The sequence below is a fragment of the Caballeronia concitans genome, from assembly GCF_001544615.1.
Classification (GTDB): Bacteria; Pseudomonadota; Gammaproteobacteria; order Burkholderiales; family Burkholderiaceae; genus Caballeronia; species Caballeronia concitans.
Genome location: NZ_FCNV02000016.1, coordinates 56,778 through 103,628, shown reverse-complemented (window position 1 = coordinate 103,628; position 46,851 = coordinate 56,778). Strand labels below are relative to the sequence as shown.

Below are 46,851 nucleotides of genomic sequence, written 5' to 3'. Positions count from 1 at the left end.
GTGCTGGCCGACCACCTGAAGGCGTCGATCAAACAGCACGGCAGCGCGAAGCTGACCGCGATGACCTTGCGCATGGTGGAGCAGGCATCGACGCTCGCCGCGGCGGTGCCGCTTCCTGCGCACCCGGTGCACCTGTGGTTCCGACCATTGATCGCGCAGCGCCTGAACGGGGAGGGCATCGGCACGCTCGGTGCGCTGATCGACTATTGCAATGCGCGCGGCGGCAGCTGGTGGCGGTCGGTGCCGCGCATCGGCGCGTTGCGCGCGCGCACGATCGTCGCGTGGCTGCGCCGGCATGAGTCGACACTGGGCGCCAAGGTGGACGCCGACGTCGACACCGCATCGTTAGTGCCAACACGCGTGAGTGAAGGGAAGGGTGACGACCGCGTCATCGTGGTCGGCGGCGATCCAGGCGAACCGCGGCTTGCGCCGTTCGAACACCTCGCCGTGCCGGCCGAATTGTCGGGGGCGACTGGCTTTAATCGTGCGGCAAGTTTTGCATTCATTCGCGCCGAGCACGACCTCGCCGCGGTGCACGCGTTTCTGCACCGCTATCGTGATCGGCCGACGACCTTGCGCGCCTATACCCGCGAGCTCGAGCGGCTGATTCTGTGGAGCGTGGTGGTTCGGAAGAAGGCGCTGTCGTCGCTGACCGTCGAGGACTGCGAGGCGTACAAGGATTTTCTGCAGGCGCCGTTGGCGTCGTTCACCGGACCCAAGCGTCCGCGCACCAGCGGCCGATGGCGCCCGTTCGCAACGGAGGGTTTGTCCGCTGACAGTCAGGCGTATGCGGTGCGGGTGCTGCGCGCGGCGTTCGCGTGGCTGGTGGAGGTGCGCTATCTCGCCGGCAATCCGTGGAGCGCGGTGCATGAACCGGCGACGTTGACACGCGAACTATCCGTGCAAGTCCACCGGGCGCTCCCCGCGAGCTTATGGACGCGGGTGCGTCAGGCGCTCGATGCACACTGCGACGCGTTAATGGGTGTCGTGCCGGCGGCGGACGACGAGGCGCGGCAATGGCGCGCTGCGCGGGCGGCCATCCTACTGATGGGGGATTCTGGATTGCGGCGGGCGGAGGCGGCGCTCGCGCGTCGCGAAGATTTACGCCTCGCCGAGGTCGCCGGCGAGGCACGCGCGTCGCGCAGCCCCTCACCCCGATCGCCGTCGCCGCCAACGTCGACCCGCTCGGTCGATTTCGCCAATTCGGCCGAGTCAGCCCGCGGCCCGTCGTCGGTCTGGACGCTGACCGTCATCGGTAAGCGCCGCAAGCAACGCACGGTGCCGGTCAGCGGGGCGACGATTGTCGCGCTGCGCGCCCATTGGCACGACCGCGGACGCGACTTTGATGCGCCGCAGGCACGCGGGCCCTTGATTGCGCCGCAGTGGATCCCGGGCACGCGCGCCGCACTCGAGCTCCACGATGCCCAGACGGAGAACGCGCCGTACACCGTGGATGCACTCGGGCGGCTCGTCAGGACGGCCGTGCAACGCCTGGCAAGGGAGAGCGCGGCGCTCGCGGACTTCAGCACCGACGACCTGGTGCAGTTGGCGAACACCTCGGCGCATGCTTTTAGGCACACGTTTGGCACGCGCGCGGTGGCGCGCGACATGCCGACCGACGTCGTGCAGGCCATTCTCGGTCATGCGTCATTGCAGACCACGTCGATTTATGTGCGGGCGGAGCGACGACGCATGCTCGAAGCTGCGGCGCGCTACTACGCCGACGACAAACAAGAAACATGAGGCTTCGTTCCCAAAGGTGAATCGCGTCGACAATCATCTTTTGGTGATTGCCGACGCTTTCGTTTCAGTGAGTTGCAATCGCCGTTAAAGGTTTTGCGACCGCGCGCCGATAAGCCGGGCACCTCTCACTAAAAAAAATTCAGATGGCTTCAGCGTCGCAGCACTATTTGAGCAAATCGGAGATGGCAAACGACTTGTTCAATGTACTGGCAACAGATGCTTTCTCATTCGGTACGAAGCGCGCAGTCGTTGAGCAGGTGCTGGCTGACTGGCCGGAGTGGTATGGGAAACACGACCGTCCGGTTCGAGGCAGGACTTGGCCCATGGCGAAAAATGCAAGGGACGAAGCCAACGCCATTGCCCGGCAGTCTGCCGAGAGGCCACTGGCCGGTTGTCCTTTCTGGTCCGCCGGCGCGCTCAAAGCATACAGCGCCTCGCAGCCACGCGACGTTTATCGCTTCGAGCATGTGGTGCCTAGAAGCGTCGTGCGGGACTTCTTGCTAGGGCAATCGCCTGCCGCTAAACAATCGGATGCTAGTCCTGCTGCGCCACCGTATCGATTCACGTCTGTCCCCGAGGCGAAGGAATTCCTGGACCGGGTATGCATCGGCGCGGTCATCCTGAAGAGCGAAGACGCATGGCTCGCTCGCTCCTCGATCGAGGGCAGTCTTCATGACTGGCGATCGCTCGATCCATGGTCTCGTTATCGACGGGCGGCTAAAGACGGACGATCCATCACGATTGTCAATTTGATGGACGGGTCGACCGTCGTCTAGTTCGTTGGATACGCACGCAGCAGCGGCATCGATGCTCCTTCCAAGGATAGCAACTTGAAACACGACCCTGAGATCATTGCGGTCCTTCCGGAAGACCGCGACGGATCGCCCGGGATCAGCACGCCCAGGGCTGTCGAGGCGCTCGCCGGCATGGGCTTGTTCTTCAAACATACGAAGACGGTGCAGCGACGCCTGGAAGCCATGGAACGCGCTGGGCTCGTGCGCTGTGAAAAGCGGGGCACCACGCTGTATTGGAAGCGCAAACCAGGCATTAGCGGGATGGCAGCGAAGGCAGGCGGCCTGATGCGCTTCGACGAAGCACTCGCGCTTCAGGCGCTTGTGCGTTTCTCGTCTCGTCAGATCCCGGCGCTTGTGTCACAGTCCCTCGCGCCGCTATTTGATGTCGCGGCCGCCAAGCTGTCGACGGGACATGCGGGACAGCCCAGTCCCTACGGGAGCTGGCTGTCAAAGGTGTCCGTCGAACCGAACAGCTTCCCACTGCAACATCCCACGATCGCGCAAGGGGTCTTTGAAGCTGTCTCGCAGGCTTTGTTTCTCCAATACCGGCTCGATATCACCTATCAGCGCCGCAACAGCAACGATCCTCGACTCCCCGGCCCGGTTACTAAAACTATGCTGCTTCCGCTTGGGCTGGTTGAGGTCGGCGGCCTGGTGTATCTGGTTGCATCCAGGGCCGATAAGCCCAAGCCGACTTTGTACCGACTGGACCGGATTGTGGCGGCCCGCATAACTGAGGAGAGTTTCTCTTACCCGACGGACTTCTCGCTCGACGAGTTCATCAAGACCCAACGGCAGTTCGACTTCTTTCCGTCGGGTACGGTCACTGTTCACTTGCGTTTCCGCGGGACAGCCGGGGATCACTTGCTCGAGTCGCCGATGGCGACAGACCAGCAAGCCATACGGGTCGAAGAAGGCTTGGACGTCAGCGGTACGGTCACGTTGAGCCATCGCCTTCGCTGGTGGATCCGGTCATTTGGTCCGTACGTGGAGGTTCTCGCACCGGCCGATTTACGCGCTGAGTTTGTTGCCGAAGCGCGTTCGCTCAGCGGCGTGTACGCGCCCCGCTGAACGTGTCGTTGCAGACTGACTTTGGGGTATCCGCTCCTTGATGAATTCGCTGCCAGTCTGCCCACGCGCGCGGAAACGGGAAAAGCGACGAGCGCCAATCTTGGCTTTTTCGACGGAATCCGACGCATCTTAATCGTGTCTCGTCCAACCAATTCAATCGTTCACAAATGCCCCGCAAGATCGAATATATCGACGCGATTGCTCGCCGGAAACAGCGCGACGTCCTCCTGCTGACGTTCTTCGACGATCCGTCCGGCGACCCATCGCCTCATGAGTGGGAGGAGCATCCCACGCGTCTGGCGGTTGTGGGGTGGCTGGACGCGCATGGCTACGCTTGGTCGCCGTGTGGTGAAGTAGCGAACGAGCGCGTAATGAGAAGCTATCGAGGCTCGATTTACATTGACCTGCCGTACTGTCCAGACGACGCGTCGTATCGCGCAGTGGAAGAATTCCTTGAATACCCGGACGGTACCTTGCGCATGCCGCATATGCGCTTCCTCTTGGAGGATCTCGAATCTGCGCAAGCGAACGCTCACCATGACGAGCCGGGCTTCTGGGAGCGGTGGGCGGAAGATTTCTGACCAAAAGATCGCCCAGCTCGCCGCTCTCTTCGCCCGGCTACAGCTTTCGGTTTATCGATCAGCGTCCGCGATCAGTGTGCTCAGCTGGTTCCCCGTTCCAACTACCCGGTAATTCCGGTCGCGCGTGACGCTGGCGGCTCGATCGTACTGCCCGACACGGACATGGTTCCTGTCGCGTGCAACTTTATTGCCTCCCGAGTCCGTTTCAATCGTGCCAATACGGTGGTGGCGGGCGTCGCGTATTACCTCTGTGGCCATTTCTTTCTCCGGTAGTTGGGGTTTAGGCATCATCCGCCCGCGTCCGGACAAAACATGTCTCGAGAGCCCGATGGTTGCGGTCGTAAAGACGGGCTGCTCCAGACAGGAAATGTCTCTTCACGGATGCAACATTGCGTACCCACGAACTTAAACGGACGGTTCCCTTGAACAAACACGCGCTTAGGAAATGGTTCAGCAGACTGGATCAGTGCACGACGTTCGGCCAGGTGAACGAACTGTGGGAGTCAACGGTGGAGGACGCCGACGTTAGACCGTGCAATTTCGACGGTCGCTTCACTGATGCGATTGTCTCGTTTCTTGCGTGCAGCCAGATGCCCGATCACTGGAAGCTCGCAGCCGTGCTCGGCCACGTGAGCCACTTCGATCTTGATCCAGAACTGGCCTTCGGTGCGGTGGACGTTTGCTTTGAAAGTGAGGATGAAAATGATCCGCGCCTACTACCCGGCGCGGATCCAGCGGCAGGGACCCTTAAACTGACTGGCATTCCCCCCTTCTTTTCTGGGTACATTCACGGTCGATACGCCGAAGTGGCGCGGAGGCTCGTTGCGACGGACCGCAAACTGCTGCGCAGCCGCGAACGCTTTTGGAGTGCCTACCTCGAGACCTGCTGCCGTGCGCATGACATCGAGGGCGCTGAGACGGCCTTGCAAAATGGAGGTACGCCGGCACACAACGGATTCGCCGCGCTAAAAGTCGCCTGCCAATCCGACTGCTGGGCGATGGTCGCCAAGCTACGGCAGCATGCTAGAAACGACCCGCGCTTCGAAGTCGCTGCCTTGTGCGCTGCCGCTGCGGCCAACAACGTAAACATTCTTGAGCTGCTGCTTGAACACGGCGCGCAGATTGATTGCGGTGACGGCGCAGCGTTGACGGCGGCGGCATCAACTTATTCATTGGACGCATGTGACTGGCTGATCGAAAGCGGCGCAGACGTGCAGGCGGGAGCTGGGTCGGCGTTGATCGCCGCCGTTTCAACGCTATCGGCAGATCTCGTGCAAACATTTATCGAGGCCGGCGCGGATGCGTCTGTCAACCGGCAACAGGCGCTTTATACGGCGTTCACTGCCGATTCCGCTATCTACTGGCCGGAGCGCAGCGAGTTCGCTTCGGATCGCGCTGACACCATCTTGGTCTTGTTAACGGCCGGTGCAAAACTCGCCGGAATGGAAGTCGACGAATTCCTGCTGATGCGTTCTGACATTGCAGATGTCCTGGATCGGCTACTCGACAACGGCGAGCTATCGGCGGAAAACCGGGAGGTCGCCGCTCATATCCGAAGTTTGATCGATCAACAGAGGAAAGGATGAAAGCTCGACTGATTCGGCAGGAGCTGCAGATCGTTTGTGGCGGACAGACAGGCGCCGACCAGGCAGCCCTCGTCTGGGCAATGGAGAATGAGATCCAGCACGGCGGCTGGTGCCCTAAAGGCCGAAAGACCGAAAGTGGCGTGCTCGACAAGAGGTTCCGTCTGAGAGAAGCACCCTCTCCTTCATACTTGCAGCGGACCGAATGGAATGTTCGCGACAGCGATGCAACGGTCATCTTTACGATGACTGAGACGCTCAGCGGGGGATCGAAGCGGACAGCAGAGTTCGCTCAACGTCATGGGAAGCCTTGGCTCGCCTTGTCGCCATCGCAGTCGGTCGACCAGCTCGCGCGCTTCCTGTCGGACCACCGTATCCGAGTATTGAACGTTGCGGGCAGTCGCCATTCGACCGCGCCCGGCATTGAAGCATTCGTTCATCAGTCACTCAGTAATGCCGTGCATGTCGTCGACGCGACCGACGAGATCATCACCATCAGTGATGCCGCAGCCGCGTCGGGTCAGGTCGTCGGCGTTAGCGCTTTGTTCGAACTTGTTCATCTGTTGAAGAGTGTCTTTCTACTTTCGGTTCCGTTAATGACCCAACAGCTCTCCGTTGAACTTCTTGAACGGGAGAGACTGCAGCCGGCGCATGCTCGTGTCTTGCGCCGATGGGTCTCGGAGATCACAGCCCTAGATGGATCGGACGTTGGTTCGTTGCGTCATTTTCTTGGAGAACTCGATAGATGGGCAAGCAGCGTTGCGGAGGAGTGGTCCACGAAATGGAAAGCGTTAAACGTCGCGTCCGAACGGGCGAGGAATAACTTCAACCATGATCTGAAAGAGAGAGCCATCGCGGCTGCTTTGTCAAAGATGCCGCTAGCAGACCTAGCTGACATCGCAGATCGCTGGACGGCTCATACGTCAAACAGCAGCAACGATGGGGTACTGGAAAGTCTAGATCTGACCGTCGACGAAATGGTCCAGTTGGATGAAGCTGAGCTGAAACGCTTGCGGCTGATCGAGCGCCTGGAAGAGGAGGAGCGCAGTCAGCGAAAGGCATTCGGAGACTTCTTGCGATCCGAACGTTGCGGCCGGTCCATCGTGGAAGTGATCGAAAGTGACTTCGCTTGTCTATAGCGGAAGGGGTGTGTATTCGACGGAATTGCTGATCGGACGAACCGCGATTACGGGTCCACGGCTTCCAGTATTGGTAAGCGGAGGAGTACAGATGGTTATTCAGCGGTGGTCCGACGGGCTCATCGAACTCACAAGGGACCTTTTGAAGAATGATGACCGAGGAATCTGGCCTATGAAGCACACCACTGGTAGCTTTGGCTTGCTGCTGACTGGTGGCGTCGGAGGCGGCTTCCTCCTAGCGACTCGGGCGACGGGTGTTGTACTAGTGTTCGCCAGTTTTGACTCACTAATTGAAGACGGATGGGCGGTCGACTGAGCGTGGAGCGCGAAACCTGCGCGGTCATGAGTCTCCAGTGGCGCGAAGTCAGTGTGAGGCTTATCTCCTCTCGTCAAAACGATCGGCAATCCTGATAATATCTATTATCGGGATGGCGTTTAAGGGGTACAATCCTCGAATTCGCATTTACAACAGAGGGCAGGGGCCGTGGCACAAGGCAGCGAGGACTTGGACGACGATCGCAGCGATCGCGCTGGCGCCGACGAGCATGAGCGATGGCCGAATGATGCGCCGACCGCGGCCGTCGCGCGCGTCGTGCTCGAACTCGACGAGGCGATCACCCTGAAGCGCCGGGCCGCGGCCGCGTGGCTGACCGCGCACGGCGATGCGGTGCCGCTGCTGCCGGTGAAGCCCACCCGCCTGGAATTGGCGGTCGTCATCGCGCTGGCCGAAATTTATGGCGCTGCGCTGATCAACGACGCGCGCTTGGGGCCGGTGATCGACTTCATCACGGATGTCGGCGCGGTCAAGCTGGTGCAGCGCGTGATGTATGGCGCAAGACCCGAACACAACAACAGCGCCGACTTCGATGTCACCGCGTACGCCGCGGAAAACGCGCGCCTGGCCGAGTTGCTGCGCGAGGCCCGCACCGCGTTCGAGTTTTTGTGCGCGACCTGGCCCGAGGCGTTCATGGCGCAGGCGAGCGAGGCGCTCGCGCAGCTCGGGCTTCCTACACTGCGCGCACCAGCGCCACCGTCGACGAACCGTGACCGACCCGGTCGCGACAAGGCAGGTGATGATTCCGGTGACGCGTTCGATGGGGAGGGCGACGATGCCTAAGCGCACGGCCACCTTCCCGGAAAAGCTCACCGCCAAGACGACGCGCCCCCCGGAAAAGCTCACCGAATCACTTGCCCTCGAGCGCCGTTACACGACCAAGGAATTCACGGCGCTGCGCGCGTACGTGCAGCGCATTGCGCCGGCGGTGATCGCGCGCACCTACTACGATCCCGACGAGGATGCGCACGCGGCGACGCCCGGCGCGATGGAGCGGCATCTCAACTCGATGCTCGACGCGCTGGTCGCGCTGGCGCTCGCGCACGGATCGACCGTGCTCGCCGATCACCTGCGTGCGTCGATGCGGCAGCATGGGCGGCCGTTGCTCACCGCGGTGACGTTTCGCATGGTCACCGAGGCGGCGCAGCTCGCGGCGCTGCCGCCGCAGGCCGATCACCCAATCAGTGCCTGGCTGCGTCCGCGCGTGGCGCGGCGGCTGAAAGGCGAGGGCATCAGGACGCTGGGCGACCTGGTGGCGTTCTGCAACCGACGCGGCGGCAGCTGGTGGCGCTCGATTCCGCGCATCGGCCCGGGCCGGGCGCGCGCGATCGTGAGCTGGTTACGCAAGCAGCACGCATCACTGCAACTAACGATCGAAGCGGACGTCGACTCCGAAGAACGGGACGGCGTGCCGCTGATCGCGGCCGAGCTGGTCGAAGTGGTGCCGGCCCCCAAGGTGACAAGAAGCGGCCTGAACGGCGGCGGCCCGGACGGCGATTCAAGCTTGACAAGTCGACTAACGCTGGCGCCGCTCGAGCGCCTTGCCGTACCGCACGCGCTCTCCGGCGCGCATGGCGAAAATCGCTCGACGGTCTTCTGTTACATCCAGGCGAACCACGATCTCGAGGCGGTGCGCGCGTATCTGAACCGCTTTCGGGATCAGCCGAAAACGCTGCGCGCGTATACCAAGGAGCTCGAGCGGTTTCTGTTATGGGCGGTGGTGTTGCGCGGCAAGGCGTTGAGCGATCTGCGCGTGGATGACTGCGAGGCCTACAAAGATTTTCTGAAAAGCCCCGATCCGCGTTTCGTCGGCGAGCGCTTCGCGCGGCACTCGCCGCGTTGGCGACCCTTCGCCGCGTCGGCGGATGGATCGGCTTCGCTATCGCCCGAATCACAGCGGTACACCGTTCGCGTACTGCGGACCGCGTTCGCCTGGTGGGTCGATGTGCGCTATCTCGCCGGCAACCCGTGGAAGGCCGTCAATGATCCGGTGGTGATCAAGCGGGAACGCGCGATGAAGATCAAACGTGCCTTGCCGGCCGGTCTGTGGCGGAAGCTGCGCGACGAACTCGATCTGCGCTCAGCAGCAGAGAGCGGGATGACGGCCGGTGCGCAGTGGCGCGCCGTGCGCGCGGCAATTCTGTTGATGGGCGATTCCGGTCTGCGGCGCGAAGAAGCCGCACGCGCCCGGCGCGAGGCTCTGCGCCCTTCATCCTTTGGCACACCCGAGCGGCCGGTCTGGGAGCTGACCCTCGTTGGCAAGGGCCAGCGGGAACGCACGGTGCCGGTGAGCGCCGCGACGCTGGCCGCGCTGCGCGCGCATTGGCGCGATCGGGCTCAAGATTTCGACGGCGCGACCGAAGAAGACAAACCGATCGGGCCGCTGCTGAGCCCCGTCGTCATTCCGTGGACCGATGCGTCACGCCGGCGACACCGAGCGGGGCAGGGCGCGGAGGGCGGAGAGGGCGGGGAGGAGCAGCCTGCGAATGAAGCGGGCTACACCGCGGATGGATTGAACCGGCTGATTAGTCGAATGATCACCGAACTGGTTGAGACGATGGATGGGTGGAGCCTCGATGAACGCGTGAGGCTGGGGCAAGCCAACGCGCACGCTTTCCGACATACGTTCGGGACGCAGTCGGTCGCCGACGAGGTGCCGGTGGATGTCGTGCAGAAGGTGCTCGGTCACGCGTCGCTGCAAACGACGACCCTCTATGTCCAGGCCGAAAAGCAGCGCATGGTGGAAGAGGTGGCGCGATACTATGCCGGCGTCGCCGCGTATAAGACGGGGCAGTGAGCAGCAGCGCACTCGGCGCTGCGCGCGTCACTGACAAATGGAATTACTTCCGGCGCTTTCTCCTGTAATTGCGCGCGGAACACACGAAAAATATATGACGCTCTAGCTTCAACTTAAGACTTCTAGCAGGTCACAGTATCAAGAAGTTCGCTAGACGGCCGTTAACGACTGTCGACCAGTCAAATCAGCTTTTCATCGCTAGAACACGACTGTATCTATCTCGGTTCATTTGTGCGTCTGGTCCAATCGCGAAACGGGAATGCCGATGAAACCGAAATTTCGAACGTGACAAGATGATCAGGCAGTTACCGATGGCTTTTTAGAAAAAGCGAAAACTAACGTTTCGCGCTATGCGAGCCCGACTTGCCGGGCTAACATTCCGATCCAATTTCAGTGTGTTGACTGCGCATGAACCAGGGATTGGCCAGTGCATGCCCGCGCCCACAGCCGATTGATACCTCGTTTGTTCTGTCGACAGTTCCTTGGGTATTCGGCGCGTCTCACTCCATATGCTGTTTTAAGCTCCACTCTGGCTGCGCAACATTTTTCATGGGATGCCATGATCAGGGGAAAGTAGATGAACGTTTTTGACCTCGATGCGGACCTACTGAGCCGTTACGAAGCATTCGCTCGCTCCTTCACTATGATCCGAGCACAAGACATCCGCACTCAGGTCGAGGCGATCTACCGCAGCGGGAAGTTCTGGCCTGAGCCGCTGATTGGGGTGAATCCGCATTTCGAGCGCGGCCGTGCGCTGGTGGATCTGGCGCAGGAAGGCGTGATCGACACAGACTTGCCGAACATTTTTGCGTTCGGCGCGGAACGATCGGCAATAAGCCTGCATTGCCACCAGGACCAATCGCTATCGAAGGCGCTGCAGAATCGTAACTACATCGTCACTACCGGCACCGGCTCTGGCAAGTCGCTGTGCTTCTTTGTGCCGATCATCGATCGCATTCTTAAGGCTAAGCGCGCGGGTGCTGTGCAGCGCACACGCGCGATCGTGATCTATCCGATGAACGCGCTGGCCAATTCCCAGCGCGAAGAGCTGGAGAAATTCATCGAGGACTGTGGCATCGACCCGCATCTGAAGCCGACGTTCGAACGCTACACCGGCCAGGAGAGCGACGGCGAACGTAAGCGCATTGCGGCTGCCAAGCCCGACATTATTCTGACCAACTTTATGATGCTCGAACTGCTGATGACCCGGCAGGACGGTCTCGACCAAGAAGTCGTCACCAACATGGAAGGGCTGGAGTTCTTGGTGTTGGACGAACTGCATACCTATCGTGGGCGGCAGGGGGCCGACGTCGCAATGTTGGTGCGGCGCGTGCGCGAGCGTCTAGGCGCGCACGGCATGTTGTGCATCGGCACGTCGGCAACGATGGCCTCAGGCGACGAGGATGCTGGGCGCAGGGCGGTCGCGAACGTAGGCACTACGCTGTTCGGCAGCCCGGTTCATGAGGATGACGTAATTACTGAGAGCCTGTCGCGATGCACTGAGGGAGTTTGCCGGCCAGACGCGCTTAAGGCGGTGGTGCTTCAGCCCGAGGTGGTCCCAACGAGCCACGAAGCGTTCCGCCGCGATCCGCTAGCGGTGTGGATCGAGATGAACATTGGCCTCGACGAGGAGGAAGCCCGCCGCCGTCGCAAGCCGCAGACGCTAACTGATGCGGCGGCGACGTTGGCGAGCCACACTGGCCTCGACACCGCGCTCTGCCGCAAGGCGCTGGAAGTGCGCCTCGTCGCTATGAGCGAGTGCAAGGACGAGCGCGGCCAAGCGTTCATGGCTTTCAAGCTGCACCGCTTTCTCTCAGGGGCGGGGCATGCCCATGCCACGCTCCAGCCGTCTGGAACCCGCCGCGTCGCGCTGGCGGCAGAGAAATACGACCGCGAAGATCGCGAGGCGCGCCTCTACCCGGTCTTCTTCTGTCGGGAGTGCGGGCATGAGGCGCACTCGGTCTCGATCGACGACGACGGCACGGTGGTCGCTCGCCCCATCGACCAGACTGCGATCGACGGGATCGATAGCAAAGGATGGCAACACGGCTTCTTGGTGCCTGACGCCGACGGTGCGCTCGCCTTCACCGGCAATGCAGAAGATTATCCGGACGACTGGCTGGAGCTGACCAAGTCCGGCGATCCGCGCCTCAAATCCAATCATCGCGGCAAGCACGACGGGCGGTTAATGATGCTCGGCGCGGACGGACGCGGCGATATGGACGGGGTCCGTGCTTGGTTCTTTCCGGGCAGGTTCCGCTTCTGCCCGCATTGCCGCAACCAGCCTCCGCCGCAGGCACGTGACATTAACAAGCTGGCGGGCCTCTCAGCAGAAGGACGCAGTTCGGCCACCACCCTCATCACCACCGCCGCACTCGACTGGATGGAGCGTGGGCAAGTTCCCGTCGACAAGGCGCGGCGTAAGCTACTTGGTTTTACCGACAACCGGCAGGACGCTGCGCTCCAGTCTGGGCATTTCAACGATTTCATCTTCGTCACCCTGCTTCGCGGGGCGATGCTGCGCGCGGTGCGCGCTGCAGGTGACGAGGGACTGGGGCACGAGCAGTTCGGCGATGCGCTACGCAGAGCGCTCGGCTTCAATCCCGAGGACAAGGGCCGTCGCTCGGCTTGGATGCTAGACGAGAACCCTAAGGGCTTCGCCGCGCTCGACGAGGCGAAAACGTCGATTAACCGCGTTCTCGCCCATCGCCTGTGGAATGACCTGCGGCGGGGATGGCGTTTCACCAATCCCAACCTCAATCAGCTCGACCTCATCCGCGTCGACTATCCCGGCGTCACGCAATTGGCGGAGGACGAGGAGAGCTGTGGCGGTATGGATCAGGAGAGCCTGACAGACGTGCAGCGCCGGGGCTTCGCGATTTTTTCGGTAATCTCAGCAGAGAGACGCCGAGCGATGTTCCGCGACCTTTTCGACACCATGCGCCAGGGTTTGGCAGTGGCCGTTGATGCGCTCGATCCGGTAGAGCTGGAACAGGTCGGCCAGAAGTCGCGAAGTGTGCTCAAAGATCCCTGGGCGATCAGCGCCGAGGAGCAGTACAAGGACCTGAATTTCCTGAACACGCTGGTCATCGGTGTGCACGCTGGAAAGCATGACCGTGTGTTGCGAGTCTCGGGCCGAAGCGGGCTGGCGCGCAGGTTGGTCAAGACGGCAGGCGTGAACATTCCCCTTGCCGACCGCGAGCTATTGCTGGAGGCAATGCTGGCGGCGGCCGCGAAACATCAGATGGTGCGCCAGTTCTCGGTGGGACCACTGACGGGCTGGCGGCTTGCGCCCGGTGCGGTGCGGCTCCGGCCGGGCGAGGGCAAGCCGGAGAATGACCGGGGCAACGTGTTCTTTGCGGGCCTCTATTCTGACGTCGCAGCGCGGCTTGGCACGCCTGGCGATCTGCCTATGGCCTTTGAGGCGCGAGAACATACCGCGCAGGTCGACGCGCTCTTGCGCGAGCTGCGTGAGTGCCGCTTCCGCTTCGGAGCGAACGACAAGGTCCGTATGGCCGAGATGGCCGGCGAGCCCCGCGTTATCAACGAGAAGCGCGATTTCCTGCCTTTGCTTTATTGCTCGCCGACGATGGAGCTGGGCGTCGACATCTCGCAGCTCAATGTTGTCTATATGCGCAATGCTCCGCCGACGCCCGCCAATTACGCTCAGCGAGCGGGCCGCGCCGGACGTAGCGGGCAAGCAGCACTAGTCGTCACTTATTGCGCGGCACAAAGCCCCCATGACCAATATTATTTTGAGCGGCGAATCGATCTCGTCGCTGGGATAGTCAAAGCGCCGGCGATAGACCTCGTCAATGCCGACCTGCTTTCTGCCCACGTCCATGCGGAGTGGCTGGCAGCGGCGAGGGAGTCGTTAGGCAAGTCGATTCCAGACAACCTCGACATGGACGCCGAGGGCCTGCCGGTGAAACCGGCCATCCTCGCCGCCTTTGCGACAGCGACGGCGGACACGGCGGTGGAAGCGCGCGCGGGGCGCATTGTCGCCTCGGCCCTGCCTGCCGCAGGCGCGCCACAGATCGGCGATCCCGTTGAGTTCGTCGCCGGCTTGTGGCGCAAAAGTACAAAGGAATTCAACAGCGCCTTCCGTCGCTGGCGCGAACTCTATCGTTCCGCCTGTCAGGATCGAGACGAAGCGCATCGCATCGGCCAGCGTACCGGGCTCGGCGCACAGGAACGGCGCGAAGCACGAGCGCGTTACGTGGGCGCAGATAAGCAGGTGGAACTGCTAGCGACAGGCGTGTCCTCACAAAGCTCGGACTTCTATGTTTACCGGTATCTGGCGACCGAAGGCTTCTTACCGGGTTACAACTTCCCGCGCCTCCCGCTTTACGCCTTCATCGATGCTGACAAATCCTCCACCGTGCTGCAGCGTCCGCGCTTCCTAGCGATTGCAGAGTTCGGGCCTAACAGCCTCGTCTACCATGAGGGCAAGGCCTACCGTTGCAATCGAGCCAAGCTGCCTGCTGGCTCGCGCACCGAGGGCAACATGCTGGTCACGCGCACCATGAAGTGCTGCCAGTCCTGCGGCGCTGCGCACGAGAGCGAGACCCAGGAACGCTGCGTGGTCTGCAACGATGTACTGACTGATGAAGGGAGGCTTTCGAAGCTTTACCGCATCGAGAACGTTGATGCCGTGCCGGGGGCGCGGATCACCGCCAACGACGAGGACCGCCAGCGGCGTGGCTTCGACTTGCGCACGATCTTCGAATGGAATCCCCGGCGGCAGGAAGACCTGCTTCTACAGGCCGACGCAAGCCCGCTGGCGGCCCTGTGCTATGGCCCGCAGACGAAGCTCTCACGCGTCAATCTGGGTCTGCGGCGGCGCAAGAAGAAGGAGAATACGGGCTTCGACATCGATACGCTGACTGGTCGCTGGCTCAAGGATCCTGATGCAGACGATGACCAGGACGAAGATCCCAAGGCCGCTCGCCGCCAGTCCGTTGTGCCCGTGGTGGAGGACACCAAGAACGCCTTGCTAGTGCGCTTCGACAAAAGCCTTGGCCTTTCCACCGCGCAAATGGCAACGCTCCAGCACGCGCTGATCCGTGCCATCGAGGCCGAGCACGTGCTCGAAACCGGCGAACTGCTTGGCGAGCCGCTGCCGACCCGCGAGGATCGCAAGGCGATCTTGCTTTATGAGGCGACCGAGGGGGGCGCGGGCGTGCTAAAGCGGCTGATGGACGGCCCGGAACGCTGGCAGCGCATCGCCGAAGTGGCGCTAGATCTGATGCACCTTGCGCGGGATGAGGATGGTCACTTGCACGATACCGATGATGCCTGCGTCGCCGGGTGCTACCGCTGCTTGTTGTCCTACTACAACCAGCCCGACCACGAGATGATCGACCGTGAGGACGAAAAGGTGCGCGACGTGATTGAGCGCATGGCTCGCTGCGAGCGCGACCGTCCGGCCGACGCTGCCGCGACAGGCGACGATCCGTGGGTGGCGGCGCTTGCTCTCTGGAACGCGCCCGCGCCTCGATCTGAGATCGTCGCCGCCGTCGCCTGGCCGCTGTGCTGGCCGGAATTGCTGGTCATGGCCGTCGCCGGGACCCCGCCGCCCGAACTTGTCGCCCGCTGCGCGGCGATCGGGCGGGACCTCATTGAACTGCCGGAACTGCCCGGCGAGACCATGCCGCCCGCCTTGGCGGCGGCGCTTGGAGTGCCCGCATGAATGCCGTTTTCTCGACCGGACAGTTTCAAACCGGCGATCTCGTTAAGGCCCGCGATCGTGAGTGGATTGTGCTTGGAAAGCCGGGCGATGGGCTAATGCGGGTGCGCCCGCTGTCCGGTTCGGAGGAGGATGCCATCGTCATTGCCACTGCGCTTGAGCGAACGCCAGTTCAGCCCGCGACCTTCGACCCGCCGCGTTCCGACCAGCTCGACACGCAGGACGCGGCGCGAATGCTGGCCGACGCACTGCGTCTTTCGCTGCGTCGCGGGGCGGGGCCGTTCCGCAGCGCTGCGCATCTCGGCGTTGAGCCGCGTGCCTACCAGTTGGTACCGTTGCTCATGGCGATGCGCCTCGACGTGAAGCGCCTGCTGATTGCTGACGACGTAGGCATCGGCAAGACTATCGAGGCAGGCATGATCCTGCGCGAGATGCTTGACCGTGGCGAGATCGACCGCTTCACCGTTCTATGCCCGCCGCACCTCGTCGATCAGTGGGTGGGTGAACTAGCCGAGAAGTTCGACATAGACGCCGTTGCTCTCACCTCCGGCCGTGCTCGTTCGCTGGAGCGTGGCCTTGCGCCAGGCGACACCATCTTCGCTGTGCATCCCTTCACCGTTGTTAGCCTCGACTACATCAAGGCTGATAGCCGCCGCGCCAGTTTCGCTCAGACTTGCCCTGAATTCGTCATTGTCGACGAGGCTCATACTTGCGTAGGCGGCAACGAGAATGGCACGCACCAGCGATTCGCCTTGCTCGAAGCGCTGGCTGAGAAGACCGGACGGCACATGCTGTTGCTTACCGCCACCCCACACAGCGGCAACCAGGATGCCTATGCGCGCCTGCTTAGCCTGTTGCATTCCGATCTTACTGGCGGTCCGGATTCGCCCGATGCCAACGCCGTCGAACGCTACCGTCGGCGCCTCGCGCAGCACTTCGTTCAGCGCCGCCGCCCCGACATCGCTGACAAGTGGGGGGAGACTCGCGCCTTTGCCACCCGGATGAAGAAGGACGCGCCGTATACACTCGCTGGCGACTTCCAGAACTTCCAAGAGGACGTGCTGGATTACTGTGTCGGCGTCGCCTCTCGCGTCGATGGCGAGAAGGCCCGTCGTCTGGCTTTCTGGGGCACCCTAGCGTTGATGCGTTGCGTCGGTTCTTCACCCGCCGCCGCGCTCAGCGCGCTGCGCAACCGGCTCGGTGGCATGGCCCAAAAGGACGCGCTCGAACCGATCATTTTCGACAGTGATGAGGGCGATTTCGCCGACACTGACCTCGAACCCGCTACCGCCCTCGATGCCGAGGAAGCGGCCGAACTGCGTGACTTGATCGCCAAGGCCGAAAGGCTGGTTGCCAGCTTCGAGAAGGACCCCAAGCTGCGCGAGCTGATTAGTTGGATTACCAACCTTACGAAGGAGAAGGGCGCACGCCCAGTCGTCTTCTGTCGCTTCATTAACACGGCCGAGGCTATCGGCACCGCACTGCAGGCGGTGTTTAAGAAGCACAAAGTCGAGGTCGTCACCGGCCGCCTCACGCCCGAGGAACGCCGCCTGCGCGTCGAAGCACTGGAGGACCACCCCGACCGCATTCTCGTCGCTACCGACTGCCTGTCGGAGGGCATCAACCTGCAGCGGCTGTTCAACGCCGTGGTCCACTACGACCTCAACTGGAATCCCACCCGCCACCAGCAGCGCGACGGGCGCGTCGACCGCTTCGGCCAGCAGGCGACGGAAGTTTGGTCGCTGATGATGTTCGGCGAGAACTCGATTATTGACGGCGCCGTCATCAAGGTTATCAAGAATAAGATGGAGCGCATCCAGAAAGAAACCGGCGTCGTCGTCCCGGTGCCCGAGGATTCCGCCAGTGTCTCCAACGCGCTGATGCAGGCCATGCTTCTCCATTCCAGCAGGCCACGCGCGCAAGGTATGTTCGACTTCGGTGACGCGGCCACGAAGCTCGACGACAAATGGAAGAACGCCGAGGAGGACGCCCGCCGCAGCCAGACGCGCTATTCTCAGTCCGCGCTCAAGCCCGAGGAAGTTCTCCCCGAATGGCATCGTCTGCGCGCCCTGCTCGGCGGGCCGGAGGAAGTGAGCCGCTTCACCCGCCGCGCGCTGCGGCGCATCGATACTCCACTCGGCGAGCAGGGCGCGCACTGGCGCGTCCACTTCGACGACATGCCTCAGCGGTTGCGCGAGCGGCTCGCGGCGCGCAGGCTCACCGGCAGCCGCGCGATCGGCTTCGAGGACAGCCTGCCGCCCGAGGTCGCACATGTCGGCCGTACTCATCCGCTCGTCGCGCTGCTGGCCGAGACGATGGCCGAGGGCGCACTCGATCCCGCCTCGGTGGAGGGCAAGGCCGCGCTCGGCCGCGCGGGGGCTTGGCGCACGCGTGCGGTGGATACGCTCACCACGGTCCTGCTGCTGCGCCTGCGCTTCAAGCTCACCACCAGCGGCCGCCGCACCTTATTGGCCGAGGAAGCCACCGCGCTCGCTTTCGGCCCCGCCGTCACCGAGGCCTTCGTGCTGGGCGCGGATGCACTTGCGCTGTTGGAAGCTGACGCCAGCGGCAATATCGAGCCATCTGTTATCGCCCGCCAGATCAACGCGGCGCTTGCTCGTCTTAATGATTACCAATCCGCCATCGCTGTCTACGCTAGGACGCGTGCAGGCCAACTGTCCGAGGATCACGACCGCGTGAAGGCTGCAACTCGTGGCGAAGGCGCCACCACCGAAGTGGAACCCGTACTGCCCGCCGACGTCATCGGCCTCTATGTCCTCGTGCCGGAGGCGAACTGATGACTCGCCTTTCCCGCGCCGCGGAGCTTGGCCTCGACGCCGTCACCATCGAGGGCGGGTTAATCGCCCCTGAGCAGGTGCAAAAGATCACCGCTGCTCCCGCTACCCCCAAGCTCGCGAGCAGCTATGACTGTCCCCGCGGCACCAACCTGAACGACGAGATCGCGCGCTACTTTCGTATTGGCCAAGCAGTCTGGTCCGACTACGAGCGGATCGAGCATAAGACCGTCACGCACACCGCCCGTTTTGTGCACAACTTGCTTTCGCAGTGCTTTGGGTTCGACGACCTTGCCGGCCCGGTCGAATACACCGATGCCAATCGTCGCTACCGCCTCGCTTGGGAAGCGAAGCAGGGCCGCGTTCCTGTCGTCGTGGCGGCGCCCGCCGCGGGTCGTGAGACGTTCAACCTGGCCGCACTCGAGTTCGGCGACGGTGCAGGTGGTGGCCGTCTCAAACGCAGCCCTGTGTCGTTGCTGCAGGACTGGCTCAACAGTGCCGACCAGGCACTGTGGGGTTTCGTCTTTGCGGGCGACAGGGTGCGCCTAATGCGCGACAACGCCAGCCTCACCCGTCCCGCATGGATTGAGGCAGACCTTGGCGCCATCTTTCGTGAGGAGATGTTCGCCGACTTCACCGCGTGGTGGTTGCTAATCCACGCCACCCGCTTCGGCGCGGCAGGCGCGTCGCCGTCCGACTGCGCCCTGGAGGATTGGCGCGCCGAAGGGCTCAAGCAGGGCGAGACCGCCCGTGCAGACCTTTACAAGAACGTGTGTCAGGCGCTTGCGGAGCTCGGCCAGGGCGCCGTCGAGGCCAACCCGGGATTGCGCGAGACGCTAGCCGACCACGCCGCGCTGACTGCGTTCTTCGAAGAGCTGCTGCGCACCGCCTATCGCCTGATCTTCCTCGCTGTAGCAGAGGACCGCGACCTGCTACATCCCGGTCGCGTCAGCCAGGAGTCGCGCGCTCTCTATCGCGACAGCTATTCATTCGGCTTCTGGCGCGAACGCGCGCGCCGCAGAGTGGCTCGCGACACGCATCACGATGCTTGGGAGGCGATGAAGATCACTCTTTGCAGCCTGGAGCACGGGCAGGAATTGCTTGGACTGCCGGCGCTCGGCGGTCTGTTCTCCGCCGGAGCGACGCCAATGATGAACGGCGCGAAGATCAGCAACCGGCGCTTCTTGACTGCGCTGTTCCACCTGGGCTTCATCACGCGCGGTGGAGCGACGCATCGCATTAACTGGCGCGATCTCAAGACCGAGGAGCTAGGTAGTGTCTATGAAGGCCTGCTGGAGATCACCCCGCAGCTGGGCACCAATGACGTCTTCGACCTCAGCGACAGCGCGCGCGGCAATGCTCGAAAGACCAGCGGAAGTTACTACACGCCCGACAGTCTCGTTGAGATGCTGCTGGACAGCGCACTTGCGCCGGTGCTGCGCAAGGCAGAGGACGAGGCCGACACGCCTGAGCTCAAGGTTGCAGCGATCCTCGATCTCAAGGTGATCGACCCGGCCTGCGGATCTGGCCACTTCCTGCTTGGCGCCGCCCGCCGCATGGCCGACCGCGTGGCGAAGTTGCGCAACGAGGACGCCGGCAAGGAGGAGACGCAGGCGGCCCTCCGCGACGTCGTCGGCCGCTGCATCCACGGAGTCGACCGTAACCCAATGGCGGTCGAACTCGCCAAGGTGGCGCTGTGGATCGAGAGCGTTTCGCCTGGAAAGCCGCTCGGTTTCCTCGACGGCAATATCCGCTGCGGTGACGCGCTGCTCGGGGTGTTCGACCTGGAGGCGTTGGAACAGGGAATCCCTGATGAGGCGTATAAGCCGCTGACCGGGGACAACAAGGACGCAGCGAAATACTACCTACTGGCCAATCGTGACGCCAAGTCCGGGCAAGGCGCGTTCGACTTCGCGGGCGGCGGCGGGGCGATGCCACCGGCCAAGCTGGCGGCCAACCTGAACGTAATCCGAAAGATGCCCGAGGACACCGTGGGCCAGGTGGAAAAGAAGCGCGAAGCCTACGCGGCCTGGCGCCACGACCCGGCGCGCTGGGCTACCCGTGTCGCGTGCGACCTCTACGTCACAGCCTTCCTTTTGCCCAAGACTAAAGTTCCGCCCAGCCACGGCGCGCGGCTGGTTCCGACGACTGCCGACGTGCGCAAACGGCTTGGTGGCGGGCAGGTCTACCCGCAACTGGAGACCGCTGCCGTAGAAATGGCCAAAGCCGCACGCCTGTTGCACTGGCCACTCGCCTTCCCGGACGTGATGATCGAGCGAGGCGGCTTCGACGTGGTGATAGGCAATCCGCCGTGGGAGCGAATCAAGCTTCAGGAGCAGGAGTTCTTTGCCGGCACAGCCGTGGCTGAAGCCGCCAACGCCGCCGCGCGCACCCGCCTTATCCGCAAGTGGGCGGAGGCCGAAGCGGGCAGTTACGAACGCAGTTGGATTGACCGCTTTGAGACCGCCAAGCGCCTTGCCGAGGCCTCGGGTGTGTTTTTCACTTCGCCCAAGGACGAGGACCCGACCAAGCTGCCCTTGGGCGTCAAACCTGCTCCGAGTCGGCGCTATCCCTGGACCGGGCGCGGCGACGTGAACACTTACGCGCTTTTCGCTGAGCACTTCCTGAAGTTAGTACGCAAGGGTGGAAGGGCGGGCGTGATTGTGCCGACCGGGATCGCGACCGACGCGACTACAGCGCCGTTCTTTGGGCATCTGGTGGACGGGCAGTGGCTTGCCGCACTGAACGATTTTGAGAATAGCGCACCGCTTTTTCCCGGTGTCCATCGAAGCTTCAAGTTCTGTCTACTGACCATCGGCACGGGCGTTACGGCGGCGGACTTCGCTTTTTTCCTGACTGATCCCGTGCAGTTGGAGGATGGGCGCCGCCGCTTCACCCTGTCGCCGCAAGAAATCGCCCGGATCAACCCGAACACGAAGACCGCCCCGGTCTTCCGGTCCCGCCGCGACGCAGAACTGACCGCCAGTATTTACAATCGTGTGCCAGTATTGATTGAGGAAAAGCGCAGGGGGGGTAACGCGTGGAACTTGGACTACGCCAGTAAATTTTTCGATATGACTTATGATGCGGGCAGTTTCGTGGATAGGAGTTCCCTTAATGGAAGCGTTCCATCCACTTATGTCCCGTTAATGGAAGCCAAGTATATTCATTTTTTTGACGCTTGCTGGAATGCTTCAGCCGAAGACGGTGATGATCGGGCGTCGGAATCGGAAGTGATCGCCGATTCACGAGAGCCATTTACTCGATACCTAATTGCCAGAGATTTGGTTGAAGCCAAGCTTAAGGAGCGAAATTGGTCTCGTCAGTTCATGATTGGCGTCAGAAAAATTACCAATACGACCAATGAACGGACCATTTTTTCGACATTTATGCCGCTGTCTGGGGCTGGGAACAGTTTGCACGTCCTGTTTCCAAACAGCATCGCCGTGCCGACGACATGTGGATTGATAGGATCACTAAATTCTATAATTGTCGACATGATAGCGAGGAATAAGCTTGGCGGGACGAATCTGAATTGGTTCTACGTCGCACAGCTTCCTATCCTTCCTCCCTCCGCCTACTCGGACGCCGATCTCGCCTTCATCGTCCCGCGCGTGCTGGAGTTGACCTACACCAGCCATTCTATGGCCCCATTTGCGCGGGACCTTGGTTATGCGGGTGCGCCTTTCGCATGGGACGAGGGCCGGCGCGCGCAGTTGCGCGCCGAGCTCGACGCTTGGTATGCGCTCGCCTATGGCCTGATCCGCGACGAGTTGCGCTATGTCCTCGACCCCGCCGACATCATGGGGCCGGACTATCCCAGCGAGACTTTTCGCGTCCTCAAGTCCAACGAGGAGCGCAAATTTGATGAATACCGCACCCGCCGCCTAGTCCTGGCGGCCTACGACGACCTCATCGCGCAGGGGATGCGCCCACGACTAAAGGGTTACCGGTGATCTCTACGAGTTCTCGCCGTCCCACGGCGCATCCGATCCTGCGTACCGAATTGGAGCAGGCCGCGTGGAACCACGGCTATCGCCGGCCCAATGGCGAGGCGGATGGGTGGTTGTGGTTTCGCTCGGACGAGGGGGTGCCCGGCGAGGTGGCGCTTGCTTGCGGAGCGGGCGACGACGGCGCGCCCTGGTTCCTGGCGGTGGAGCATGCCGGGGTTGCGAAAATTCTCGCGTCAGAATTTCCAGCGGCGATCTCCGGTCCGGCCCCGCCGTCTTGCAAAGGCGCGTTCGCGTTCGCGCAGCAAGCTGAAATGCGCCGCGCGCTTAGCCGCGCCTTCCGCCTCGCGCGGAGCCTGCCGACGTTTCCCTTTACGCAGTTCGAGGCTGAAGTCGCGGGCTTGGGAAATACCGAGATCGACCGCATCGTGCGCCAGCGCGTGGGGCAGGATTTGTTCCGCGCCGCGCTCATCGATTACTGGGGCGCCTGTCCGCTCACCGGGGTCAGCGATCCCGCGCTTCTGCGCGCCAGCCACATCGTTCCCTGGGCCGATTGTGCGAGTGATGCGGAACGGCTTGACGTATTCAACGGCTTGCTTCTGTGCGCTCATTGGGACGCCGCTTTCGACGCGGGACTGGTGAGCTTTAGCGATGATGGGGCGGTGCTAGTCAAACCCGGTCTCAGTGCTAAGGCGCAAACAGTTCTAAGCGTTTCCAACGTGCCGCTCCTTTCTCTAGAAGCCCCGCACCGCTTACAAATGGCGCGCCATCGAAAGAGTTTCGGCTTTGAGTAGCCAAAGGTTCCTATGGCACGAGAAAATCAGTGAGTGGCTGTGGGACCCTTAGACAAGAAGTCGATCCCGCTACTAGCGGGGTGTCGAAGCCGACACAAGTTACGCATCCAAATGTTCTTGCTGAATGGAACGGGCAGGGAGATTGTCGGCCAGCTTCGGACAGACCGCGCCCACGGTTCCGTCGAGGGTTTGCTCTAAGGGAGCAGGGGTGAAAACGCTCGCGTGTTCGCCACGCAAACAGGCAAGGTCCACAGACGCCAAGTGACGGTCAACGTGAAACCTTTAACGCGTGGGCCTGTAGCCCTTGGCGGCGTCTTGATCGGGCTCGGTCATGACCCGTCCGCTCGCTGTTGTGCTGCCCTTCGCACGGCTCGCGTGATTTCCGGAGGGCGTCAAGAGGATGGTCGCGAGGGTAACCGTTCCGACAAGCAGGACGCCCAAGGCAAACGCGCCTTTATGGACGATGGACCGCCGGTGCGAGGACGGGACGGAGTCAGGCGGCGGCTCTTGAGATGCCGTCATCCGTGGCAACGTCGCGCTGCAACGCGGGCAGTTTGCGGGACCGAAGCGGGCTTCAGCCCCACATTCGTCGCAGAAAATCGACGGGACGGCGGTCATCGCTTCTCTCAACTATGGCTTCGCGTGATCGCTTGCTCGATGTGGGCTGTGGCGGCTTTAGACGCTGGATCCGTCGAACGCATCCGATTAGTCCGGGTCGCCCATGAAAGCAAGAACGTCGTCAAGGAACTCGGACTCGTATTTCTCGAATTCCGGTGTGCCCACAGGGAAGTCGTTCGGATTGGGCTTGCCTTGCGCTTTCCGCAGGGTGGCGACGGTCAGGCCAATGGATTTGGCCGCGTCGTGCAAAGAAGCGCTGGGCGTGATTTCGAAGGGTTTTTTATCGTTCATGCCGCGCTTAACGGCAGCTGCGCAGAAGACTTTATGGAATCAACCCTCCAAACGCGGGCCATCGTGTCCGGGTCGGGCGGGCCTTCATCTGATGGGAGCTGATAGCCTCCTCTTTTGTTGATCGACATAGAGCAACCTTGGCCTAGGAGGTCGGGAGGCAAGGCCGGGTAAAGAGAAGATGGGCGTGACGGGGGCTGCAAAGGAGAAGGCCGAGCAATTTGGGTCGTCGTCGGGCGAGGTCCGCGATTTCAAGCCGCCTCGTCGTTGGAAAGTGAATTTCCACTATATATAGTGATTTATCGTCTAGAAACACAAGATATTGTGGAGATTCGTTCCGTCGCACGATACAATGCCTCAATCGAACCTAGGCGACGTCGATTCTTTTGGGAGTGGGGCAAAAAATCAACTTATTTGGTTGAATTTTTGCTACTTAACTCTTGCGTTTCACGGCTGCGCGCACTAAAATTGACCCTACTTAAGTTAGGTAACGAGACAGGGGTCAAAGATGGCACTCACCGCATTCGGCAAAGCCGTGCGGAAGGCGCGGGTCGACGCAGGGCAGACGCTTTTGACGATGGCTGAGGAACTAGGCACGACCGCATCGTTCCTCAGCGCGATGGAAACAGGCCGCAAGAAGGTGAGCGATCAATGGGTTTCGAAGATCGAAGCGTTCTTCGAAGACAAGGGGCATCCGATTGCTGAACTTGCGAAGCTTGCAGCAGTATCGAATGAAGTTGTTCCGATTGATGGCCTTCCGCTGCAGCAGCAAATGCTAGTGGCTGGCTTCGCGAAGTCTGAGTTCACGGCCGAAGAACTGAAGGTGGTCGCACAGTTTCTCGAAAAGATTAACAAACGAAAAAAGGCATGAAATGCATGACGCGGGTCTCTTACCCTACCAATTAAGAGGTAATCGTGTGACGCCGTTGGATGCCGATGAAGTGGTACATAGCGCTAATCGTTTCTGCGCTATGTTTCGCATCAATCGGAGAACTCTCGGGAGCATGGCAGGATTTATCGAGCAACTCGCCACGTACCATATCTGTGTCGATTTGATCGAGGATGAGCAGTGGTGGTGGGGAACCGATGCCGTCTGCGACCCGAGCAAGTTCAAGATCGTGCTGCCGGAAGGTCTTTATCGAAGGGCCTGCGCCGGTGAGCGAGATGCAGTGAGCACCTTATTCCACGAGCTTGGCCATCTTGTGCTAGGGCATAAGGCGCTGCTGCACAACGAAAAGAGCGGACGGCCAACGAAAGAAGAAGACGCTGAATGGCAAGCCGATCTTTTTTCTGACCACGTCTTATCGAGACTCGGTTTGCAGCCGATCTGTCAGTTGACGCTCGACTTTTCCGAAGGGCAGTAAAAAGGCCCAACGTTAGCGCGTTGAGCCTTCCGAAAAATGCAAAACTCAACAGATCCCATGAGCTTTGCATCTTGGTTACTACTGTGTGAGAGCAGAAATGATAGTTCCGCGGGCCGGGTACTGTCAACGACCAAGTTCGATGTTGGGGTCGTTTCTGGGAGCATTCGATGCCTCAAAACGAAACTGAACAGGTCATTTATCGAATGACCATCACGGTCAAAGGTCGCGTGATTCGTCGCCCTGACGGCCGTCCGTTTCGCATTGTGCTGCGCGGCAACAAGCAGAAGCAGTAACCGTCGGCACATGACGAAGAAATGAGCGACTCGCGGGAAGCCATCATTGGCTTCCCGCTGTCCGACGAACTTGGAATTGATATGCCAAACAAAATCTTTGTTGAACGTCGCCCTGAAGGCGACTATGCGGTTCGGCGCCCCAACTCGCAACGGGCGAGCGACGTACTTCCGACTCAGCGCGAAGCGATTGAACGTGCGAGAGAGCTCAATAGGGGGCACGACCCGCTCGTCGAGCGCGTTCGTAATACAGACAAAGGAGGTCGTGATAAGTGGCGCAAACCATGACCGTCCTGCTCGCAAGTTTGCGTTTTAATCCATAAGCAGTTATCGCCCTTTTTAGCGACAATCTGTGCGTTTTGGAACGTGCGCAGCCCGGGAACTCGTCCGTCATCGGCTACTTGGAACGCCAGATCGTCTGCGCCGATGACGGCTTCGATAACGAAGCCCAGCGAGCGCTGCGTCCGCGATACTGAGCGCCGCTTGCCGCGAAAGCCCTCAGGCATTACTGAATCTGTCCGAACGGATTGCATACCCGGCTATCCTGTTCTTCATCGCGCACGCCTGATGGTCGTATCACTTAGATTCTGACGATTAACACGAGCTGGTCTGCGAACCGACAACGAGCTGCGCGATCTCCGCTGTCGCGACAACACCGCGAGTATCAAGCGGCGGCGCAGCCAACTGCTTGACATAACGCAGTCGTGTCGCGCGTTGACATGCATCACCATGCGTTTGATGTTTCCCTTCAAAAACATAGCGCCATAGCGCCTGCGTCGGGGCGTTATCTACACGGTTATCCACGTAATCTGTGGATAACTGAACACCTCAGCCTGCGCGCGACCGGGAGCGGGAAGCGGCTCTCCACCGATTCGACAGCGACCTCATCGAATTCCGGAGTCGGCCAGTAGGCGACGCTCGCCAGAGATATCAGCGGACGTTCAATTGACCGCTCTTATCGTGGCAAGAACCATTCCGGTTCGTCCTTGAGCTGACCGCAGGCTCCCTTCAAAAGCATGCTGTTCGCATCCCTGAGGACTTGACATGTCGCTGGCTCGAGTCTCAGCAGACCGCTCGCAATCGCTTTGCGCATGTTTGCAAGACGACGTCGGTGGCAGTTTCCACCAGTTGTCGCGCGAGAAAATCTCGACTCCCACCAGGTGCTCTGCGACATCGCTCTCGAACCCTTCTTGCGTGCAGGTCATTTATCCCTCGTTATTCATTGCGGCGCTGAAGGGCGCCGCTGTTTTGGTTCGCTCGCGCGGCTGGGCAGTTCTCCGGGCGTGCAACTGAGATAGCGCGTATAGTGGTCGCACATGCCGCTCAAGGTGTGCAAGGGAGTGAGCATGGAAAACCAATCGTGTGTGCCCTATCGCGGGTACACCATCGATGTGCGCGTCGTTTCTAGCAAATCGCCGTCGCTTGACGGCCAGCAGGTCCGGTACGCCGTCTCTTGGACGATTCTTTCGTTCGACTCGGGTGCTGCGCCGGTCGTCAGCCTTCCTGAGCAGCTCAATTTCCTGACGCCCGATGACGGATTCCGATATGCGGAACGGCAGGCCAAGAGGTTCATCGACGGGTGCGCCAACGATGAAAGTGCTGGCGCGGCACCAGACTGAACAGTTTTTTTTCGCTATGTCAGGTTCGCTCAGAACTGGGATGTTTCGTTGTCACGCTTCCATCCACTTTGCTCGCCGAATTTCAAATTCTCGGCATAGTGGGTGAGTACGCCCGTTATGCGCGTACTCGCGAGTCGTTTTCGCTCATTCGTGCCTGTGCATCAGTCATTCGACGTCGAAATAGCAGTGGGCTTCTCAAACCGTCATTCCTCGATTCGCAAAACGCGCACAATGAATTTCTTGTTGTGTTTCGCTACCGATGGAATTCCTCATGCCGCGCTTGATTAAGGTTGGAAATCATGAATACCACGTCGTGGTACACCCGCTAGTTGCTGGCGGCTTCGCTTTCACTGTTGTAGATATAGATCTGACAGGGCCCAAGATCACCGAGGCCCGCCACGACAGCGCAGTGATGTTTCCTACCGAAGAGGATGCATACAGCCGCGGCTCAGCCTACGCACGTCGGCGCGCTCGGCTCTATAGACGTTGACTTGTCGCAGTAGCGGTACGGCGCAACCAATGAACCTCCCGGGTAAGTGCTCCAGCAGTTCGCATGGCTATCTAGGACGTTCCTTCATAACTGCACCACCTCAACTACCTGTGCTGCGCTTGGACGGAGGTCGCTTCTTCAAACAGCGAATCGTCAACAAGACGTTTTGAATTCAAGTCACACACGAGTGCTTGGCCGACATTTTTGGTTCTGACGGCTCCGTTAGAAGTGCATAACAAAGCGTTGCATGAATCACCAAAGAATCGTTTTCATCGCAACCCGGAAGATGATGACGGGCACCAATTCGCCGGCTAAAGTCCTACGTGCGGACATCAGGACGTTCTCTGCGGTCGGCGACGATAGCGTCCATCGACGGAGGGAGGTTCCCCCAAAGTTGAACGTCGAAAGGCTGCGCGCGACATGTGTCATGTACGACGTGGCACGGAACGCAGCGGCAGGCGCGGCGGCGTTCTAAAAAAGCGGCCTGGATACCTTCGTCGATGCTCGCCGCCTCGGCGGCAAGATGAGTGGAACCGCTCGGCGTTGCGCCCTTGGAGAAGCCGTAGCGATCTGTCTAGCGACGGCTTCCCGGATCGGTGCGAGTGGCATTGTCGCGAGCGACCGTTCAAGCCTTGGAAGCAGCCGTTCAAATGGCTCCAGTCCAACTGGCGGCAACGGGTCGTTTAGTGCCGGCGGGCGACACACGCCATTCGGCTACGGGCTTGCCCAGATCATAAGTTCAACCGCGTCGTACGAGTACGCTCTTCCTGAAGGGATATGATTTCGCCTAGCGTACAGGGTAGGTATCCAGTGGTGATAACACTGCAAAGTCGCTCGAAGCATCTCCGACCTGACTCGCGGGGACGACATGTCTTCCTTCGTCGAGCGGCCGACTGACGTCAAGCGTCTCATCGATTACATACGAAGTGCAGCGCCCGACGCAGCCAAGATCGACCCGGAACGGATGGGTTTTTCGGCTTTTCGCGCGGCGGCTACACCGGACTAGTGTTGGCCGGCGGTAACCCGGATTTCCAGCACGCCGATATTTCGCCGCAAGGTCCCATTCACGATTGGAAAGCCTACGGCCCAGAGCGCCCACGTCACCACGACATCGAGGGCCAGCCCGGTGGCAATCGCGAACATATAGCGGCTTACGTGAGTCCAGAGCGAGACGCCCGGTGCGGTACGCGCCAACGACAGAAACGTGACCGCCGCGCTCGCCACGAAAATCGTCAGTCCGTGAACCTCACCCACGGTTGTACCGTTGTTTCAGATTGGCGCGATCGCGAATATGTCCACTGCATCGGCGGCACAAATCACAGTCAGCACGATCCAGAGCCGTCGCCATCTGGTCGCTGAGACCCCCTGCTTCAAAATCATCTGGTCTTTTCCAGTGTGAGTCGAGTCCGCTCAACGCGTCCAACTTTCATAGCGAAGATCGCGTACGCGCATAAATTCGCGCACGTTGTTGGTAACGACGATTGCACCGGCGCTGATAGCGTGTCCCGCGATTGCGGAGTCGTTATCGCCTATCGGTGTGCCGAGCTTTGCAAGCTCAACCCGTATTCTTGTCGTCGCATCGACCGCAGCAGAATCCCACGGCAACACGCCATCAAGCCTTGCGACGAAACCAGATACCATCCCTGCAGGCTTTGGCGACGCTTTCTTGCCAATAGAACCGAACCGCATTTCGGCATATGTAATGGCCGATATAACGATGCGCTCCTGAGCGTCAACACATGCTTGCAGACGCTCCAACAGCGCCGTGGGGCGCTCGCGCATGATGAACAAACAGATATCCGTGTCGAGCATGTACAACTGCGTCACTTCCCCGCCTCCGGTGAGCCCTCTTCGGAACCGCTCAAGTCAAACCGGCCAGAGCCGATCACGGCGGGGCGCTCGGCGAGGAAATCTGCATCCGCCAACGGCTCTTGTGCAAACGACGTCCAGTTAGGGCGTGCGGGGCGCAGGATTATCGTGTCGCCTTCGCGGTGAATCTCTAGCTCGGTCACGCCCTCGTACTGCATATCCTTTGGGATACGAACCGCTTGATTGGCGTTGTTTTTGAAGATGGAAACGGTACGCATAGTTACCTCCTTGACGTTCCCTCCATTGTATGCATATGTTTCCATATGTCAATGTAACGCGCGGACATATGCCTGCTATCGGCATGAGCGCCATTCCTGTTTAATCCGGGCTCGAGACTGCCGCTAGCCAGTCATGCCGTCGCGTGGAAAGACAGCACTCACGTGAAGCGGCTTGACGGAAACAACGGTCTCCTGCTCGCTGCCACTATCGACAAGCTCTTCGATCAGTATCTAATCGCCTTCGAACCGTCGACGGGCCAGATGCTTCTTTCTAGGACGCTGGCGCCGGCAGATCGTCAGAAGATGGGGCTGGCTCTCAATATCCGGCAAAGCCTGTCGACTAAGCAGGCTGCTTATCTTGCCCGCCATCGCGAGTGACGAGTCGTCTTATAAGGATAACTAAGGAAAATCGATAAATTCCTTTATGTCAATCGACGAAAGGGTTGCTTTGACGAAAGGTTGCTAACAAATTTCTGAACCCGAAGGCGCTCCTTTTCGGCTCAGTACCGCTGCCGCAGTTTGTCGGCCGGGTGCAGGGCCTGTCGCGATACAACTGGTTGAATTGGGATTAGCTGCTTGTAACGGGCGCGGCGTTTGACGTCACTTATCGGAATTTAGAGTCTTGGAAACCTTTTACTGCTAGAGAATATCCAGAACCTTGTCAACGCTGATGAATCGAAACTCGTACGCACCATTACCCATGCGATGGATGGAACCAGCACATGGGTAGGGAAAGTGCGCGGGAATTATTATGGTTTCAGTGTCGGCGTGGGTTTCGAAGAACGCGCGTCTTGATTGCCGAGACTGCTCAGGATTGACACAGAATCTGGTATTCCAGTCCGGTTGTTCGCATTGAAAAGGGGTGTGGAACAGATCGCCAGAGATGACTGCCCGCCGTCCTTCGCTTTCGATGCAAACTCCGACGTGACCTGGCGTGTGCCCCGGGAGTGGAATCAAGTGAATTGACGAATTGATGACATGTCGATGACCGATGATATCGGCTTGCCCCGCCTCAAACAACGGCAGAATGCTGTCTCCGATGTAGTCTCCCGTGCGTTCGAGTGGCGACTCGGCCGATTCACTCGTCCAGAAATCGAACTCTTCTTTAACGAAAAGGTACCGCGCCTTCGGGAAGGTAGGCCGCCACCTGCCGTCTTCGTAGTACGTGTTGCACCCTACGTGGTCAACGTGCAAATGAGTGGCCAGCACCAGATCAATATCGTCGACGCCGACGCCATCGGCCTCGAGCCGATCCAGCCAGCCGAACCTTGCGTGATTGAACTCGGGCCGCGCTCTTTCCTTGCAGTCCCCGACACACGTATCCACCATCAGCCTTATACTCTCGCTTTCTATCAGGAAAGCCTGTATGGCGATGACTAGCCGCCCGCTGCGCACGTCGTACAACTTGCGATCAGAAGACGCGCGGGATGCCGACATGGATTGCTCCGTTGCGTCAGGATAGATCTCCTGCCATCGCAACAGGGGTGCCACTGATTCAGCGATCACAGTGACTTTGACATCGCCTATTCGAAGTTGATACACGAGCGGCTGATGCTGATGAGAAGCCAATAGACTGTGCATGATGACGCAACGCAAAGGGGGTGGTAGATCAATGCCGCGCTGTGAAGAGGTGGTGAACGTCATTGGCGGCAGAGACGCCGCCACGACAGTCACGCTGCTTCGTTTGCGGACAACGCTTGACGCACTGGTTGCCATGACCTGTTCTTGAGCAGATCCAGTGCGACATCGACGATCATGTCTTCTTGACCGCCCACCATTTTCCGTCTGCCCAGTTCGACCAGAATATCGACGGTCTTCAGGCCGTACTTGTCGGCCGCGAGTTCGGCATGACGCAAGAAGCTGGAATAGACGCCGGCATAGCCGAGCGCAAGCGTTTCGCGATCGACACGTACCGGCCGATCCTGCAGCGGACGGACGAGATCATCAGCAGCGTCCATGAGCCGGTATAGATCGCAGCCGTGATTCCAGCCCTGTCGCTCGGCCGCTGCAATGAAAACTTCTAGTGGCGCGTTGCCTGCGCCGGCGCCCATGCCGGCCAAACTCGCATCGATGCGATCACAGCCCTCCTCCACGGCAACCAGCGAATTCGCGACACCGAGACTTAGATTGTGATGCGCATGCATCCCAGTTTGCGTACTGGCGCTTAGCACATCCTTGAATGCGCGAAATCGATCTCTGACATCGTTCATGCCCAGCGCACCGCCAGAATCGACGACGTACACGCACGTCGCGCCGAAACTTTCCATCAGCTTGGCCTGCTCGGCAAGCTTTTCGGGCGTAGTGATATGGCTCATCATGAGAAAGCCGACCGCGTCCATCCCAAGTTCGCGAGCAAACTCGAGGTGCTGGCGCGATACGTCGGCTTCGGTGCAATGCGTCGCGACGCGTACCACCCGCGCACCTGCATCGAAGGCATGGCGCAGATCGTGAGTGGTGCCGATGCCTGGTATCAGCAGCGTGGCGATTTTCGCAGTATTGACGCTTTCGGCAGCGGCGGCAATCCACTCGACGTCGCTGTGGGCGCCGAATCCATAGTTGAAACTCGATCCTTCGATACCGTCACCGTGGGCGACCTCAATGCTGTCAACCCCGGCATCGTCGAGCGCCGCAGCGATCGACTTCACTTGCGCAATGCTGTATTGATGACGGATTGCGTGGCTGCCATCGCGCAGGGTAACGTCGGAAATGTAGAGTGTTTTGCTAACAGAAGTCATTGCGTCGTCTCCTTGTATCCGCGCGCGATGCCAGCGGCGATCCGGCGCTCTGCCATCATGTCACCACAGGCGAGTGCAGCCGACGTCATAATGTCGAGATTGCCTGCATACGAAGGCAAATAATGCGCTGCGCCTTCCACCTCGAGAAACACCGATGTCTTGAGACCGTGCTTCAATCCAAGCCCCGGTACGTTGAGCGGCGTGTCCGGAGGAATTTCGTCGAACTGCACCGCCTGCTTAAGGCGGTATCCTGGAACGTACATCTGTACCTTGCGCACCATCTCAGTGATGCTTGCCTCAATGACTGCCTTATCGGCTTGTTCGGACAAGACGAAGACGGTGTCACGCATCATCAACGGCGGCTCTGCCGGATTCAGCACGATGATGGCTTTACCGCGTGCCGCACCTCCCAACGCTTCGATCGCAGCGCGTGTCGTTTCTGTGAATTCGTCGATATTTGCGCGCGTGCCTGGCCCTGCCGATCGGCTGGAGATGGATGCAACGATCTCTGCATAGTGGACCTTGACAACACGCGAGACCGCAGCGACGATAGGAATCGTGGCCTGACCGCCGCATGTGACCATATTCATATTTGTCGCGTTCTCGTCTTCGAGATTGATCGCGGGAATTACATACGGGCCGATCGCGGCAGGAGTCAGGTCAATCACCTGGATGCCATGAGCCTGCAATACGTCATTGTGGCGTCTGTGCGCCCCTGCTGACGTCGCATCGAATACGATATCGATTTCCTTGAACACATCGAGTTTCAAGAGACCGTCGATGCCTTCTGCGGTCGTCGCTACATCCATACGTGCCGCACGAGCCAATCCTTCAGACCTCGGGTCGACGCCGACCATCGCAGCCATCTGCAGGTGTCTGCTATTACGCATCACCTTTATCATTAGATCGGTTCCGATGTTGCCAGGCCCAATAATGGCGACTTTTACCTTGTCGTTCATGTGTGACTCCAAATGTGACTGGTCGCAAAAGCAACACAGGGCGTTGCTTCAGTCTTTGACGTTGAAACTCGCGCTTCCCAGTTGTTCCATGTCGACCGAAACATGTTGTCCGGGCCTGATCCATTCAGCCGGAGTCGCGCCGCCGGCCATCACAATCCACCCTGCTTGCAGCGGCTCCCCCGCTCGAGCGGAAACACGCGCCGCGGCTACCAGTGAACGGAGCGGATGACCAAGCAATGCAGCCGTTGATCCGACTTGAACGACGCGCCCATCGATGTTCAGGGTTAGACCAAGGTTAGAAAAATCGATGTGCGGGTCACGCCAGGCACCGATTACGAAGCCGCTAGACGACGCGTTGTCCGCTATCACTTCTGGCAGTGAGAACTTGAAGTCCTTGTATCGCGAGTCGATGATCTCAAGCGCGGGAGCGATAGCTTCGACTGCGGCCAACGCTTGTGGGGCAGTCACGTCGCCTTCAAGCGGTCGCTTCAAGATGAAAGCGATCTCCGGTTCAACGCGCGGATGCACAAAGCGCGAGAAATCGATTGCCGTGCCCTCCTCAACTTGCATGTCAGCCGTCAAACGCCCCCAGATCACATCCGACAAGCCCATCTGAGCCATCTTGGCGCGGCTGGTGAAGCCCATCTTCACACCTACGCGCCGCTGGCCTCGTTCGATGCGCCGTTGAATGGACGCGGCCTGAATGGCATACGCCGTATCAAGCGACAGACGCCCTGCAGGATCGAACTGCGAAACTTCTGTCGCATTCACTGCCGCCTCATCGAGCAGCATTGCATATTCCAAAACATTGATCATTGATGTGCCTTACTCACGTCGTGATCGAAAAGTGCGCGCACGGAACCAAGACCGCTTATCCGTGCCTCGAAGGCGTCGCCGGGGTTGACGCCGACCATAGGCCCTAATGCGCCTGATAGAACCAGGTCGCCCGCCTTCAAGGGCGTGCCACGCGCAGTCATCGTTCGTGCTAGCCAAACAACCGCATTGAGCGGGTTTCCCAGGCATGCCGCTCCGGCACCTACGGATACTAGACTTCCCTGCCGTTCCATCGACATCCCGCAAAGACGCAAGTCGAAACTCGATAGCTTGCGCGGCGCGCTGCCTAGCACGTACGCGCCCGACGATGCGTTGTCAGCGATCGTATCGGTGATGCGGATATTCCAGTCGGCGATGCGACTACCCACGATTTCGAGTGCTGGCAATGCGTACTCGACCGCATTCAGAACGTCGACGTGGCCCGGATTCGGCACTTCGATATCTCGGCCCATGACGAAAGCGATCTCGGCCTCGATCCTCGGTTGGTGGAGAATCGAGACGGGAATGGGTTCTCCGTCGCCATAGCCCATGTTGTCGAACAACATGCCAAAGTCGGGCTGATCGACCCCGAGTTGCTTCTGCACAGTCAGCGAGGTCAAGCCAATCTTGCACCCTACCAGGCGGCGACCGTTGGCAAGATGATGATCAGTATTGATACGTTGGATCGCGTAAGCATCCTCGATGCTCATATGTTCATAGGTCTCACGCAGTGGCGCGATACACTTACGTGTCATTGCTGCATCGCGCAGCGCGGCCGCAGCCTGTTGAGTGTCCATAAGCTTTTTAATCTCTCCAAAGTCGACAACGAACGTCATTCCAGCGACGGGGACACGACCTAAAAGAACATGCTCTCAAGCGCCGCGCCGGGATCCTCGGCTCGAATCAGTGCTTCGCCAACGAGAAAGTTGTTGACCCCGATCGAACGAAGCATCTTCACATCGTCTCGGGATCGAATGCCGGACTCCGAAATGACGGTTCTGTCCTCGGGTATCAGGTGCCGAAGTGCAATGGTTGTCGCGACGGACGTCTCGAACGTTTTGAGATCGCGGTTGTTCACACCGATGAGAGGTGTCTTCAGCGCAAGCGCCCTTTCCGCCTCCGCGGCGTTGTGCACTTCGACGATCACCGCCATCCCAAGGTCAGACGCAACGCTTTCGAGTCCCTTTATCGCGTGAACATCGAGCAGCGCTGCGATAAGGAGGATGCAGTCGGCTCCCATAGCACGCGCCTCCCAAATCTGGTACGCGTCGACGATAAAGTCCTTCCTAAGCACCGGAAGGCATGTGGCCGAACGTGCGGCACGAAGATCTGATGCGCTTCCGCCGAAGAAATCCCGATCCGTCAGTACCGAAAGGCATGCCGCACCCGCCCGCTCGTATGAGCGTGCGATGCTGGCAGGCTCGAAGTCCAGCCGCAGAACGCCTTGCGCCGGGCTGGCCTTTTTCACCTCGGCTATGACGCCGGGCAGGCCCGCGCTACTCTTCGCGCGCAACGCACCGGCAAAATCTCTGACATCTCCGGTCGTCGCGATCTTCTTTAGTTCGGGAAGCGGCATGCGCTCGCGAGCCAGCCTGACCTCCTGAGTCTTGAGTTGGACAATTCTTTCTAGAATGGTGCTCATACCGATATCCGAAGCCTTCGTCTTTCCAACATCACGTTATTAGTTAGTGCTACGTCCAACGCGTGCAACTCGTTAGTGAAACGGCGGGTCGGCGTCAGACCGCATCCGGCCTTTCAGAACTTGTGACGAATCCCGGCCACTACGGCCACTTGTTCTTTCGTACTCGATGGAGAGGACAAGAACAGAACAGCTGGTGCGTTCGATCCTGACGCACGAATATAGTTGGCGAACGCAAATACATCCGTTCTCTTGGAAAGGAAGTACTCTACACTCAGCTGCCCCTGGTTCCAGTGCGGGTTCGACGATACGCCCCCGTAAGCGCCGCGGGTATAGAGATATGCAGCCGACAAGAAGAAGGCCGGCGTCACTCTGTACTGACCGACCACGCTCAGATTGTCGAGATGCAAACTTGTGTTGTCGAGATAGTTGTACCGGACATCAGAGACGATGCCTCCCAGGCTCAACTTCTCGAAGTTATACTCTGCCCCACCGGCGGCTACGCGCTGTTTACGTACGCCGACCGAGTTGCTGAGAGGACTGGTATGGAACAGTTGAAAGGGCGCACCAGCATAATCGTCCGATACCGCACCGCTCGGATTCGCGGTTCCGGGGTGGTCTATTTCTAAATAGACGAGCGAATATCGCTGACTGGTCAGGGCGTAATTGAGCCCAGCGCTGAATGCGCGGTTCTGCTGGAAACTGCCTGCCTTGTTGCTGAACGCATATAGCGCCTCAAACCCAAATCCGCCCCATACCGGGCTCGCATATTTGACCGAGTTGCTGTACCGAAAATTGCCTTCGATGTTGTCGTTGCTACCTACGCTGACACCAAGGCCCGGGCCCATCGCCTGTGGTTCAATACGGTCAAGGTAGTCCCATAGCATGTCGTACTGTCGACCGACAGTGAGCGTCCCGTAAGTCGAACTCGACAATCCGACAAACGCCTGCCGGCCGAACATTCGCCCGCCTTGCCCAAGCTTGCCGCTGTTACTATCGAAGCCGTTCTCGAGCGTTCCAACCGCGGATAAGCCGCCGCCCAGATCCTCGCCTATCTTGAATCCAACTCGATTGTTCTGGTTGGCGCCGCTGATCATCGTCCAGTTGGTGTGCCCCCCCTGATTGCTCAAGTAACCGAGCCCGTTCGAGATGATCCCGTACAAGGTTACCGAGCTCTGAGCTAACGCAGTCGCAGACGCACATAACGACACGACAAGCATACCTAACTTTAGCCTCATGACGACGCCTTTTTTGGTTGGTACTCCGCACTGGAGCATGACTCGTTGCTGTTGAATTGAGCCGTGACAGTTCCGCTATTGCCGTAACGTACGGTCTACTGGTTTATCCCTCAGATCGGCTTCCCTGCGCTCGACTCCCAGTTCCTCATCAGCGCGTTGCTTGGCAGGGTCTCATCGATCATTTTCTTGGCGGTCTGGATTCCGGCGACCGGCAGCCCTGTGGGATCGAGAACGCCAATCTGTACCAGGACCGACGCCTGATCCCAGTAGATGTGCTCGTTATAGAGCTTGTCCCCTCGGAAGCAGATCACGGCGAGCATCGGAATCTCGATGTACTTTCCAGTGGGCGCGAGCCCGGGAAGCATCCAGTCAATTTCGCGATCGTGAGTGGCGCAGAAAATGAACTCATCGACGATGCGGTCCGCGCCGATGGTGCGCGAGACTGGAATGAAATGCGTGTCCGCCGGATTGGCGTGAACGAAGTGATACTTGTAGAACCGTTTCAGATCCTTGTAGCCTACTCCGCCCGTCATGGTCGGCACGTGATTGACATACGGAGCGGCCACCATGGTTGGCAAGATCGCATCGACATCGCGCGAATCGAACTCGTGGTAGCAGTGCAGTTCCCAGAGAGAATTCAGGTCGTAGATGGGTCCGAGCACTTTGCGCAACAGCGCGATAGTGCGCGAATAAGCCATCATCGCGGCCGGCTTGTCGAAGTGTTCACGTTGCGGAGTCGCAAAAGCGTGGTCACACCCTGAATACACGTACTGTTCGACTCCAGGTACTTTAGAGAGTGCCGACTGGATCGTCTCGCGTGTTGCCTCGGGACAAAGTGCGTCTTCCCCGGCGAAATGGAAAACCATCGGGCATCGGATCGACGACGCGTCATCCAGATACGCATCGAGTCCCACACCGTAGTAACTCACGGCGCAGTCGACATCGGTGCGTGCGGCAGCCAGCATCGCGAGTTTGCCGCCCAGACAATAGCCCACCGCGCCGACTTTTCCAACGTGTTGCTCGAGCGAACGGAGGCTCTTGATCGTCGACGAGATGTCCCTCATCGCGAGATCGACATCGAACTCGTTGTTATATCGCAGCGCCGTGGCGAAGTCCTCGCCGGTGTAGCCGAGATTGACGCCAGGCTTCATGCGCCAGAACAGATCAGGCACGAGCACGACGTAGCCTTCTTCGGCAAATCGATCGGCCATATCCATCATGTAGGCGTTGATGCCAAAGATTTCCTGCAACAGGATCAAGCCCGGTCCCGAACCTTGCCGCGGCCGCGCGAGATATGCATAGAAGGTTTGGCCGTTTCCAGCGTCAATGTCAATGTATTCACCGTTCATGATCTTCCTCGTTCGTTACTCGATGCAACGTGATTGCGGCTCCGGAGAGTCCTCAGAGCGTCAAAAGGCGCGCGTGCAGGGCCTGACGATCCGCGGCCAATCCACGAGCGATTTCCTGTGCCATCGTGCCCATATAGACTTCGTCCGCGTCGCCTTCCAATGCTGCAAGCACGGCGTCGACTGCTTCTCCGACCGGGATTTTCGGGGGCGGGACGTTCCGGCTCATTTCCGTGTCGATCGGTCCGGGAAGGACAGAAACAACCCGGACGCGATGCGGCGCGAGTTCGGCTCGCGCGCCTTCCGTCATTCGAAGGGCCGCAGCCTTCGATGCACTTAGCGACGCCATCGACGGCAGGGCGACGCGCGCGAGTATCGAGAGAATATTGATGATGGCGCCGCCGTCCGATTTGAGCGCGGGCGAAAACGCGCGCATCATGTTCAAGGTCCCGAAGTAGTTCACTTCCATCTCGGCGCGCGCCGCTTCTGCGTCATTGGCCTCTAGTACCGGCTGGGTTCGGTTCAGTCCTGCGTTGTTAACGAGTAGCGTGGTGTCTCTGGCGTTCGACGCCGCCCTCGCCACCTGTCCGATGTTCGTGATGTCTATTTCAACCGGTACGACGCGCGGATCGCCGTCAGCGACGCCTCCCAACTCCTTGACGCCCGCATAAACCTTGCGTGCGCCTCGCTTCAACAACGCTTCGACCAGTCCCGCACCGAGCCCACGGTCGGCGCCTGTCACGAATGCTACGCAGCCTTCAACTTGCATTGCAACCTCCTGAACCGGACGGACGCGTCAGGTTAAAAAAACGTTGGGAATTGACGCCGAGAATCTTCTCCTTCGCTGTGTCGCTTAGCTGCGGGTGATTCGTTACCAGGTCGCCAACCAGCTTCTCGCCGAGCGGAAACGGATAGTCGGAGCCGAGCAACACACGGTCTTCGCCCATCGTCTCGACGAGTAAGCGCAGCGCGCCATCGCTGAAGACCGCACTATCGACATGGAAGCGATCGACGTATGAAGCTGGTGGATTCGGGCAATTCTCTCGAACGATGTCTCGTTGCTCCCACGCGTTCTGCACGCGCCCCAACAAGAACGCGAAACTGCCGCCGCCGTGGGCGAAGCAAAGCTTGAGCGTTTTGGGGATGCGTTCGAACGCGCCCGAGAGAATCAGCGACACTATGCTTAACTGAGTTTCAGCCGGCATGGCGACGAGCCATGGCAACATCCACTTATTCATGCGCCCGTCCGTCATCATGTCCCATGGGTGCACCAGCACCGGTATATCGTCGTTAGCGCAATGCATGAGGAACGTCACTAGGTGCTCGTCGTCGAGATCGCGCGGGCCGAGGTGATTGCCGATCTGCACGCCCCGATGACCGGCACGGTGTGCGCGCGTAGCTTCGCGGCATGCGAGTTCCACATCCTGCAGCGGCACTTGAGCCAGCGGCATCAGGCGCTGCGGCGCGTGCGAGCAAAACTCCAGGGCGCGATCGTTCATACGCATGGCCCATTCATGCGCCGCTACGGCGTCGTATCGATACCCGAACATCACGGGTGTCGCGCACATGAGCTGAATGTCTACGCCGCACCTGTCCATTTCGGCGATCCGCGTGGCGGGGTCCCACAAAGCGCGATAGACGGGTCGGAAGTCACGCTCGCCTGTCATGATCATCCCGGTTTCCCCGTCGGCCTCGATCCTGAGCCATGGCGCATGTTGTGGGTCGAGCGCCCGTGCTTCGTTCTGCGAAATTCGCGGAAAAAAGTGGGAATGCATGTCAATTCGAACTGTCATGTTGATTCGCTTTCGGCAGGTTCGGTTAATCGGTTCGGCCTTGCTTGCCCGGATGAACGACGCCACAACGTGGACAGCGACGCTTGTCTTCCGATGCGTAAAAGGCGTCGAAGAGCGGCGGCAGGTCGTTGACAATGTTCTTGAGTTGCAACTCGACGCGATGAACGCGCTCTCCACATGCATCGCAATACCACTCGAACCCGTCCAATGTGCCTTCGGGGCGTTGGCGCTCTATCACAAGGCACGCGCTACCCGACTCCGGTCGCTGCGGCGAATGGCGTACGTGCGGCGGTAACAAGAACACATCGCCCTCGTTCAGTTCGATGCGCTCGCGCTTGCCGTCGATCCACAAATTGAGGTATGCGTTGCCGCGCAGCTGATAGAAGAACTCTTCGAGCGGATCGTCGTGGTAGTCGGTTCGATAGTTCGGTCCGCCCACCACCGTGACGATGAAGTCACTGTCTTGCCATACCTGCTGGTTGCCCACCGGCGGCTTCAGAAGGTGCGCGTGTTCGTCGATCCAACGTTCGAAATTGAACGGCTTTCCGTAACTCAGCATGCTTGTCTCACTCAAAGGAATCGATATGTCCAAGTGCGGCTTGCTTTTCAACGTACCGGCAGATAGGCGACGGCCTTCATCTCGACAAGCAGATGTGGATGCGGCAACTGGTGAACGGCGACAGTCGTTCGGGCTGGACCCGTCTCGTCGAAATATTCCGCATACGCTTCGTTGTAGCCACCAAAATCGCTCATGTTCACGAGGTACGCAGATATCTCGACAAGATTCGAAAGGTCCGCGCCCTCGCTCTTCAGTATGTCGCGCATGTTTTCGATCACCGCGCGCGTCTGTCGACGGATATCGAGCGCGGCAGTGCCAAATTCATCAGCGAATGCACCATCGATCGTGTTGTCCGGACGTCGAGAACTGGTACCCGATACGAACAGGAAATCACCGGCTCGCGTGATGTGCGGAAAGCGCCCCCGCGGCGTCGCCTTGCCCGGCACTACGCGCCCCTGAATGGTCTGATTCATGCAATCCTCACGCAGACATTCGTCAATTCGGAATAAAAGTCGAGCGAATGGCGGCCGCCCTCCCGTCCCAGCCCCGACAGCTTGGCGCCGCCGAAGGGCGTGCGCAGGTCACGCACGAACCAGGCATTGACCCATACGATCCCGGTCTCGATCTGCTTTGCGACCCGATGTCCGCGCGCAAGCTGTGTCGTCCAGATGCTTGCGGCAAGGCCATACGCGCTGTCATTGACGCGCTTCACAACCTCGTCTTCGCTATCGAACGGCGCGATGTGGCAGACCGGTCCGAACACCTCTTCTCGTACGCATCGCGCGGAATCGGGCAAGCCCGTCCAGATAGTCGGCATCACGAAGGCACCTTCGTCCCGCGCGTCGCCGAAACTCGGTGCAGCGCCGCCGGTCACGACAGTCGCTCCTTCTTCGACGGCAAGGCGGAAATACGAGAGCACCTTGTCGCGATGGCCGCGCGAAATGAGCGGTCCCATCGTCGTGGCAGGATCGTCCGGCGCGCCGACGCGCAGTGCTTCCGCCTGGTCCTTGAGCGCCGCGACGAAGCGCTCGAAGATTGGCCGCTCCACATACACCCGCTCGCTACAGAGGCAAACCTGGCCCGCATTCGTGAAGCTGGATTTGAGAACACCCGCGACCGCCGCATCGAAGTCCGCGTCCGCGAATACGACGGCCGCGTTCTTGCCGCCCAGCTCGAACGACACTTCCTTCACGCCGTCCGCAACGGCCTTCATGATCGCGCTGCCGGTGCGCGACTCGCCTGTGAAGGTAATTGCACTGATATCGCGATGACGCGTCAGGAATTCGCCAGCCGCGTTCTGACCGTGCCCATGAATGAGATTGAAGACGCCGGGCGGCAGGCCAACATCGTGCATGACCTCGGCGAGCAACGTTGCAGAGCTTGGCGTCTCCTCGGAAGGCTTCGCAACCACGCAGTTGCCCATCGCTAGCGCCGGCGCCACCTTCCAGGTGAACAACAAAAGAGGTAGATTCCACGGCGATATGATGCCGATCACGCCGAGTGGCTTGCGCGTTACATAGTTGATCAACTCACTGCCGTCCGCCGCGTGCGTCTCGAAGTAATCACCGCCTGCCGTGCGCATGAGATCCGCAAAGGTCCGGAAATTGGCAATGCCGCGTGCGATGTCGAGGGTGCGAGCCTGCGCGACGGGCCGGCCGGTATCGGCAACTTCGGCGGCCACGAACTCATCGAAGCGGGCTTCGATGCCGTCTGCGATCTTATGCAGCCACACTGCCCGTTGGGCAGGCGTGGCGTCGCGCCAGCCAGCCTTCTGAGCCGCGTGAGCCGCACGTACGGCGCTATCGACCAGCGCGGCGTCTGCTTCGCAAACATCGGCTAGCTTGCGACCGTCGACCGGACTCAGGTTCGGAAAGGTCGTGCCGGTCGCTACGAACTCACCGTTGATGTAATGGCGCAACAGTTGCCGGTCGCGCGAGGTTGAAGCCAATTGAGATGTCACTCTCTTCTCCTGCTCGATTGAATTTGCCTTTCCGTGCACTTCTCGAAGCTGCGTGAATCCTGACGCCTACCGCGATGCGCCCGCATCGTTCCACGAACGATTGCCTCGTCGGTCAGGCAACCGGCAGGGCAAAAACGCGGTTCTGTTCGTCGATTGCAAGGCTGACGGCGTCACCAGCGCGCACGACGCGCTCGAGTCGCGCGATGACGATCGGGCCTGCATCCGTAGTCACGCTCGCAATGAGCACGTCCCCGCCCTCTTGTGCGCCGACGCGACGGCGCACGGTTGTCATTTCGTCGACACTGCCGCGTTCGGCCACTCGCTCGCGCCACTTGGCGCCACCGCATTCGAAGCAGAGATAGCGCGCAGGAAACACGGTTGAACCGCACTGTTCGCACTGGAATACTTTGAGTGTCATTGCACACCTCGCTCGACTGCTTCGAGCACCACGGCATTCGCACACATGCCATAGCGATACTCGACCATTCCATAGCCACTCACGACCGCTAGGCGGGCATTCGGCACCTGCCTCTCGCCCGCGCGCCCGCGCAACTGTGTCAGCGCCTCCACGAGACCATGCATGCCGCCTGCGGCGCCTGCTTGCCCCGCGGACAGCTGACCACCGGATGTATTCACCGGCAGATCGCGCGATTCGATGCGCGCGATCACCGCGCGCAGATCGCCGTCGGGCGCGAAGCCGAGATCGGCCAGTTGTGCAATCGCCATCACGGGGTAATCGTCGTAGACCGAGACCATGTCGATGTCGTCCGGCGTGACACTCGCCTGCCGCCACAAATCGCCGGCGACCGAAGCCAATGCGGTCTGAGTGCCGTCCCCTGTTTGATGGTCGCTGTTGTAACGGCATTGCAGCGCGCGCACACGAACGTTTCGGGCGCGACGCACGAGATCGGCGCGGGCGATGATCACGGCGTTCGCGCCGCTGACCACGGGGACACAATCGAATCGGCCCAACGGATCAGCAATAATTGGGGCTACTAAATATTCGTCGATTGTCAGCGGCGTTCTATAAACTGCACTCGGATTCAGTCCCGCCCAGGCGCGTTGCGCGACGCAAAGCGCTCCGTAGTCGCGGCGGGTCAGGTTGTGATGCTTCGCGTGACGCTGCGTGAGCATCGCGAACAGTCCGTTGGGTCCGCCCAACTCCAGCGGCCGCAACCAGTTGCGCGTCGTCACGTTGTAGTGATCGACCAGGTTTTTGAAGTCAGCCGGTTCGAACCGATCGCCGGACACGAGCGCAATGACGTTCGCATCGCCATGCTGGATTGCGCGTATCGCGTGTTGCAGCATATTGATGGCGCTTGCTCCACCGTGACAATCGTCCATGCACCAGCGCGGACTGAGGCCGAGCCGCCAGGCTAGATCGATGGCATGGTCGGGAGCCAGCGTGAAAGACGCTACGCCGAGCCCATCGACGTCTTTTGCCGAGAACCCCGATTCGTCGAGAGCGGCGGCGAACGCTCGGGCCAGCAGGTCGCCTGTGGACTCCGGCGTCGCCTGTCTGCGGTACGGCACTTCCACACCGGCTGTCAGCAGAGCTTCGTCGCGTGTATCGAGTGTCATCTTTGATTTCCTTGAGCGCGACGATCAACGCTCGCGACGGGCAACCGTCTCGTGTGTGAAGAGCAGTGAGATCACGGTGATCATGCCGAGTGCAGCCATGAGCAGGGCTACCGGCCATGCTGCGTGATAGTGAGCGAGCAGTGCCGTCGCCAGCATCGGTGACAAGCCACCCGCAAAGACCGCGGAGACCTCGTGTCCGAGGGCCATGCCCGAGTAACGGACCTCCGTGCTGAATAATTCGCCCATCAATGCAGGTTGAGTGCCGAGCATGGCGCCGTGGCAGACCGCATTGCCCAGCAAAAAGGCGAGCCAAATGAGTGCCGGAATCTTAGTATCGAGAAGCCAGAAAAACGGAAGCGCGATAATGACGACGCCCACCGCACCCATCATGTACACGGGCTTGCGTCCTATGCGGTCGGACAGCCGGCCCCACAGTATCAGCGTGACCAGTTCGACAGCCATCGACACGATCACACCGGCGAGCATGATCTGATTGGGCACGCCAATGAATTTGCCGTACACGAGAGAAAAGGCGATGACAATGTACGACGTGCCGTTCTCCGCAACACGCAGCCCCATAGCCATCAGGATTTCCTTCGGGAATCTGCGAATCACGTCGAGAACCGGCATGCGCGCCTTTCTTCCAGCAGCCTCAGCCTTGGCGAACTCTGTGCTCTCAGGCAGTCTCGACCGAATGTAGACGCCTACGCCGAAGATGGCGATAGAAAGCAGGAAAGGAATGCGCCAGCCCCACGTCAGGAACGCTTCTTTGGGCAGCATCTGGACAAGGAAAAACACACTAGCAGACAGCACAAAGCCGCCGCCGACGCCGATCTGGCTCATCGATGCGTAGAAGCCGCGCTTTCCCGGCGGTGCCGATTCACTGATCATCAGTACGGCCCCGCCCCATTCGCCACCGGCCGCGATGCCTTGCACAATGCGCAGAAGCATCAGCAACGCTGGCGCCCACAGTCCGACTTGCGAGTAAGTCGGCAGAAAGCCAATCAGGAACGTCGCGCCGCCCATCATCGACAATGTCCACACCAGCGCGCTCTTGCGGCCATAGCGATCGCCGATGTGGCCAAAGATGGCGCCACCGAATGGACGCGCGGCAAAGCCGACGGCAAAGCCCGCGAATGCCGCGAGCGTACCGATAAGCGGGTCGCCTCCTTTCGGGAAGAACAGATCACCGAATACGAGCGCAGCCGCAGTGCTGTACAGGAAGAAGTCGTACCATTCCAGCGCGTTGCCCGCGACGGACGCGAATACGATGCGCCTCAGGGAACGTTCATCGACAAGGGCGGCCAGAGGCTGAGTTGCCTCCTGGGGCGGCGTGATTGCTGCAGGAAACGTTCGCGTGCTGGTCATCAGAGTCTCCATGTGTACATCCGTCGGATGTACTCGATGTTGCCTTTTCGCTTGGCATGCGTTGCCCAGGTCGTCCCGTTCCGGAGCTTCTCAAAGGCCTCCGGGAACAGTGCGCAGTCACTTCATCGCCGTTTGAGCCGATATCCGGAAGTTTCGAGATCCCATGTTGTCGCCGTGACGCCGGTCTCGCGCAATTTGAACTTCTGGATCTTGCCGTTCTCCGTCTTCGGCAGTTCTTGTTCGAAGTCGAGATAACGAGGTACTGCGAAGTAAGGCAGTCGCGGTTCGCAATAGCGGACTAGATCGAGCGGTTCTAACGCCTCGCCATCGCGCAGACCGATTACGGCCATCACTTCGTCTTCGGCGAGCGTCGACTTGACGGCGAAGACCGCGGCGGTCTCGACCGAAGGGTGGCTCAGCAACACCTGTTCGACCTCGTACGAAGAGATGTTTTCGCCGCGCCGGCGGATGGCGTCCTTCTGTCGATCAACGAATCGGTAATAGCCATCGGATTCCCTAATCACACGGTCGCCCGAGTGGAACCATAGATTGCGCCAGGCTTTGACCGTCTCGCCCGCCATGCCCAGGTAGCCGCTCGCGAAGGAAAACGGCTCATCGGCACGCAGGATCAGTTCGCCAGGCTCGCCGTCCGCCACCGGTTGGTCATGTTCATCTACGACCCGCGCATCGAAGCCCCGATTCAGCTTGCCCATGTATCCGGGGCGGTGAGCGCTGACGTCGCCGCCCATCACGGAGTTGGTTTCCGTCGAGCCGTAGCCGTCGATCAATGCGATGCCGCAGCGGTCCGTGAACTCTTTCTGAAAATGCCCCGGC

At 60.1% G+C, this 46,851-nt stretch carries 39 protein-coding genes and 1 pseudogene (1 of these 40 cut by a window edge); 18 read left to right on the top strand and 22 right to left on the bottom strand.

The window, feature by feature from the left end:
- The 12 genes from AWB72_RS25795 to AWB72_RS25730 all read left to right on the top strand — a co-directional run.
- A partial coding sequence (locus AWB72_RS25795) for a site-specific integrase (RefSeq protein WP_143754685.1) occupies window positions 1–1,743 on the top strand: 1,743 nt, incomplete at its 5' end.
- A gap of 182 nt (window positions 1,744–1,925) precedes the next feature.
- Entirely contained in the window at window positions 1,926–2,519 is a 594-nt protein-coding gene (locus tag AWB72_RS25790; protein ID WP_087128920.1) for a hypothetical protein, read from the top strand.
- Window positions 2,520–2,573: 54 nt separating this feature from the next.
- A complete protein-coding gene (locus AWB72_RS25785; protein WP_244285753.1) occupies window positions 2,574–3,608 on the top strand; it encodes a helix-turn-helix transcriptional regulator in 1,035 nt (344 codons plus the stop codon).
- 167 nt (window positions 3,609–3,775) lie between these two features.
- On the top strand, window positions 3,776–4,189 hold the full coding sequence (locus AWB72_RS25780; protein ID WP_087128917.1) for a hypothetical protein: 414 nt from the start codon (window positions 3,776–3,778) through the stop codon (window positions 4,187–4,189).
- A gap of 389 nt (window positions 4,190–4,578) precedes the next feature.
- Window positions 4,579–5,775 (top strand): ankyrin repeat domain-containing protein, encoded by a 1,197-nt coding sequence (locus AWB72_RS25770; RefSeq protein ID WP_143754684.1) that lies wholly within the window; start codon window positions 4,579–4,581, stop codon window positions 5,773–5,775.
- Window positions 5,772–6,911, top strand: a complete 1,140-nt coding sequence (locus AWB72_RS25765; protein ID WP_087128914.1) for a putative molybdenum carrier protein — start codon at window positions 5,772–5,774, stop codon at window positions 6,909–6,911. Before AWB72_RS25770 ends, AWB72_RS25765 begins: the two co-directional genes overlap by 4 nt.
- A gap of 505 nt (window positions 6,912–7,416) precedes the next feature.
- Window positions 7,417–8,028 carry a hypothetical protein gene (locus tag AWB72_RS25755; protein WP_244285752.1) on the top strand — a complete coding sequence of 204 codons (612 nt, stop codon included), beginning with the start codon at window positions 7,417–7,419 and terminating at the stop codon, window positions 8,026–8,028.
- The gene (locus AWB72_RS25750) at window positions 7,955–10,042 is read left to right on the top strand and encodes a site-specific integrase (protein ID WP_445343859.1); all 2,088 of its coding nucleotides are present in this window, start codon (window positions 7,955–7,957) and stop codon (window positions 10,040–10,042) included. The genes AWB72_RS25755 and AWB72_RS25750 overlap by 74 nt, the downstream gene beginning before the upstream one ends.
- Window positions 10,043–10,619: 577 nt before the next feature.
- Window positions 10,620–15,734 carry a DEAD/DEAH box helicase family protein gene (locus tag AWB72_RS25745; RefSeq protein ID WP_087128908.1) on the top strand — a complete coding sequence of 1,705 codons (5,115 nt, stop codon included), beginning with the start codon at window positions 10,620–10,622 and terminating at the stop codon, window positions 15,732–15,734.
- On the top strand, window positions 15,731–18,529 hold the full coding sequence (locus AWB72_RS25740) for a DEAD/DEAH box helicase (protein WP_167550980.1): 2,799 nt from the start codon (window positions 15,731–15,733) through the stop codon (window positions 18,527–18,529). Before AWB72_RS25745 ends, AWB72_RS25740 begins: the two co-directional genes overlap by 4 nt.
- The gene (locus AWB72_RS25735) at window positions 18,529–22,482 is read left to right on the top strand and encodes an Eco57I restriction-modification methylase domain-containing protein (protein ID WP_087128906.1); all 3,954 of its coding nucleotides are present in this window, start codon (window positions 18,529–18,531) and stop codon (window positions 22,480–22,482) included. Before AWB72_RS25740 ends, AWB72_RS25735 begins: the two co-directional genes overlap by 1 nt.
- A 50-nt stretch (window positions 22,483–22,532) precedes the next feature.
- Entirely contained in the window at window positions 22,533–23,270 is a 738-nt protein-coding gene (locus AWB72_RS25730) for an HNH endonuclease (RefSeq protein WP_208863188.1), read from the top strand.
- A 705-nt stretch (window positions 23,271–23,975) separates the two neighbouring features.
- On the opposite strand, the gene AWB72_RS25725 is transcribed toward AWB72_RS25730, so the two are convergent.
- Window positions 23,976–24,179 (bottom strand): hypothetical protein, encoded by a 204-nt coding sequence (locus AWB72_RS25725; protein ID WP_087128905.1) that lies wholly within the window; start codon window positions 24,177–24,179, stop codon window positions 23,976–23,978.
- A gap of 505 nt (window positions 24,180–24,684) precedes the next feature.
- Between AWB72_RS25725 and AWB72_RS25720 the strand changes: the two genes are divergently transcribed.
- The 5 genes from AWB72_RS25720 (at window position 24,685) to AWB72_RS25705 (ending at window position 27,449) form a co-directional block, all read left to right on the top strand.
- Complete coding sequence (locus tag AWB72_RS25720; protein WP_087128903.1) at window positions 24,685–25,047, top strand: helix-turn-helix domain-containing protein; 363 nt, start codon at window positions 24,685–24,687, stop codon at window positions 25,045–25,047.
- A 133-nt stretch (window positions 25,048–25,180) separates the two neighbouring features.
- Window positions 25,181–25,540: an ImmA/IrrE family metallo-endopeptidase gene (locus AWB72_RS25715; RefSeq protein ID WP_159459409.1), complete on the top strand. Its 360-nt coding sequence runs from the start codon at window positions 25,181–25,183 to the stop codon at window positions 25,538–25,540.
- Between the two features lie 167 nt (window positions 25,541–25,707).
- Complete coding sequence (locus AWB72_RS29725; protein ID WP_280174607.1) at window positions 25,708–25,833, top strand: hypothetical protein; 126 nt, start codon at window positions 25,708–25,710, stop codon at window positions 25,831–25,833.
- 21 nt (window positions 25,834–25,854) lie between these two features.
- Window positions 25,855–26,118: a DUF2188 domain-containing protein gene (locus AWB72_RS25710; protein ID WP_244285751.1), complete on the top strand. Its 264-nt coding sequence runs from the start codon at window positions 25,855–25,857 to the stop codon at window positions 26,116–26,118.
- A 1,058-nt stretch (window positions 26,119–27,176) separates the two neighbouring features.
- Window positions 27,177–27,449 carry a hypothetical protein gene (locus AWB72_RS25705; RefSeq protein WP_087128945.1) on the top strand — a complete coding sequence of 91 codons (273 nt, stop codon included), beginning with the start codon at window positions 27,177–27,179 and terminating at the stop codon, window positions 27,447–27,449.
- Window positions 27,450–28,941: 1,492 nt separating this feature from the next.
- Here the strand turns inward: AWB72_RS25705 and AWB72_RS29000 are convergent.
- The 3 genes from AWB72_RS29000 to vapB form a co-directional block, all read right to left on the bottom strand.
- A complete protein-coding gene (locus tag AWB72_RS29000; protein WP_159459408.1) occupies window positions 28,942–29,193 on the bottom strand; it encodes a hypothetical protein in 252 nt (83 codons plus the stop codon).
- A gap of 156 nt (window positions 29,194–29,349) precedes the next feature.
- Complete coding sequence (locus AWB72_RS25685; RefSeq protein ID WP_087128897.1) at window positions 29,350–29,766, bottom strand: type II toxin-antitoxin system VapC family toxin; 417 nt, start codon at window positions 29,764–29,766, stop codon at window positions 29,350–29,352.
- Window positions 29,763–30,026 (bottom strand): type II toxin-antitoxin system VapB family antitoxin, encoded by a 264-nt coding sequence (vapB, locus tag AWB72_RS25680; RefSeq protein ID WP_087128943.1) that lies wholly within the window; start codon window positions 30,024–30,026, stop codon window positions 29,763–29,765. The genes AWB72_RS25685 and vapB overlap by 4 nt, the downstream gene beginning before the upstream one ends.
- A 162-nt stretch (window positions 30,027–30,188) precedes the next feature.
- Here vapB and AWB72_RS25675 point away from each other — a divergent pair, with 162 nt between their 5' ends.
- Complete coding sequence (locus AWB72_RS25675; RefSeq protein ID WP_159459407.1) at window positions 30,189–30,404, top strand: HNH endonuclease signature motif containing protein; 216 nt, start codon at window positions 30,189–30,191, stop codon at window positions 30,402–30,404.
- A gap of 261 nt (window positions 30,405–30,665) precedes the next feature.
- On the opposite strand, the gene AWB72_RS25670 is transcribed toward AWB72_RS25675, so the two are convergent.
- From AWB72_RS25670 to AWB72_RS25590, 18 genes and pseudogenes are all read right to left on the bottom strand, one after another.
- On the bottom strand, window positions 30,666–31,742 hold the full coding sequence (locus AWB72_RS25670) for an MBL fold metallo-hydrolase (protein ID WP_244285750.1): 1,077 nt from the start codon (window positions 31,740–31,742) through the stop codon (window positions 30,666–30,668).
- Window positions 31,697–32,761, bottom strand: coding sequence for a 4-hydroxy-2-oxovalerate aldolase (dmpG, locus tag AWB72_RS25665; protein ID WP_087128892.1), 1,065 nt, complete (start codon window positions 32,759–32,761; stop codon window positions 31,697–31,699). The genes AWB72_RS25670 and dmpG overlap by 46 nt, the downstream gene beginning before the upstream one ends.
- On the bottom strand, window positions 32,758–33,720 hold the full coding sequence (locus AWB72_RS25660; RefSeq protein ID WP_087128891.1) for an acetaldehyde dehydrogenase (acetylating): 963 nt from the start codon (window positions 33,718–33,720) through the stop codon (window positions 32,758–32,760). The genes dmpG and AWB72_RS25660 overlap by 4 nt, the downstream gene beginning before the upstream one ends.
- Before the next feature lie 48 nt (window positions 33,721–33,768).
- Window positions 33,769–34,536: a 2-keto-4-pentenoate hydratase gene (locus AWB72_RS25655; RefSeq protein WP_087128889.1), complete on the bottom strand. Its 768-nt coding sequence runs from the start codon at window positions 34,534–34,536 to the stop codon at window positions 33,769–33,771.
- On the bottom strand, window positions 34,533–35,330 hold the full coding sequence (mhpD, locus tag AWB72_RS25650; protein ID WP_087128942.1) for a 2-keto-4-pentenoate hydratase: 798 nt from the start codon (window positions 35,328–35,330) through the stop codon (window positions 34,533–34,535). The genes AWB72_RS25655 and mhpD overlap by 4 nt, the downstream gene beginning before the upstream one ends.
- A gap of 59 nt (window positions 35,331–35,389) precedes the next feature.
- Window positions 35,390–36,175 (bottom strand): indole-3-glycerol phosphate synthase TrpC, encoded by a 786-nt coding sequence (gene trpC / locus AWB72_RS25645; protein WP_087128888.1) that lies wholly within the window; start codon window positions 36,173–36,175, stop codon window positions 35,390–35,392.
- Between the two features lie 113 nt (window positions 36,176–36,288).
- Window positions 36,289–37,392: a porin gene (locus AWB72_RS25640; RefSeq protein ID WP_087128940.1), complete on the bottom strand. Its 1,104-nt coding sequence runs from the start codon at window positions 37,390–37,392 to the stop codon at window positions 36,289–36,291.
- Window positions 37,393–37,520: 128 nt separating this feature from the next.
- A complete protein-coding gene (locus tag AWB72_RS25635) occupies window positions 37,521–38,759 on the bottom strand; it encodes a dienelactone hydrolase family protein (protein WP_087128886.1) in 1,239 nt (412 codons plus the stop codon).
- A gap of 52 nt (window positions 38,760–38,811) precedes the next feature.
- Complete coding sequence (locus tag AWB72_RS25630; RefSeq protein WP_087128885.1) at window positions 38,812–39,525, bottom strand: SDR family NAD(P)-dependent oxidoreductase; 714 nt, start codon at window positions 39,523–39,525, stop codon at window positions 38,812–38,814.
- Window positions 39,515–40,549, bottom strand: coding sequence for an amidohydrolase family protein (locus AWB72_RS25625; RefSeq protein WP_087128883.1), 1,035 nt, complete (start codon window positions 40,547–40,549; stop codon window positions 39,515–39,517). The genes AWB72_RS25630 and AWB72_RS25625 overlap by 11 nt, the downstream gene beginning before the upstream one ends.
- 25 nt (window positions 40,550–40,574) lie before the next feature.
- Entirely contained in the window at window positions 40,575–41,108 is a 534-nt protein-coding gene (locus AWB72_RS25620; RefSeq protein ID WP_087128882.1) for a 3-hydroxyanthranilate 3,4-dioxygenase, read from the bottom strand.
- Window positions 41,109–41,155: 47 nt separating this feature from the next.
- On the bottom strand, window positions 41,156–41,581 hold the full coding sequence (locus AWB72_RS25615; protein ID WP_087128880.1) for a RidA family protein: 426 nt from the start codon (window positions 41,579–41,581) through the stop codon (window positions 41,156–41,158).
- The gene (locus tag AWB72_RS25610) at window positions 41,578–43,068 is read right to left on the bottom strand and encodes a 2-hydroxymuconic semialdehyde dehydrogenase (RefSeq protein WP_087128878.1); all 1,491 of its coding nucleotides are present in this window, start codon (window positions 43,066–43,068) and stop codon (window positions 41,578–41,580) included. Before AWB72_RS25610 ends, AWB72_RS25615 begins: the two co-directional genes overlap by 4 nt.
- Window positions 43,069–43,180: 112 nt before the next feature.
- The gene (locus AWB72_RS25605) at window positions 43,181–43,387 is read right to left on the bottom strand and encodes a hypothetical protein (RefSeq protein ID WP_244285748.1); all 207 of its coding nucleotides are present in this window, start codon (window positions 43,385–43,387) and stop codon (window positions 43,181–43,183) included.
- 18 nt (window positions 43,388–43,405) lie between these two features.
- Window positions 43,406–43,486, bottom strand: a pseudogene (locus AWB72_RS29765) (zinc ribbon domain-containing protein); the annotation flags it as partial.
- The gene (locus AWB72_RS25600; protein ID WP_087128875.1) at window positions 43,483–44,649 is read right to left on the bottom strand and encodes a thiolase family protein; all 1,167 of its coding nucleotides are present in this window, start codon (window positions 44,647–44,649) and stop codon (window positions 43,483–43,485) included. The pseudogene AWB72_RS29765 and the gene AWB72_RS25600, both read right to left, overlap by 4 nt.
- A gap of 24 nt (window positions 44,650–44,673) precedes the next feature.
- Window positions 44,674–46,029 (bottom strand): MFS transporter, encoded by a 1,356-nt coding sequence (locus AWB72_RS25595; RefSeq protein ID WP_087128874.1) that lies wholly within the window; start codon window positions 46,027–46,029, stop codon window positions 44,674–44,676.
- Between the two features lie 110 nt (window positions 46,030–46,139).
- Window positions 46,140–46,851, bottom strand: partial view of an ATP-dependent acyl-CoA ligase gene (locus AWB72_RS25590; RefSeq protein WP_087128938.1) — the 3' portion only. The gene runs 911 nt beyond the window's last position; only the last 712 of its 1,623 coding nucleotides appear in the window; the start codon falls outside the window, past its right edge; its stop codon occupies window positions 46,140–46,142.

Excerpts from the sequence above, each read along its gene's own strand:
- AWB72_RS25790 (WP_087128920.1), top strand. The coding sequence starts at position 1,926 with ATGGCAAACGACTTGTTCAATGTACTGGCAACAGATGCTTTCTCATTC.
- AWB72_RS25780 (WP_087128917.1), top strand. The coding sequence starts at position 3,776 with ATGCCCCGCAAGATCGAATATATCGACGCGATTGCTCGCCGGAAACAG.
- AWB72_RS25765 (WP_087128914.1), top strand. The coding sequence starts at position 5,772 with ATGAAAGCTCGACTGATTCGGCAGGAGCTGCAGATCGTTTGTGGCGGA.
- AWB72_RS25745 (WP_087128908.1), top strand. The coding sequence starts at position 10,620 with ATGAACGTTTTTGACCTCGATGCGGACCTACTGAGCCGTTACGAAGCA.
- AWB72_RS25740 (WP_167550980.1), top strand. The coding sequence starts at position 15,731 with ATGAATGCCGTTTTCTCGACCGGACAGTTTCAAACCGGCGATCTCGTT.
- AWB72_RS25735 (WP_087128906.1), top strand. The coding sequence starts at position 18,529 with ATGACTCGCCTTTCCCGCGCCGCGGAGCTTGGCCTCGACGCCGTCACC.
- AWB72_RS25725 (WP_087128905.1), bottom strand. The coding sequence starts at position 24,179 with ATGAACGATAAAAAACCCTTCGAAATCACGCCCAGCGCTTCTTTGCAC.
- AWB72_RS25720 (WP_087128903.1), top strand. The coding sequence starts at position 24,685 with ATGGCACTCACCGCATTCGGCAAAGCCGTGCGGAAGGCGCGGGTCGAC.
- AWB72_RS25715 (WP_159459409.1), top strand. The coding sequence starts at position 25,181 with ATGGCAGGATTTATCGAGCAACTCGCCACGTACCATATCTGTGTCGAT.
- AWB72_RS29725 (WP_280174607.1), top strand. The coding sequence starts at position 25,708 with ATGCCTCAAAACGAAACTGAACAGGTCATTTATCGAATGACCATCACG.
- AWB72_RS25710 (WP_244285751.1), top strand. The coding sequence starts at position 25,855 with ATGAGCGACTCGCGGGAAGCCATCATTGGCTTCCCGCTGTCCGACGAA.
- AWB72_RS25705 (WP_087128945.1), top strand. The coding sequence starts at position 27,177 with ATGGAAAACCAATCGTGTGTGCCCTATCGCGGGTACACCATCGATGTG.
- vapB (WP_087128943.1), bottom strand. The coding sequence starts at position 30,026 with ATGCGTACCGTTTCCATCTTCAAAAACAACGCCAATCAAGCGGTTCGT.
- AWB72_RS25670 (WP_244285750.1), bottom strand. The coding sequence starts at position 31,742 with ATGGCAACCAGTGCGTCAAGCGTTGTCCGCAAACGAAGCAGCGTGACT.
- dmpG (WP_087128892.1), bottom strand. The coding sequence starts at position 32,761 with ATGACTTCTGTTAGCAAAACACTCTACATTTCCGACGTTACCCTGCGC.
- AWB72_RS25660 (WP_087128891.1), bottom strand. The coding sequence starts at position 33,720 with ATGAACGACAAGGTAAAAGTCGCCATTATTGGGCCTGGCAACATCGGA.
- AWB72_RS25655 (WP_087128889.1), bottom strand. The coding sequence starts at position 34,536 with ATGATCAATGTTTTGGAATATGCAATGCTGCTCGATGAGGCGGCAGTG.
- mhpD (WP_087128942.1), bottom strand. The coding sequence starts at position 35,330 with ATGGACACTCAACAGGCTGCGGCCGCGCTGCGCGATGCAGCAATGACA.
- trpC (WP_087128888.1), bottom strand. The coding sequence starts at position 36,175 with ATGAGCACCATTCTAGAAAGAATTGTCCAACTCAAGACTCAGGAGGTC.
- AWB72_RS25640 (WP_087128940.1), bottom strand. The coding sequence starts at position 37,392 with ATGCTTGTCGTGTCGTTATGTGCGTCTGCGACTGCGTTAGCTCAGAGC.
- AWB72_RS25635 (WP_087128886.1), bottom strand. The coding sequence starts at position 38,759 with ATGAACGGTGAATACATTGACATTGACGCTGGAAACGGCCAAACCTTC.
- AWB72_RS25630 (WP_087128885.1), bottom strand. The coding sequence starts at position 39,525 with ATGCAAGTTGAAGGCTGCGTAGCATTCGTGACAGGCGCCGACCGTGGG.
- AWB72_RS25625 (WP_087128883.1), bottom strand. The coding sequence starts at position 40,549 with ATGACAGTTCGAATTGACATGCATTCCCACTTTTTTCCGCGAATTTCG.
- AWB72_RS25620 (WP_087128882.1), bottom strand. The coding sequence starts at position 41,108 with ATGCTGAGTTACGGAAAGCCGTTCAATTTCGAACGTTGGATCGACGAA.
- AWB72_RS25615 (WP_087128880.1), bottom strand. The coding sequence starts at position 41,581 with ATGAATCAGACCATTCAGGGGCGCGTAGTGCCGGGCAAGGCGACGCCG.
- AWB72_RS25600 (WP_087128875.1), bottom strand. The coding sequence starts at position 44,649 with ATGACACTCGATACACGCGACGAAGCTCTGCTGACAGCCGGTGTGGAA.
- AWB72_RS25595 (WP_087128874.1), bottom strand. The coding sequence starts at position 46,029 with ATGGAGACTCTGATGACCAGCACGCGAACGTTTCCTGCAGCAATCACG.